The organism is Lentzea sp. NPDC102401 (genome assembly GCF_044765805.1).
Taxonomy (GTDB): domain Bacteria; phylum Actinomycetota; class Actinomycetes; order Mycobacteriales; family Pseudonocardiaceae; genus Lentzea; species Lentzea sokolovensis.
On sequence record NZ_JBIWKS010000023.1, the window covers coordinates 1 to 55,859 of the forward strand.

A 55,859-nucleotide genomic window follows, 5' to 3' on the forward strand; every position below is an offset into this window, starting at 1 on the left:
AGGTTCAAGGGCAGGCGGTCCGGCCTGTCGTGCCGGTTCACCACCGGCGCGTTCGGACTCGCCGACGACCGCCGGCACGTGAGGCTGCCCCGCATCGGGACGGTCCGCACCCACGAGTCGACCCGCAAACTCGCCCGGCACGTCGAGCGCGGCGCCGCCCGTATCCGCTCGGCGACCGTGTCCTTCCGGGCCGGGCGGTGGTTCGTGTCGTTCTCCGTGGAGATCACCCGGACCGATCCCTTGCCCACGCGGCCCGGCAGCGTGGTGGGGGTCGACCTGGGCGTGAAGTCGCTGGCCGTGCTGTCGACCGGCGAGACCATCCCGAACCCGCGGCACCTGGAGACCGCGCTGCGGCAACTGCGTCGCCTGCAACGGCGGGCCGCGCGCCGTGCCGGCCCGGATCGGCGCATCCGCCGGCAACCATCCGCCCGGTGGCGCAAGACCCAGGCGCGCGTCACCCGGCTGCACACCACGGTCGCGAACGCCCGCCGGGACGGGCTGCACAAGCTGTCCACCCGGCTGGTGCGCGCTCACGGCGCGGTGGTGATCGAGGACCTGCACGTGGCCGGGATGACCCGCAACCGTCGGTTGGCCCGGCACATCGCTGGTGTCGGCATGGCCGAGCTGCGCCGTCAGATCGAGTACAAGGCCCGGTGGGCGGGTGTGCGCGTGCACGTCGCCGACCGGTGGTATCCCAGTTCCAAGACGTGTTCGGCCTGTGGCGTGGTGAAAGCCAAGCTGCGCCTGTCCGAACGCGCCTTCCGCTGCGACGCGTGTGGTCTGGTCCTGGACCGGGACCTCAACGCCGCGCGTAACCTCGCCGCGCTCGTGCACCGCGAGACGTCCTCCCCGAGTTGCGGGGCGACGGTAAACGAGCCCGCTGGAAACCCACGTAAGACCCGCACCACGCGGGCAACGGGTACCGCCACGGGAAGACCCGCACCGATTGGTGCGGGCCAACGCCTCCGCCGCAAGGCGACGGCTGTCTGAACCACGATGGACTCACGTTCACCGGCACTTCAGATAACGGTGTATCAGCAGGCAGTAGCGCCGCTCACACCCGCGACGTACGCCTTGGCGATGTGCTTGCCCGACGCGATGCGGTACCAGACGTTCGACGTGCCCTGCGTGCCCGACACCGACTCGCCGGTGAGCTGGCAGGTCACCCTGACCTGGGCGTAGTTGCCGGCCAGACCCACCTGCGAGGACGAGGAGTTCGCGCCGCTTCGGACGTTCACCGTGCCGTTGGCCGCGGACGTGCGGACCGTCCCGACAGGACCGGAGCCCGTCCACAGGTACGTCACGGTCACCCACGAGTTCGTGGTCAGCTTCAGGCCGTCCCAGAACGTGCCGTCCGCCAGGTCGATGCCCGCCGGGTTCGCGACCTCGCGCCCGTACTGGTCCTTGCCGCCGTTGTAGTTGTTCTCGTACGCGGCCTGCGCTTCGGGCTTGCCCTGCGGCAGATCCTTCCACATCTCACGGGTCGCGGACGCGTTCCAGTAGTCGTCCTTGGTGTTCCACGGGCCGACGTCCCACACGGGCGCCCACTCGCAACGGCCGTTCGACGCGCACACCTGCACGCTGTAGTTGCCTGAGTTCTTACCCGCCAGGCCACGCCGCGACGGCAGCGCGACGAAGTGGTCGCGCGAAACGATCGTGTGGCCGTTCGCCGTGGTGCCACCGACGAGACCCTCGCGCGTCGCGTAGACCCGGTACGAACGTCCAGCGGCAGCAACGGAAACGTCGTCAGCGGCAACCGTCGCGGGCGCCTGCCCGGCGGTCAGCTTCACACGCGATGCCTTGCCGCTGCTCAAAACCACGCGGGTCTCGATGGTGGACGTGGTCACCGGCAACGTCGCCGGCGCCTCCAGCCACTCGGTCCACTGGCCGTCCGCACGCAGGCCGCGCACGTCGACGACACCATCGCCGGTCACCGCAGCCGTGACCGCGTTGGCGGGCTGAGCGAGTCTGTGCGAGCCGAGCTCGATCAGGCCCGTGCGCGGGGAACCGCCCCACGTGACGGTGCGGCCGCTGACGTCAGCGGTCCACTCGTTCGAGGCAGCCGCCGCCTGGGCGGGCGACGCCAGACCGACCACCAGCGTGGCGCCGGCGACCAGCGGTAACAGGTAGCGCATGAAGAAACCCCCATCGCTAACGCACGCGGCTAGGGTTCCGCGCGCTTCGCGGGGAGAGTTGTCCTCAGCGGTAAAGGTTCACCTAAAGGCGTCGGCGACGGCTGTCCGGTCGACCTTGCCAGGCCCGCGCAACGGCAGCTCGGACACGAACCGCACCAGCTTCGGCACCGCCGCCCGGCCCACGTCCCGCGTCACGGCCGCCTTCAGATCCTCGACCGAAGGCTCCTCGCCGCGCGCGACGACCACGGCGGCCACGGCCTGACCCCACTCGTCGTCAGGAATGCCGACGACACACGCCTCCAGCACGCCCTCGACGGTCGCCAGAGCGCGTTCGACCAGCACCGGAGGCACCTTCTCGCCGCCCGTGACGATCACGTCGTCCGCGCGGCCCAGCACCTCCAGCCGTCCCTCGCGCAGCCGCCCGAGATCGCCGGTGCGGAACCACTCGCCGAACGGTTCCGCGCTGCCGCGATATCCCAGCGCCAGCACCGGACCGCTGATCTCGATCACGTCGTCGGTGCGCACCGAGACGCCCCGCAACGGTTCGCCGTCGTACACGCACCCGCCGGCCGTCTCGCTCATGCCGTACGTCGTCACGACCTGCACGCCGAGCGCGCGCGCCTGCTCCAGCAGCTTCGGCGGGGTGGCGGCCCCGCCGATCAGCACCCCGTCGAACTGCCGCAGCGCCTCCAGCCCCGGCCCCTCACCCACGACGAGCCGCGAGAGCTGCGTGGGCACCAAAGCGGTGTAGTGGCGTCCCGGCTCGTCCAGCACCGGCCGCGCGGCGTGCGCGAAACCCATGGCGCGGAAGCCCTTCGACATGTCGAGCACACCGGGATCCGTGCCGGCGACGATCGACCGCACCAGCACCTGCACCCCGGCGATGTGGCCGGTGGGCAGCGCCAGCAGCCACGTGCCGGGCCCGCCGAGGCGTTCGTGCGTGGCCTGGGCGGACGTCGTCAGCGCGTCCGCGTCGAGCAGCACCGTCTTCGGCTCGCCCGTCGACCCGGAGGTCGGCACGCCGAGCACGGCCCGCTTCTCCCAGCCGTCGAGCGGTCCGTCCACCAGCGGGTCGCCGCCCTGCAGGGCCGCGCGCAGTTCGTCGAGCATGTTCTACCTGCTCAGAAGTAGTACGGATAGTTCGACCAGTCGGGGTCGCGCTTCTCCAGGAACGAGTCCCGCCCCTCGACGGCCTCGTCGGTCATGTACGCGAGCCGGGTCGTCTCGCCGGCGAAGATCTGCTGTCCCACCAGACCGTCGTCGATCAGGTTGAACGCGTACTTGAGCATCCGCTGCGCGGTCGGCGACTTGCCGTTGATCTCGCGCGCCCACTGCAGCGCCGTGGTCTCCAGTTCGGCGTGCGGCACGACCTCGTTGACCGCGCCCATCTTGTACATGTCCTCGGCGGAGTACGTGCGGCCGAGGAAGAAGATCTCGCGGGCGAACTTCTGCCCGACCTGCCGTGCGAGGTAGGCCGACCCGTAGCCGCCGTCGAACGAGCCGACGTCCGCGTCGGTCTGCTTGAACTTCGCGTGCTCGGCGCTCGCGATCGTGAGGTCGCACACGACGTGCAGGCTGTGCCCGCCGCCGGCCGCCCAGCCGGGAACGACCGCGATGACGACCTTCGGCATGAACCTGATCAACCGCTGGCACTCCAGGATGTGCAACCGCCCCGCGCGTGCCGGGTCGACGCTCTCCGCAGTCTCACCGGAGGCGTACTGGTAGCCGCTGCGACCACGAATCCGCTGGTCACCGCCACTGCAGAAGGCCCAGCCGCCGTCCTTGGCACTGGGGCCGTTGCCGGTCAGCAGCACACACCCGACGTCCGACGACATCCGCGCGTGGTCCAGTGCCCGGTACAGCTCGTCCACCGTGTGCGGCCGGAACGCGTTGCGCACCTCCGGCCGGTTGAACGCGATGCGGACCGTGCCCTGGTCGAGCGCGCGGTGGTAGGTGATGTCGGTGAAGTCGAAGCCTTCGATCGGCTTCCACAACGACGGGTCGAAGAGCTCCTGATCTGCCACGGACGAGACTCTAAGCGCCGCGGACCGAGACCAGCGGGCGACCTCTCAGGTGTCCCGGTGACAATTGGGGGATGAACCCGTCCACGACGCAGGCGAGGGTGATCGTCGACGAACTGGTGCGCAACGGCGTGCGTCACGTCGTGCTGTGCCCCGGTTCGCGCAACGCCCCGCTGTCGTTCGCGCTGCACCAGGCCGAGCACAAGGGCCTGCTCACGGTGCACGTGCGCATCGACGAGCGCAGCGGAGGGTTCCTCGCGCTGGGTCTCGCGAAGACCGGCGAACCGGCCGTGGTGACGTGCACCAGCGGCACCGCCGTCGCGAACCTGCACCCGGCCGTGATCGAGGCGCAGCTCACGAACGTGCCGCTGATCGCGCTGACGGCCGACCGCCCGGTCGACCTCTACCGCACCGGCTCCAGCCAGACGATCAACCAGTACGACGTCCTCGGCATCCCGACGCTGCACATGCCGGAGGGCGCCGACGAGCCCACGACCCGTTCGTTGATCTGCCGCGCGATCGCCGCGGACGGTCCGTCGCACGTCAACGTGCCTTTCCGGCCGCCGCTCACGCCGTCCGACGACCTCTGGCCCTCGTCGGACCGCGGCCCGTGGACGGAGACGGACCGCACGTTCACCGTTGAGACCCGGCCGTCCTCGCTGCCGGCCCGCACGCTGGTGCTGCTCGGCGACGACCGCCCCGAACGGCTGTTGAAGGCCTCTCAGCTGGGGTGGCCGGTGATCGCCGAGCCGACCGCGCCCGGTGGCCTGCGGCACGGGTCGTTGCTGCTCAACGCGGGTCTGCCGGAACATCTGAAGCCCGATGCTGTGCTCGTCGTGGGTCGCGTCACGCTGTCGAGGGGTCAGCAGGCGCTGCTGGGAAGCACTCCAACCGTGCACGCCGTCGGTGACCAGGCGCAGTGGCCGGACGTGCAGTTCACCGCCACGCGCGCCTCGACCTGGCTGCCGGAACCCGCCGCGCTCGACGGTGAGTGGCTGCAGTCGTGGCAGAGCGCCGTGAAGAACGTCAGCGTCGCCGTCGACGACCTGCTGGACGCCGAGCCGTGGCCGACCGGCCTGCACGTCGCGCGCGACCTGACGCAGGCGATGCCGCCGGGTTCGCTGCTGTTCGTGGGCTCGTCCAACCCGATCCGCGACGTCGACTTCGCGGGCGAACGGCGTTCGGACATCGCCGTGCACGCCAACCGGGGTGCGGCGGGCATCGATGGAAGCGTGTCCACGGCGATCGGGCTCGCCCTGAACCACGCAGGGCCCGCGTTCGCGCTGATGGGCGACCTGACGTTCCTGCACGACAGCAACGGCCTGCTGGCCGACCGGGTGCCGGACCTGACGATCGTCGTGCTCAACGACGACGGGGGCGGGATCTTTTCATTGCTGGAACAGGGCGCGCCGGAGTACGGCGGAAGTTTCGAAAGGATTTTCGGCACCCCGCACGGGACTGATCTGACCGCTTTGTGCGCGGGCTACCGAATTTCGCACTCCACAGTGGACGGCCAGGAGGAGTTCCGTAGCGCGATTGCGTCACCGAAGGGCCTCCAAGTGGTCGAAGTGCAGGCAAAACGTGACGAACTGCGCGCGTTGCACCAACGTCTCAAGTCGACTGTGTCAAACATTTTCAGCAGGTAGGAAACATACGTAAGTCGGTAGTTCGTCCATGATCGTGTGGATAGCGTCCGCCGCATGTCGATCAGATCAAAGACGACGGCCGCGGTGGCGTCCGCGGCCGCGATTACGTTCTTCGCGGGGACGGCGCTCGCGGCGTCTCCGGGTGCTCCCGGAGCCGGCGACCCGTACTTCCCGACGTACGGCAACGGCGGGTACGACGTCTCCCACTACGACATCAGGCTCAACTACAACCCGACGGGCGACCAGCTGTCGGGCACCACGACGATCCTGGCCAAGGCCACTGAGGACCTCACGCAGTTCAACCTCGACTTCCTGCTCAAGGTGAAGTCGGTCCGCGTGAACAACGTGCCGTCCTCGTTCGTCTCGGACAACGGCGAGCTCACGCTCACCCCGCGCGGCGGCGTCCGCAAGGGCCAGGACCTCACGATCGTCGTCACCTACGCCGACAGCCCGTCCACGGTGAAGGACCGCAACGGCTTCACGGCGTGGACGAAGACCGTCGACGGCGCCCTGGCCATCGGCGAGCCGGAGATCGCCTCCTGGTGGTTCCCGTCGAACGACCACCCCACCGACAAGGCCACCTTCGACGTCAACGTCGCCGTCCCGAACGGTGTCGAGGCGATTTCGAACGGCACGTTCGTCGGCCAGACCCGCCAGATCAACGGCTACACCCGCTGGAACTGGCGCAGCACCAAGCCGCAGGCGACGTACCTGACGTTCCTGACCATCGGCCAGTTCGAGCTCCGTCAGGGCACCACGCCCTCCGGCCAGCCGTACGTCAACGCCTACTCCGAGCGCCTCGGCGAGAACGCCGACGCGGCCAAGGCGAGCCTCGAGCGCACGCCCGAGGTCATCGAGTTCCTGTCGGAGAACTTCGGCCCGTACCCGTTCGAGGCGCAGGGCGGCGTCGCCACCCCGAACCTCGGCTACGCGCTGGAGAACCAGACCCGCCCGAACTACGACACGGGCTTCTTCCGCCGCGGCGCCAACACCTACGTCGTCGCGCACGAGCTGGGCCACCAGTGGTTCGGCGACTCGGTCTCGGTCCACCACTGGCGGGACATCTGGCTGAACGAGGGCTTCGCCTCCTACGCGGAGTTCCTCTGGTCCGAGCACGTCGGTGAGGGCACGGCGCAGGAGAACGCCGACTTCACCTACGACCTGTACCCGGCGGACAGCGAGTTCTGGAACGTCCTGCCCGGCGACCCCGGTGCCGGCGCGGTGTTCGACGGCGCCGTCTACGACCGCGGCGCACTGGCCATGCACGCCCTGCGCGTGGCCGTGGGCGACGAGAAGTTCTTCGAGATCCTGAAGACCTGGACCGCGGAGAAGAAGTACTCGGACGCCACGATCGAGGAGTTCATCGCGCTGTCGGAGCGGGTTTCCGGTCAGCAGCTCGACCAGCTGTTCCAGACGTGGCTGTTCACGAAGGGCAAGCCGGCCGAGGCCCCCGGACGCCCGGCGGACGTCGCGTCGAAGTCGCTCTCGGTGGCCAAGGCCGCGGAGCCGAAGTCGCGAGCCAAGATCCAGCTGACCCACGAACTGCTGGACGCGCACAAGTAGTTCGCGCACAAGCGATGCCGGACTGTCAGACCGGCTGAGTACGTTATGACGCAGGGGTTCCCAATTCGGGGGGACCCCTGCGTCAGCGTGTGGAGGGGTCTTGACCGCAGATCGTGACCGTCCTGGAACCGTGGCCTGGCCGCCCGTGCCGATCAAGACCGAGCGGCTCGTGCTCCGCCAGTCGGAGGCACGCGACCGAGCGGCGCTCGTCGACCTGTTCTCCTCACCGGAGGTCGGCACCTACATCGGCGGCGCCACACCGCGCGACGAGCTGGAACGCACCGTGCCCGAGGTGCCGGGACGGCGTTTCGGCTTCTTCGTGGTCGAACTCGACGGCACGATGATCGGCATGATCACGTTCGACCGCCGCGATCCCGGTCGCAAGGGCCGAGTCTGGCCGGACGCGGGGGAGGCCGAGCTCGGCTACATGTTCCTGCCGCACTCGTGGGGCCACGGCTACGCGGCCGAGGCGTGCGCGGCGGCACTCGACTGGTTCACCGGCACGCACCCAGGCGAACCGGTGGTGCTGTCGACCCAGCTCGCCAACAAAGCCTCGATTCGGCTCGCGACGAAGCTGGGGTTCACCGAAGAGGACCGGTTCGAGGAGTACGGCGCCGAGCAGTGGTTCGGCGCGCTGTCCGAGTCGAATGGATGAGGACGCCCCGGCCTGGGCTCACGAGCGGGCCGAACTCCACCCCCACGACCCGCGGTGGGCTGACCGCGCGGCAGCGGAACGCGACAGCCTCTACAAGCTGCTGACCCCCTGGCTGGTCGACGGCATCGAACACATCGGCTCCACAGCCGTCCAGGGCCTCTCCGCCAAGCCGATCATCGATCTGATGGCCTCGGTCACCGACCTGGACACCGTCGTCACCAACGCGTCCGATCTCCTGACCGCGGCGGGCTGGTCCTACGTGCCCAAGGAACTCGACAACCGCCCGTGGCGCCGCTTCTTCGTCAAACCGGACGCCACCCACCAGCGACGAGAAGCCCACCTGCACCTGATCCAGGCAGGCCACCCAAGGTGGACCGACCAGATCCGCTTCCGAGACGCACTGAGAAACGACAAAGAACGAGCACAAGCCTATGAAGACCTGAAACGGCAACTAGCTCAACAAAGCGGCCACGACCGTGAGGCCTACACGCACGGCAAAGCAGCGTTCGTGGCGGGCGTTACAGGCCTTCCAGGGCCTCACGCATAGGCCGCATCTTGGCGTGCGCCTCCTGCACCTCGATGTCTGGATCCGAGTCGGCCACCAGCCCACACCCGGCGAACAACCGAGCCGTGGACCCCGAGATCTGCGCACAACGAAGTGCGATCCCGAGCTCCCCGTCGCCGTTCCCGTCGATCCACCCCACGGGTCCGGCGTACCGGCCGCGATCCATCCCCTCCAGCTGCGAGATCAACTGAGTCGCGTCCAGCCGAGGCGTCCCACCCACGGCGGCAGTCGGATGCACGGCCTCGCCGAGGTGCAGCAACGACACGGACGACTCCAACGTCCCGATCACGTCCGAAGACAGGTGCGACACGTTGGGCAGCCGCAGAACCGAGGGGCCCTCGACGGACATGGTCGTGCAAAAGGGCCGCAACGTCTCCGCGAGAGAGGTGATCGCGTAGTCGTGTTCCTCGAGGTTCTTCTCCGACGACATCAACGCCGACGCGAGCTCTTCGTCCGACACCCCGTCGTGCGGCCAGGTGGTCCCGGCCAGCACCCGCGAGTCCACGACCGACCCGGTCCGCCGAAGCAGCAGCTCAGGTGTGGCGCCGACCAGGCCGTCCACGGCGTAGGCCCAGCACTCGGGGTAGCGGCGGGCCAGGCCCTGCAGCACGAACCGCTGGTCCAGGCGCCGGTCGGTGCGAGCGACCAGGTCGTGGGCCAGCACCACCTTGTCCAGTTCACCGGCGCGCATCCGGTGCACGGCCTCGCGGACGGCCTCGCGGTACTGCGTGACCGGCAGCTGTCCGTTCGAGTACCGCACGGTGGAAGGTCGCGACAACGGCGTGACCAGCGGCGCGGGGTCTGAAGCGCCGATCGTGGTGACCCATTGCTCGCCGTTGCGGCGGCCGACGACCACCTCGGGCACGATCAGCACCGAGTCGCCGGGCGAGTCGGCGAAGGCCATCGAGACGAACGCCACGGGGCCGCTGCCCGGCACGCCCAGTTCGTCGTCCACGTCGAGGTGCGACACGAACTCCTGCCACCACTTGTCGGCCTGCGCGAACCTGTCCGGGCCGCTGACCTCCAGCCGTGCCGCCTCGCCCCAGCCGACCAGACCGGACCCGTCGCGCACCCACGCGAGCGCGCGCTCCGGGTCGGGCAGCATTCCGAGCAGGTCACCGGCGGTGTCCCGCTTCGACCGGACGCGGATTCGCTGCCGTGCTCGCGATGTCGGTGCTGAGGTCACTCTTTGACTGTATGGACCTCAACCTGAAAGCGCGGCATCCGCCCGGCTCTAGACTTCTCAGTTGTGGTGGAGGACGCAGTGACCAAGTCGCCCCGCGGTGTACGCGTCCGCCGTGCGGTTTGCAGGGCTTTGTTCGTCGTCGGTGGCGTGATCACGCTCGTGTGCGTGCTGCTGCCGATCGCGTGCTGGCGTGATGACGTGGCCATCGAGCGGTCGATGGGGCAGGCGGTCGCGCAGGTCGACTCCGTGTCCTTCAACCGGACCATTGTGCGCTACGCCACACCGGACGGACGCGTGATCATCCCGTCTCAGGGCGTGCTGTACCCGGACGGGCTGAAGGTCGGGGACAACGTGCGGGTCGAGTACGACCAGACGAACCCCGAACTCACGCGCGTCGCCGGCAGGACCGCGACGCTCAGCCTGCTTCCCGTTGGAACCTTCCTCGTGTCCGTCTGGATCGTCATCGCCGCCGTTGTGACAGTTCTACGCAGATTCGGCGTCCGGGTGTAACATCGGTGCATGGCGGATGACCTGGAGCTGCGTTTCGAGCGCACCGTGCGGTCCGAATCGCGCATCGAACCGCGCGACTGGATGCCCGACGGCTACCGCAAGACCCTGATCAGGCAGATCGCCCAGCACGCGCACTCCGAGATCATCGGGATGCAGCCGGAGGGCAACTGGATCAGCCGCGCGCCCTCGCTGCGCCGCAAGACGATCCTGCTCGCGAAGGTGCAGGACGAGGCGGGTCACGGCCTGTACCTGTACTCGGCGACCGAGACGCTCGGCGCCGACCGCGAGGACCTGACGACCAAGCTCATCGATGGCCGCCAGAAGTACTCCTCGATCTTCAACTACCCGACGCTCACGTTCGCCGACGTCGGCGTGATCGGCTGGCTGGTCGACGGCGCCGCGATCTGCAACCAGGTGCCGTTGTGCCGCACGTCCTACGGGCCGTACGCGCGCGCCATGATCCGCATCTGCAAGGAAGAGTCGTTCCACCAGCGTCAGGGCTACGAGCTGCTGATGACGATGATGAGCGGCACCCAGCAGCAGCGCGACATGGTGCAGGACTCGGTGAACCGCTGGTGGTGGCCGGCGCTGATGATGTTCGGCCCGCCGGACGCCGAGTCGACGAACACCGAGCAGTCCATGGCGTGGCGGATCAAGCGCGACACCAACGACGAGCTGCGGCAGAAGTTCGTGAACATGAGCATGCCCCAGGCCGAGAAGCTCGGCGTGACCTTCCCGGACCCCGAGCTCAAGTGGAACGAAGAGCGCGGCGAGTACGACTTCGGTCAGCCGGACTGGGACGAGTTCTGGCAGGTCGTCAAGGGTGGCGGCGTCTGCAACGAGCAGCGCATCGCCCACCGCCGCAAGGCGCACGAGGACGGTGCGTGGGTCCGTGAAGCCGCGGCCGCGCACGCTCAGAAGCACGCACGTAAGGAAGGTGCCGCGTGAGCACGTCTTGGCCGCTGTGGGAAGTGTTCGTGCGCGGCAAGCGCGGGCTGAACCACGTGCATGTCGGTTCGCTGCACGCGCCGGACGCCGAGATGGCGCTGCGCAACGCCCGTGACGTCTACACGCGTCGCAACGAGGGCGTGTCGATCTGGGTGGTGCCCGCGACGGAGATCACCGCGTCCTCGCCGGACGAGAAGGACCCGTTCTTCGCGCCCGCGGGGGACAAGGTCTACCGGCACCCGACGTTCTACGCGATTCCCGAGGACGTGCCGCACCTATGAGCTTCGACAACGCGTACGAGTCCTTGCTCGGCGGCGAGGACGCGCACTGGGCGTTCGGAACGGGCTTCTCGGAGGCCCTCTCCGGCGTCGACCGCGAGTTCCCCGAGGGCGTCGACCGCGAAGCCCTCGCCGCCTACTGCCTGATGCTCGGCGACGACGCGTTGATCTTCTCCCAGCGCCTTTCGGAGTGGTGCTCGCGCGCTCCTGAGCTGGAAGAGGACATCGCGCTCGCCAACATCGCGCTGGACCTGCTCGGCCAGGCCCGCATGCTGCTGACGCGCGCCGGCGAGGTGCTCGGCCGGGACGAGGACGCCCTGGCCTACCTGCGCGACGAACGCGAGTTCCGCAACGTGCACCTGGCCGAGATCGACTGCGGCCCAGGCCCCGGCGGCGACTTCGCGACGACCATCGCGCGCCTGCTGGTGTTCTCGTCGTGGCGTCTCGCGCTCTTCTCCCGCCTGCGCGGCTCGGCCGACCCGGTCCTCGCCGCGATCGCCGAGAAGGGCCTCAAAGAGCTGGCCTACCACCGCGACCACGCCGCCCAGTGGACCGTTCGCCTCGGCGACGGCACCGACGAGTCGCATCGCCGCATGCAGGCGGGCCTGGAACGCGTGTGGCCGTTCGTCGACGAGCTGTTCGCGACGCACTCGGTCGAAGCCGCGCTTCAGGGCGTCGCCGTCGACCCGGCCTCACTGCGGTCCGAAGTGGACGGTGTGCTGGAAGCGGTGCTCGGCGCCGCAGGCCTCACGCGTCCCAAGGACACCCGCGCCGCCCGTGTCGCGGGCATGGCGGGCCGCGACGGCGTGCACACCGAGGCCATGGGCTACCTGCTCGCCGAGATGCAGCACCTGCACCGTTCGCTGCCGGGAGCGGTCTGGTGACGACGGCACTGGAGGTCGCGTCGGCCGTGCGGGACCCGGAACTCCCGGTCCTCACGCTGGCCGATCTCGGCGTGCTCCGCGAGGTCTCCGAACAGGACGGTCGCGTCGTCGTCACCATCACCCCGACCTACTCGGGCTGTCCCGCGATCGACGAGATGGGCGCTGACCTGCGCCGATCGCTCGTCGGAGCCGGGTATGCCGAGGTCGAGGTGCGCCTGTCGCTCTCCCCGGCCTGGACCACGGACTGGATCAGCGACGAGGGCAGGGAGAAGCTGGCTCAGGCCGGCATCGCGCCGCCGTCCCGGATCGGCCCCGCGGTCGCGGGCCCGATCCCGCTGAACCTCGTACCGCCGTCACGGCAGGTCGCGTGCCCGCAGTGCGGCTCGCTGAACACCTCGGAGATTTCACGGTTCGGCTCGACCGCGTGCAAGGCGCTGCGCCGCTGCCACGCCTGCGCCGAACCGTTCGAGCACGTCAAGGAGATCTGAGTTGTCGCGCCGCGCCACCTTCCACAAGCTCACGGTCGCCCAGGTCGATCGCCTCTGCGACGACGCCGTCGCCGTGACGTTCGACGTGCCAGGGGACCTGGCGGACGAGTTCGCCTTCACCGCGGGCCAGTACCTGACCCTCCGCCAGGGCGACGAACGCCGCTCGTACTCGATCTGCGCCCCGACCGGTGCCGCCCCACGCATCGGCGTGCGCCGCGTCGACGGCGGCCAGTTCTCGACGTGGCTCGTGGACCGGCTCGTCCCAGGTGACGTGATCGAAGTCCTGCCCCCGCTGGGCAAGTTCACCCCGACCGGCGTCGGCACGCATCACGGCCTGGTCGTCGCGGGATCCGGCATCACCCCGGCCCTGTCGATCGCCGCGACCGTGCTGGCCACCGGCGCCCGCGTGACCCTGATGTACGGCAACCGCAGCACGAACACCGTGATGTTCGCCGACGAGCTGGCCGACCTGAAGGACCGCTACCCGGCCACGTTCCAGCTGATCCACGTCCTGTCCCGCGAACCGCGCGACGTGGAACTCTTCACCGGCCGCCTGACCGCCACGAAGCTGACGGCCCTGTTCGGCAGCGTCGTCCCGTTCGACGCCATCGACGAGTGGTGGCTGTGCGGCCCCTACGAGATGGTGCAGGACGCCACGGCCGTGCTGCGCGATCGCGGCGTTGCTCCCGACCGCGTGCACCACGAACTCTTCTACGTGGACGAGCCACCACCCCCACCGCGCCGCACGGAAACCGTGGTGGACGCCGCGGCCTCGGTCACGGTCGTGCTGGACGGCAAGTCGACCACGCTTCCGCTGCCGGCAGACGAGGCGATCCTGGACGCGGCCCAACGCGTCCGCGCCGACCTGCCGTTCGCCTGCAAGGGCGGGGTGTGCGGCACGTGCCGGGCGCTGGTGACCGAGGGCAGCGTCGAGATGCGCCGCAACTACGCGCTCGACGCGTCCGAGGTGGCCGCCGGGTTCGTGCTGACCTGTCAGGCGTTGCCGACCAGTGAGTGCGTGACGGTCGACTTCGACGCCTGAACGGAGTAGCTCGTCGTCGCGGTTGTCGTTCGACCTCAGGAACTGGGCGCCGTCCGCTCTTCTTTGTGAGCGATGGGTCTGCGCGGCTGTGTGGACTGTTCGCGACTCGATGACGTCCGTGCTCGCTGCGGCCGACGCTCGATGTGGTGGTGCGGCTCGACCAGTGCCCAGAAAGCGCGAAACCCAGCAACCGACCGTCCGGACGGTGAACCGGGTCCACTTTCAGCTCCTACTGGAACTGACACGGCGAACTTAGCACTTCGAGAAACCCCCGCACGGCCTTCCCGGCCATGGCACGATCAACGTCATGGGGATCGTCGTCCGCTCAGCTCTCTGGGGTGCCGCTACCGGCACCGTGCTGATGGGCGCCCTCGTCACGGCCATCGAGGTGGGCGTCCCGAGCGACAGCCCGCCGTCCTCGGCGATCATCACGTTCCTCGCGCTCCTCGTGGTCACCTTCATGATCGGCACGATCCCCGGCCTGGTCGTCGGTACCGGCATCGGTTTCATCCGCCGTTCCGTCCAGCAGCCGCGGCAGCCGCGGCAGGTGCCCAGGCCGATGCACCCGCCGGTCCCGCAGCAGCCCTACGACATGTGGTCCGATCTGGTCGAACGCTGCGCCGCGTCCACGCGCAGGGTCGCCGCGGCGGTCCAGACCGTGCCGAAGTCGGCGGCCAAGGACTGGCTGGAGCGGATCAGCGAGCAGCTGACCAGGGAGCTCGACGACGTGCGCGGCATCGCGCAGCTCGGGCGGGCGCTCGGCGCCGTCGACCGGCAGCACCCGATCTACCAGCGGTTGCTCAGGGCGTCGCACGACTTCCACCAGTTCGAGAACGAGGTCGGGCGCGTGGCGTTGCAGATGTTCGACCACCCCGAACTGGACGAGGCGCGGACGCATCTCGAGATGCTCGAGAAGCAGCTTCCTCAGCTGTCGACCTGAAGCGCGGACTGCCACCAGCCCAGCACCTCGTCGGCCGCCTCGGGAGCGGCGACCAGTAGTCCGTCGACGGGCAGTTGGGCGCCCTCGCCGCGTCTGTCGAGCACGACCGCACCCGACTCCACGGCCAATGACACCGCACCGGCGACGTCCCACTCGTGGTAGCCGTGCAGCACGGCCGCTGCCACGTGTCCCAGCGCCACTTGTGCGACGGCCAGGCACTTCGAACCGAGGACACGCACGCCCGTGCCGGCTATCGCGGCCGTGGAGATGAACTCGCCCATGCCGGCCCACGGACCGGTGCGCGTCATCTCGGTGCACACGACAAGAGAGTCGCCTTGGCGTTCGGTCAGGCGGATCGGTGTGCCGTTCGCACGCATGCCACGGCCGCGGGCGGCGGCGTAGATCTGCGAGCGGTACGGGTCGGCGACGACGCCGACCACCGGGCCCCAGCGGTCCACCAACGCCAGGCTGTAGGCACACCAGGGCATGCCCGCCGTGTAGTTCGCGGTGCCGTCGACCGGGTCGACGACCCAGCGGAACTCCGAGTCGGTGGGTGCGTTCCCGTCGTCGGAGTTCTCGCAGAACACCGGGATCGAGGGGAACTCCTTGGTGAGCACGCGCCGGGTGTGGCGTTCCAGGGTGCGGTCGGTGTCGGTGACCCAGTCGAACGGTGACTCGCCGGAGTCGGGACGCACGCCGCGGCCGGCGGTGGCCATGATGACGTCCGAGGCGTCGTTCGCCAGGCGACCGGCCACTTCCAGCGCGATGGACACCAGGCCGGGGTCGGCCGGGTGGGCGGGACGGGACGACAAGACGGTCATGCTGGCCTAGTTTCACCGCGCCGGATGACCGGGAACCTAAGCGCAGATGACGAAATGACGATCACCTGGCCACGACGTGAGGTGTTCCGTCCACGTCAAATCTGAGGTCACGCGGACTTCATGCGGGCACCTCATGGTGTCCCTGTGCGAGTAGCGATCGTGACCGAGAGCTTCCTGCCTCAGGTGAACGGCGTCACCAACTCCGTGCTCCGCGTGCTGGAGCACCTGCGCCGCAACGGCCATCAGGCGCTCGTCGTGGCGCCCGGTGCCGGCGCGGAAGAGCACCACGGCACGCCTGTCGTCAGAGTGTCGGCGGTCGACGTGCCCATGGTGACCAGTCTGCCCATCGGCGTGCCCAGCCCGAGAGTGCTGCACGCGCTCGCCGACTTCCAGCCCGACGTCGTGCACCTCGCGTCGCCGTTCGTGCTGGGTGCGTACGGCCTCAGAGCCGCGCGCAAGCTCGACGTGCCGACCGTCGCGGTCTACCAGACCGACGTCGCGGGGTTCGCCGGCAACTACGGCCTCGGACTCACCAAGCGGGCGGCGTGGCGGTGGACGAAACGCCTGCACACGCTGGCGGACCGCACGCTGGCACCGTCGAGCTCGGCGGTCGAAGCGCTGGAACAGCACGGCGTGCCGCGCGTGCACCGGTGGGCCCGCGGCGTCGACATCGACCTCTTCCACCCGCGCCCGAGGCACAACGACGAGCTCACCATCGGTTACGTCGGCCGCCTGGCACCGGAGAAGCAGGTCCAGAGGCTCAGGGAACTGCACGACCTGCCGGGCGTGAAGCTGCGGATCGTCGGCGACGGCCCGGACCGCGAGCAACTCGAGAAGGACATGCCGGACGCGGAGTTCCTGGGCTTCCGCACCGGCCACGAACTGGCCGAGGCCTACGCGTCGTTGGACGTCTTCATCCACACGGGTCCGCACGAGACGTTCTGCCAGGCCGTGCAGGAAGCCCTGGCAACAGGCCTGCCGGTCCTCGCACCGAACGCGGGCGGCCCGCGCGACCTGGTCCGCCACGGCCGCACCGGATACCTCTTCGAAGAAGACATCGCACAGTACGTGGACCTGCTCCGCGACCCGATGCTGCGCAGGCGCTTCGGTCTCGCAGCCCGCAAGTCGGTGCTCAGGCGCACCTGGCCGGCGATCTGCGACGAGCTGATGGGTCACTACGCCGCGGTGATCGGACTGACTCACCAGGCGGCCGCTTGAGAATCGTGCAGCTCGCCAACTTCTACGGCCCCAGGTCGGGCGGCCTCCGCACGGCACTGCACCACCTGGGCACCGGCTACGCGCAGCTGGGCCACGAGGTCGTGCTCGTCGTGCCGGGCCCCCACCACGCCGACGAGGAACTCCCGGGCGGAGTCCGCCGCATCACCCTCCCGGCACTGAAGATCCCGTACACCGGCGGCTACCGCGTAGTGGACCCGTGGCGCGTCAAAACCCTCATGGAACACCTGCGTCCAGACCGCCTGGAGGTCTCCGACCGCCTGACCCTGCGCGGCATGGGCGCATGGGCGACCGAGCGCGACATCCCGAACGTGGTCATCTCCCACGAACGACTGGACCGCCTCCTCCAGTTCGTCCTGCCCGCGGCCCCGGCAGAACGAGGCGCGGACTGGGCGAACCGCCGCATGGCCGCCTCCTACGACACCGTCGTCTGCACGACGGGTTTCGCCCGCGAGGAGTTCGACCGAATCGGCGCCTCGAACGTCACCCAGGTCCCGCTGGGCGTGGACCTGGCCACGTTCACCCCAAGCCGCCATTCGACAGACCTCCGCCGAGACCTCCTGCAGGGCAAGGAGAACCTGCTGATCCACTGTGGACGCTTGTCGCCGGAGAAACACGTGGAACGTTCCGTCGACACCCTCGCCGAACTGCACGAACAGGGCCACTCCGCCCGTCTGGTGATCGCCGGCGACGGCCCTCGCCGCGCTTCCCTGGAAAAGCGAGCGGCGGGCCTGCCCGTGACGTTCCTCGGCTTCGTGAAGTCCCGCCTGGACGTGGCCTCCCTACTGGCTTCAGCGGACCTGTCCCTGGCGCCAGGCCCACATGAAACGTTCGGACTGGCCGCACTGGAGGCCCTGGCCAGCGGAACCCCAGTGGTGGTCAGCCAGAGCAGCGCTCTGAAAGAGATCGTCCAGCCGTCCTGCGGCGCCGCGGTCTCCGACGACGCCCCGGCCTTCGCCACCGCAGCCCAGCACCTGCTGACCTCAGGCTCCAGGGAGGCCGCGAGAGCCAGAGCCGAGGAGTACCCGTGGCACGCGGCGGTGGACGGCATGCTGACGGCCCTGAAGGTGCCCTGACGATGATCTCAGCGAGCCTGACTTAGTCTCTAGTCATGTCGCGAGCCGGCCTGGACAAGAACCCCCGCGAGGTAGCCGAGATGTTCGACGGCGTGGCCAAGGGCTACGACCGCACGAACTCGGTCATGACGCTGGGCTTCGACCGCCGCTGGCGGGACTGGAGCAGGCGAGTCCTCGACGCCCGCCCGAACGAGAAGGTCCTGGACCTCGCAGCGGGTACCGCGGTCTCGACCGTCGAGTACGCCGCGTCGGGCGCCTGGTGCGTGGCGGCGGACTTCTCCGTGGGCATGCTCGCCTCAGGAGCCCACCGCCCAGTCCCGAAGGTGGCCGCGGACGCCCTCCGCCTGCCCTTCAAGGACAACTCGTTCGACGCCGTCACGGTCTCCTTCGGCATCCGCAACTTCAACGACACGGTCGTAGCCCTCAAGGAAATGGCCAGGGTCACCAAGCCAGGCGGCCGCATGGTGATCTGCGAGGTCTCCACCCCGGTCTGGAAGCCGTTTCGCTTCGTCTACATGCGGTACCTGCTCAAACTCCTCCCGCTCATCGCGAAGTTCGTGTCGAGCAACCCGGTCGCCTACTCCTACCTGGCCGAATCCATGGCCACCTGGCCCGACCAGCGCACGCTCGGCGAGCTCATCTCGCAGGCGGGCTGGGAGGACGTGGCCTGGTTCAACCTGACCGGCGGCATGGTCGCCCTGCACCGCGCGACCAAGCCCAAGCCCGCACCCACGCCCTCCGAACCCACCACCTGACCAGCTGCTAGCAGGGAACGCGGGGGCCCTACGTTCCCTTGGGAGGAACGTAGGGCCCCCGCGTTCCCCTCAAACAGGGCGCCACAGAGTTGCTGTGACGTTGGGGCGTGGACGTGTGGCGGCCGAGCGGTAGGCGCCAAGCAACTCCTTCAAGACGCCGTTTGGATCGGCTCTAAGTCGTGACGGAATCGTGTGCACGGTCATCACGCCGTGCGCCAACAGGGCTGAGTGCTGTGCCATGGTGTGTGCGTAGTCAGCAGGGGACAGGTGGAATTCCTTCGAGTCGATCTGCCATGCCAACCCGACCTCATCCCACCAGCCGTCCACGATTGCGAGTTGTTGTCCGTGGACAGAGCGGATCAGCACGTTTCGCTGCGGCGAAGGCAGCGGTGAACGGCCAATCAGCGATCGCGCCCACGCTTCGGCTGCAGAGCGCACGCCGTCTGACACCTCGTCCAGCACTGCTCTGGGCAGCGCCGTGCCTCCCAGATGAAGGTTTCTGAGTTCCGCTGCGAGTGCCGTTGGCGAGCAGAGTTGTCGTTGGACGGCGTCAGCGATCATGGCCCGGACTACATCGAAGCGAACTTCCCGACGTGCGGCGTCGATGAGAGCGCGGGCGAGATCGACTGTGGGAAAGCCGTCGATCAAGCTGCTCGACCACGGCCGGTTGGACCGTTCGACAAGGAGAGCGCCTTGGCTTGCGAGACCACGGCCATGAGGTACGAGGACGTGAATGCGCTGGTCTTCAGGAAGACGTCGCACGCCGTGCCTGCGAGCCGCCTCCAATCCGGTCAGGTAGGTCAGCGGGCCGGCGCGCAACAAGGCACCTCGCACTAGCTGTCTTCGATCAGGAGTACCTCCTGTCAACAGATAGACACCGAGAAAGATGCGTGTCCAACCACCGCCAGGTCGGCACTTGAGTGCCATGGACTTGCCCGTCAGTCCCAGCGCCAGCAGTTCGCGGCGAGCGGCCACGCCATCCTCGAACAGATCTGTTAGACGCCCGTAGTCAGCTGCCGTCCGTTTCGTCATTCAGCCAATCATGGGCATCTGACAGTGGTTGGCAATCACCTCATGATCGACATGTGGACAACTCGCGATCTCACCGTCACGCGGGAGCCCTACGTTTCCTTACAGGGAACGCGGGGGCCCCGCGTTCCCCCTGCCGCAGCGGGTGGGTGTGAGCGGAGGTGGTCCAGGTGACGGGGTGGTCCTCAGCAATGTCCGGTTAGAGTCGCGAGCAGAAGCTGTGACCGGTACACGCAGGGAGTCTGGATGAGCAGGCGCGGGATCAACGAGGACGCCGACGTCATCGTGGTGGGGGCGGGACCGGCGGGCTCGACCGCGGCGACCTACCTCGCCAGGGCAGGCCTCGACGTCCTCCTCCTGGAGAAGAGCACCTTCCCGAGGGAGAAGGTCTGCGGCGACGGCCTGACCCCGCGAGGCGTCAAGCAACTCATCGACCTGGGCATCGACACCCGCGAGAGCAACGGCTGGCTCCACAACAAGGGGCTGAGGGTCGTCGGCGGCGGCGTGACGATGGAGCTGGACTGGCCGGATCTGGCCACGTTCCCGAACTACGGCGTCGTGCGCCCGCGGATGGACTTCGACGAGATGCTCGCGAACGCGGCGAAGGCAGCCGGCGCGCGCATGCACGAGCACACCACGGTCACCAAGGCCATCATCGAGAACGGCCGGGTCGTCGGCGTCGAAGCCAAGCAGGGACCGGAAAAGAACCCGGTCACCTACCGAGCCCCCATCGTCGTCGGTTGTGACGGTGTGTCAGCGCGCCTGGCCCTGAGCATCGGCCTGCAGAAGGACGACGCCAAGCCCATGGGCGTGGCGGTCCGCCGCTACTACAACAGCCCGCGCACCAAGGACGACTACCTCGAGTCGCACCTCGAACTCTGGGCGCCGGACGGCAAGCTGCTGCCCGGCTACGGCTGGATCTTCGGCATGGGCGACGGCACCGTGAACGTCGGCCTGGGCATTCTCAGCACGTCAAAGGCCTACGGCACCACCGACTACCGCCAGCTCCTGCGCAGCTGGCTCGACGGCACCCCGGAGGAGTGGGGCTTCCGCGAGGAGAACGCGACGAGCCGCATCGGCGGCGCCGCGCTCCCCATGGGCCTCAACCGCAAGCCGCACTACCGGGCGGGCCTGCTGCTCGTCGGCGACGCCGGCGGCATGGTCAACCCCTTCAACGGCGAGGGCATCGGCTACGCCATGGAGTCGGCCAGGATCGCGTCCGAGTCGATCGTTCAGGCACTCGCGCGCACCGGCGTCAACCGTGAACGGGCGCTGCACGGCTACCCGGTCCGGATCGAAGAGGCGCTCGGCAGTTACTACCGGCTCGGGAACGTCTTCTCGAAGCTCATCGGAAACCCGGCGATCATGCGGACCGCAACGAAGTACGGAATGCCGCGGAAACGCCTGATGAAACTGGTGCTCAAGCTCCTCGCGGGCCTCTACGACCCCAAGGACGGCGACTCAATGGACCGCCTCATCGTGGCCGCCACGAAGCTCGCTCCCAGCGCGTAAATTACTCCGAATAGGTGACGGCACCGGCTCAATACGAGCCGGTGCCGTTTCGCATGTGTCGACCACGTTAAAGCCCCAGGTCAGACCCTGTGATCTAGGTCATTTACAGGCGTTCTACACTGGCGGGCGAGCTTGTGAATCACTTCACAGCAGTCTGAACAAGCTTGTGAACTGTTTCACAAGCGTTTGTTAGGTTCGCCTAACAAACGTGCTGGAGAACAACACCCTTAGGGTGCGGGCGACCGCGAGGAAAGGACGACGGAGCGTGCTTGACCCTTACCTCCCCCTCGTATTGATGTTCGCGCTCGCCGGGGCGTTCGCACTGTTCTCGGTGACCGCGGCTCCCTACATCGGACCGCGCCGCTACAACAAGGCGAAGCTCGACGCGTACGAGTGCGGCATCGAGCCGAGCCCGCAGCCGGTCGTGGGTGGTGGGCGCATGCCCGTCGCCTACTACCTGACGGCGATGCTGTTCATCTTGTTCGACATCGAAATGGTCTTCCTCTACCCGTTCGCCGTAGCGGCCGACAAGCTCGGCCTGTTCGGGCTGGTGGAGATCGTCCTGTTCGTCGCCACGGTCGGCTTCGCGTACGTCTACGTGTGGCGTCGCGGCGGCCTCGACTGGAACTGAGGAAGTCATGGGTCTCGAGGAGAAGCTCCCGAACGGCATCCTGCTGGTCAGCGTCGAGAAGCTGGTCAACTGGACCCGCAAGTCCTCGCTGTGGCCTGCCACCTTCGGCCTGGCCTGCTGCGCCATCGAGATGATGACGACGGGTGGTCCGCGCTACGACCTGGCCCGCTTCGGCATGGAGGTCTTCCGGGCCTCACCGCGCCAGGCGGACCTGATGATCGTGGCCGGCCGCGTCACCAACAAGATGGCGCCGGTGCTGCGGCAGATCTACGACCAGATGCCCGAGCCGCGCTGGGTGCTGGCCATGGGCGTGTGCGCCAGCACTGGCGGCATGTTCAACAACTACGCGGTGGTGCAGGGCGTCGACCACGTCGTGCCCGTCGACATGTACCTGCCGGGCTGCCCGCCGCGGCCGGAGATGCTGATGGACGCGATCCTCAAGATCCACGCCAAGATCATGGACGAGCCGCTGGGCGCCGTGCGCGCCAAGGCGCTCGCCGACTCGGGCTACCGCACCGATCTCATCCCGTCCTCCGAGCGTTTTGCGAGGAAGAAGTGACCGAGCCAGGGGGAGAGCACTCCAGCGTCAACCGCGCGGGAGAGGATCTCGAGAAGACCAACCCGACAGAGGCGAAGGCGAAGGCGCCGATCCTCGCGGGCAAGGAGCGCCAGGGGCTCTTCGGCGTCACCGGCTCCGGTGACACGTCGGGCTTCGGTGGCCTGCGCCTGCCCGCTCACGTGGCTGCTCCAGCCGAGCGCCCGTTCGGCGGCTGGTTCGACGAGGTCGCGGACGAGCTCTTCGCCGCCATCGGCGAGAAGGGCCTGCCCGCCGACACGGTCCAGCAGGTGACGGTCGACCGCGGCGAGATCACCTTCTACCTCAGGCCGGAGACGCTGCTGGAGGTCGCGCGGATCTTCCGCGACACCCCGGCGCTGCGCTTCGAGCTCTGCAGCTCGGTGTCCGGTGTGGACTACGGCGCCGACGTGCCGCAGCGCCTGCACTCGGTCGTGCACCTCACGTCGATGACGTACCGCCGCCGCGTGCGGCTGGAGGTCGCGGTCGACGTCGAGCACCCGCACGTGCCGAGCCTCGTCGAGGTCTACCCGACGGCGGACTGGCAGGAGCGCGAGACCTGGGACATGTTCGGGATCATCTACGACGGTCACCCCGGACTGACCCGCATCCTCATGCCGGACGACTGGGACGGACACCCCCAGCGCAAGGACTACCCGCTGGGTGGCATCCCGGTGGAGTACAAGGGCGCGGAGATTCCTCCGCCGGACCAGAGGCGGTCCTACTCATGACCGAGCGGCTTTCCGACGTCACCACCGGCACCAACACCAGTGCGACCGGCAGCGACAGCACGGACGACGTCACCACCCGCGCCGAGACTCCCGAGGTCGCGGACTCCCGCAAGACCACCGAGGGCACCGTCTACACGGTGACCGGCGGCGACTGGGACGAGGTGCTCGCGGACGCGGTCCACGACGAGCGCATCGTCATGAACCTCGGCCCGCAGCACCCCTCGACCCACGGCGTGCTCCGCCTGGTCCTGGAGCTCGAGGGCGAGACGGTCACGCACGCGCGCAGCGTCATCGGCTACCTGCACACCGGCATCGAGAAGAACCTCGAGTACCGGAACTGGGTCCAGGGCGTCACCTTCATCACGCGCACCGACTACCTCGCGCCGCTGCACCACGAGGCCGCGTACTGCATGGCCGTCGAGAAGCTGCTCGGCGTCACGGTGCCGGACAAGGCGCAGGCGATCCGCGTGCTGCTGATGGAGATCAACCGCATCAGCTCGCACCTCGTCGCGCTCGCCACCGGCGGCATGGAGCTCGGTGCCCTCACCGGCATGACCTCCGGCTTCCGCGAGCGCGAGGAGGCCCTGCACCTGCTGGAGCACCTCACCGGCCTGCGGATGAACCACGCGTTCATCCGGCCCGGCGGTCTCGCGCAGGACCTGCCCGACGACGCGGTCGAGAAGATCACCGCGTTCGTCAAGATCATGGAAAAGCGGCTGCCGGACTACGACAAGCTGCTCACCGGCCAGCCGATCTGGCGCAACCGCATGGCGGGCGTGGGTTACCTGCCCGTCGACGCGTGCCTCGCGCTCGGCATCACCGGCCCGATCCTGCGCTCCGCCGGCCTCGCCTGGGACCTGCGCAAGATCGAGCCGTACAGCGGCTACGAGAACTACCAGTTCGACGTGCCGACCTCGAACGCGGCGGACTGCTTCGCGCGGTACCTGCTGCGGCTCGAGGAGATGCACCAGTCGCTGCGGATCATCAAGCAGGTCGTGAAGAGCCTGCCGACCGGTCCGGTCATGGTCGAGGACGCGAAGATCGCGTGGCCGGCGCAGCTCACGATCGGCAGCGACGGCATGGGCAACTCGCTCGAGCACGTCCGCAAGATCATGGGCCAGTCCATGGAGTCCCTGATCCACCACTTCAAGCTGGTGACCGAGGGCTTCAAGGTTCCGGCGGGCCAGGTCTACGTGCCGGTCGAGTCGCCGCGCGGCGAGCTCGGCTACCACGTCGTCTCCGACGGCGGCACCAGGCCGATGCGCGTGCACCTGCGCGAACCAAGCTTCGTGAACCTCCAGTCGATGCCCGCGATGTGCGAGGGCGGCATGGTCGCCGACGTGATCGCGTCCGTCGCCTCGATCGACCCGGTGATGGGTGGTTGCGACCGATGACTCAGGCCCCAGAGACCACGACGTTCGACCAGTCCACTGTGGACCGCGCGCAGGCGATCGTCGCCCGCTACCCGCAGGCCCGCAGTGCGCTGCTCCCGATGCTGCACCTCGTGCAGTCGGTCGAGGGCTACGTCTCCCAGGACGGCATCCGGTTCTGCGCCGGACAGCTCGACCTGAGCGAGGCCGAGGTCAGCGCGGTCGCGACGTTCTACACGATGTACAAGCGCAAGCCGTGCGGTGAACACCTGGTCAGCGTGTGCACTAACACGCTGTGCGCGGCGCTGGGCGGCGACGAGATCTACTCGACGCTCAAGAGCCACCTCGGTGTGGGCCACGAGGAGACCGCGGGCGAGCCCGGCACGCAGGGCTCGATCACGCTGGAGCACGCCGAGTGCCTCGCCGCGTGCGACCTCGGCCCGGTGCTCCAGGTCAACTACGAGTTCTACGACAACCAGACGCCCGAGAAGGCGCTGGGACTCGTGAAGGCGTTGCAGTCAGGGGACAAGCCCGCCCCGACGCGCGGCGCCCCGCTCACCGACTTCAAGCAGGCCGAGCTCCAGCTCGCCGGGTTCTTCGAGGGTCGCGACGCCGACCTCGACGGCCCGTCGGCGGCGCCGGAGACGCTGGCCGGTGCGCAGATCGCCAAGGACCGCGGCTGGGACGCGCCGAACACGCCGTCCAACGCCGAGTTCCCTGCCCTGCCGGAAAAGAAGTAGGGAAGACAATGGTTGACCCGCTGACTCCTGTTCTCACCAAGCGCTGGACCGAGCCCAAGTCCTGGACCATCGAGACCTACGAGCGCACCGGTGGCTACACCGCCCTGCCCAAGGCGCTGAAGGCTCACCCGGACCAGCTCATCCAGCAGTGCAAGGACTCCGGACTGCGCGGCCGCGGCGGCGCGGGATTCCCCACCGGCATGAAGTGGGGCTTCATCCCGCAGGGCGACGGCAAGCCGCACTACCTCGTCATCAACGCCGACGAGGGCGAGCCGGGCACCTGCAAGGACATCCCGCTGATGATGGCGGACCCGCACTCGCTGATCGAGGGCGTGATCATCACGTCGTTCGCCATCCGCGCGAACTTCGCGGCGATCTACGTCCGCGGCGAGGTCCTGCACTGCATCCGCCGCCTCAACGCGGCGGTGCGCGAGGCGTACGCCAAGGGCTACCTGGGCAAGAACATCCTCGGCAGCGGGTTCGACCTCGACGTGGTGATCCACGCCGGCGCCGGCGCGTACATCTGCGGCGAGGAGACCGCGCTGCTCGACTCGCTGGAGGGCCGTCGCGGCCAGCCGCGACTCAAGCCGCCGTTCCCCGCGACCTCGGGCCTCTACGCGTCGCCCACTGTCGTGAACAACGTCGAGACCATCGCGTCGGTTCCCTTCATCGTCAACGGTGGCGCCGACTGGTTCCGCGAGATGGGTCGCGACCGCTCACCCGGTCCGAAGATCTACTCGCTGTCCGGCCACGTCACGCGGCCCGGCCAGTACGAGGCGCCGATGGGCACCACGCTCCGGCAGCTGCTCGACATGGCCGGTGGCATGAAGGACGGCATCCCGATCAAGTTCTGGACGCCGGGTGGCTCGTCCACCCCGCTGTTCACCGCCGAGCACCTCGACGTGCCGCTGGACTTCGAGGGTGCCGCCGAGGCCGGTTCGATGCTGGGCACCACCGCCCTGCAGATCTTCAACGAGACCGTGTCCGTGCCGTGGGCCGTCATGAAGTGGACGGAGTTCTACAAGCACGAGTCGTGCGGCAAGTGCACGCCGTGCCGCGAGGGCACGTACTGGCTCGTGCAGATCCTGCAGCGGATGGTGGCGGGCAACGGCACGGCGAGCGACATCGACACGTTGCTCGACGTCTGCGACAACATCCTCGGCCGCTCGTTCTGCGCACTCGGTGACGGTGCCGTCAGCCCGATCACCAGTGGCATCAAGTACTTCAAGGACGAGTTCCTGGCCCTGTGCGACCAGAACTCTCCCAAGAACAGGGCTAGCACCGTCCTGGCTGGAGCGAACGCATGACCATCGCGCCTGACAAGCCCACCACGTCCGAGGTCGTCGTGCCCGAGGGTCACGTCAAGCTCGTCATCGACGGCGTCGAGGTCATCGCGCCCAAGGGTGAGCTGCTGATCCGCACGGCCGAGCGCCTCGGCACGGTCATCCCGCGCTTCTGCGACCACCCGCTGCTGGAGCCCGCGGGCGCCTGCCGCCAGTGCCTCGTCGAGGTCGAGATGGGCGGCCGGCCCATGCCGAAGCCGCAGGCCTCCTGCACGATGACGGTCGCGGACGGCATGGTCGTGAAGACCCAGCTGACCTCGCCGGTCGCGGACAAGGCTCAGCAGGGTGTGATGGAGCTGCTGCTCATCAACCACCCGCTGGACTGCCCGATCTGCGACAAGGGCGGTGAGTGCCCGCTGCAGAACCAGGCGATCGCCCACGGCCGCAGCGACTCCCGCTTCCACGAGCACAAGCGGACGTTCCCGAAGCCGATCAACATCTCCACGCAGGTGCTGCTCGACCGCGAACGCTGCGTGCTCTGCCAGCGCTGCACCCGGTTCTCCGCGCAGATCGCCGGCGACCCGTTCATCGAACTGCTCGAGCGCGGCTCGCAGCAGCAGATCGGTGTGGCGCAGGACAAGCCGTTCCAGAGCTACTTCTCCGGCAACACCATCCAGATCTGCCCGGTCGGCGCGCTCACGTCGGCGGCCTACCGCTTCCGCGCCCGGCCGTTCGACCTCGTGTCGACGCCGAGCGTCTGCGAGCACTGCTCGTCGGGGTGCGCCGAGCGCACCGACTGGCGGCGCGGCAAGGTGCAGCGCAAGCTCGCCGGCGACGACCCGCAGGTCAACGAGGAGTGGATCTGCGACAAGGGCCGGTTCGCCTTCCGCTATGCCACGACCGGTGACCGCATCAAGCGTCCGCTGGTCCGCGACGCCGAGTCCGGTGAGCTGCGCGAGTCGTCCTGGACCGAGGCGCTGCAGGTCGCGGCGGCCGGTCTGACGGCGGCCCGCGAAGCCAACGGCGTCGGTGTGCTGACCGGTGGCCGGCTGACCGTCGAGGACGCCTACGCGTACTCGAAGTTCGCCCGGATCGCGTTGCACACCAACGACATCGACTTCCGCGCCCGGCCGCACAGCGCCGAGGAGCTGGAGTTCCTGTCCGGCACCACGGTGTTCACCAACCCGGACAACGGAGTCACCTTCCAGGGCATCGAGTCCGCGCCGGCCGCGCTGCTGGTCGCGTTCGAGCCCGAGGAAGAGGCGCCGATCGTCTTCCTGCGTCTGCGCAAGGCCGCTCGCAAGGGCACCACGAAGGTCTTCCACCTCGGCCAGTACACGACCCCGGCCGTGGAGAAGACGTTCGGCACGCTGCTCGCCTGCGTGCCCGGCGCCGAGGCGAACGCCCTCAACGCGTTGCCGGAGCACGCTTCCGACGTCGTCGACCTGCTCGGCAAGCCCGGTGCGGTGATCCTGGTCGGCGAGCGCGCCGCCGAGATCCCCGGCGCGTTCTCCGCGGTCGCCAGGCTGGCCGAGCGCACGGGCGCCAAGGTCGCATGGATCCCGCGCCGTGCCGGTGAGCGCGGTGCGCTCGCGGTCGGTGCCACGCCGAACCTGCTGCCCGGTGGCCGTCACGTCGCGAACGCCGCGGCGCGCACCGAGGTCGAGCGCACCTGGGGCGTCGAGGAGGGCTCGCTTCCCGCGACGCCGGGCCGCGACACCACGGGCATCCTGGAGGCCGCCGCGAACGGCGAACTGTCCGGTCTGCTGGTCGGTGGCGTCGACCCGTTCGACCTGCCCGACCCGCGGCTCGCGGAGAAGGCCCTGTCGGGCGCCGGTTTCGTCGTGAGCCTGGAACTCCGGCCCAGCGCGGTCACCGCGTACGCCGACGTCGTGCTCCCGATCGCGCCCGCGGTCGAGAAGGCCGGCAGCTACCTCAACTGGGAGGGCCGCCGCCGCGAGTTCGGCACCACGCTCGAAGGCACCGGCTCGCTGCCGGACTGCCGCGTGCTCGACACCCTCGCGGTGGAGATGGACGCGGACCTGTTCACGCAGACGCCCGCCGCCTCGGCCGCCGACCTGGCCCGCCTGGGCGAGGGCACGCCGGGCGGTTCGTCGCTCAACGTCGCCGCGCCGCTGGTGTCCCCTGCCGGTGCGGGCAAGGCCGTGCTCGCCACGTGGCACCGCCTGATCGGCAACGGCTCGCTGCAGGTGGACGAGCCGCACCTGGCCGGCACCGCTCGCCCGGTCGTCGCGAAGATCGCGGAGACCACCGCGCGGCAGTTCGGCCTGGAGTCCGGCGGGTTCGTGACGGTCTCCACCGAGCGTGGCGCGATCACGCTCCCGGTCGAGACCGACGACCTGCCCGAGGGCGTCATCTGGCTGCCCACCAACTCGGGTGACGTGACCGTCCGGGCCACTCTCGGCGCGGGCCACGGCTCGATCGTCTCCGTCAGCGGAGGATCTTCCTTTGGGGTGACGTCATGACCCAGCACTTCTACGCGGCGGAGATCGGCGAGACCGCCAAGCTCCTCGCGGACGACCCGTTCTGGCTGATCCTGATCAAGGTCGTCGCGATCTTCGCGTTCCTCGTGGTCATGACCCTGTTCATGATCAACTGGGAGCGCAAGGTCGTCGCGCGGATGCAGCACCGCCCCGGCCCCAACCGGGTCGGCCCGAACGGCTGGCTCCAGTCGCTCGCGGACGGTCTGAAGCTCGCGTTCAAGGAGGACATCCGTCCCGTCCTCGCGGACAAGTGGGTGTTCTTCCTCGCGCCGGTGATCTCCTGCATCCCCGCGTTCCTCGCGTTCTCGGTGATTCCGCTCGCGGGCGAGGTCAACCTGTTCGGTCAGCAGACCGCGCTGCAGCTCGTCGACCTCCCGGTCGGCGTGCTCGTGGTGCTGGCCTGCTCCTCGATCGGCGTCTACGGCATCGTGCTGTCCGGCTGGGCCTCCGGCTCGCCGTACCCGCTGCTCGGCGCGCTGCGGTCGGCCGCGCAGGTGATCTCCTACGAGATCGCGATGGGCCTGTCGATCGTCGCGGTGATCATGTTCACCGGCTCGATGTCGACCGGTGACATCGTCGGCGCGCAGGCGACCACCGTGCTCGGGTTCGCGCCCGGCTGGTTCGGCCTCCTGCTCTTCCCCAGCTTCGCGATCTACGTCGTGTCGATGGTCGGCGAGACCAACCGCGCCCCGTTCGACCTCCCCGAGGCCGAGTCGGAGCTCGTCGGTGGTTTCCACACGGAGTACAGCTCGCTGAAGTTCGCGCTGTTCTTCCTCGCCGAGTACGTCAACATGGTCACCGTCTCGGCGCTCGCGACCACGCTCTTCCTCGGCGGCTACCACGCCCCGTGGAGCGGCGAGTTCATGAACACCGGCTGGTGGGGCCTGCTCTGGTTCATCATCAAGACGCTGGGCTTCCTGTTCATCTTCATCTGGCTGCGCGGCACGCTGCCCCGCATGCGCTACGACCAGTTCATGCGCCTGGGCTGGAAGGTGCTGGTCCCTACCAGCCTCGTCTGGATCATGGCCGTCGCGGTCATCCGCACCGGCGCGATCCAGCAGCTCTCCACGGCACAGCGGCTCATCGCGCTCGGCGTGATCGTCGGCCTGGTGCTGCTGGTCTCGTTCCTGCTGCCGGACAAGAAGGTCCAGGACACCAAGGGCGTTCCGCTCGCGGGTTCCGGCTTCCCCGTCCCGCCGCTCGACCTCGTTGTCCCCAAGGCCGCGCCGAAACGCAAGGTCAAGGTCGCCACTCTCCCCAAGGAGACGGCAGCCGTCACCACCGGTAAGGAGGCTGAGTAGGGATGTTCGAGTCCCTGAAAGGCTTCGGAGTCACCTTCGGCACCATGTTCAAGAAGGTGGTGACGGAGGAGTACCCCGAGGTCAAGAAGGTGACCGCGCCGCGGTTCCACGGCCGTCACCAGCTCAACCGGCACCCGGACGGGCTGGAGAAGTGCGTCGGCTGCGAGCTGTGCGCGTGGGCCTGCCCGGCGGACGCGATCTTCGTCGAGGGTGGTGACAACACCGAGGAGGCGCGGTTCTCCCCCGGTGAGCGCTTCGGCGCCGACTACCAGATCAACTACCTGCGCTGCATCGGCTGCGGCCTGTGCATCGAGGCGTGCCCGACCCGTTCGCTCACGATGACGAACGAGTACGAGCTCGCCGACGACAACCGCCAGGACCTGATCTTCACGAAGGAGGACCTGCTCGCCCCGCTGCTGCCCGGCATGGAGCAGCCGCCGCACCCGATGCGGCTCGGCGACAACGAGCAGGACTACTACGTGAACGGCCCGCGGCTGGCCAAGGAGGCCCAGCAGTGAGTCTTCTCGTCAGCTTCCTGGCCCAGCAGCCGGAACCCGTGCAGCGCGTGGTCGACACCGTGACCACGGGCGAGGCCATCGCGTTCTGGGTGCTCGGCCCGCTCGCGCTGGCCGGTGCGCTCGGCATGCTCTTCGCGCGCAACGCGGTGCACTCCGCGCTGTGGCTCGTCGTGACGATGCTCAGCCTCGGTGTGCTGTACATGATCCAGCAGGCGCCGTTCCTCGGCTTCGTGCAGATCATCGTCTACACCGGCGCGATCATGATGCTGTTCCTGTTCGTGCTGATGATGGTCGGCCGCGACAGTTCGGACTCGGTCGTCGAAGTGATCCGGGGCCAGCGACTCGCGGCCGCGTTGCTCGGCATCGGGTTCGCCGTGATCCTGGTCGGTTCGGTCGGCCGCGCGCTGACCGGTGTCGACGCCCGCGGTCTCGCCGAGGCGAACACCACGAACGGCGGCAACGTCGGCAACATCGGCCAGAAGCTCTTCACGGACTACCTGTTCGCGTTCGAGCTCACGTCGGCGCTGCTGATCACCGCCGCCCTCGGCGCGATGATCCTGGCCTTCGTCGGCCGCGACGGGAAGCCCTCCAAGAAGACGCAGAAGGAACTCGTCGAGGAGCGCTTCCAGGACGGCAAGCGGGTCGGCTCGCTGCCGGGCCCCGGCGTCTTCGCCACCGCCAACTCGGTGGCCACCCCCGCCCTGCTGCCCGACGGCAGCGTGGCGGAGGAGTCGCTGTTCGAGGTCATCGAGGCGACCGACAAGTCCACGCTGTCGGACGACGTCGCCGACGTGGCCGGCACCGGGCACGAGGCCGACGCGCACGCGCTCAAGGGAAGTGAGTCGTGACTCCCACGTACTACCTGCTGCTGTCGGCACTGCTGTTCAGCATCGGCGCCGTCGGCGTCCTGGTGCGCCGCAACGCCATCGTGGTCTTCATGTGCGTCGAGCTCATGCTCAACGCGGTCAACCTGAGCCTGGTGACGTTCGCGCGGATCAACGGCTCGCTCGACGGTCAGGTGATGGCGTTCTTCGTGATGGTCGTCGCCGCGGCGGAGGTCGTCGTCGGCCTCGCGATCATCATGTCCATCTTCCGGACGCGTCGCTCGGCCTCGGTCGACGACTCGAACCTGCTGAAGTACTGAGGGGTCACCGGTGACGGAACCTGTTGTCGCCAGCGGGGTCGCGAGCTTCGCCTGGTTGTTGCTCGCGCTGCCCGCGTTCGGTGCGGCGGTGCTGTTGGTCAGTGGCAAGCGCGCTGACAAGTGGGGTCATCTGCTCGGCAGCGGCACGCTGCTGGCGTCGTTCGCCTACGCGCTCGCGTTGTTCTTCTCGACGATCGGCACCTCGAACGCCGAGGAGCGCGTCCAGAACCTGCACCTGTGGGACTGGATCGACGTCAACGCGCTGACCGTCGAGTTCGGACTGCGGATCGACCCGCTGTCGCTGACGTTCGTGCTGCTGATCACCGGTGTGGGCTCGCTGATCCACATCTACTCGATCGGCTACATGGCGCACGAGGAAGGCAGGCGGAAGTTCTTCGCCTACCTCAACCTCTTCGTCTCGGCGATGCTCCTGCTGGTGCTGGGCAACGGCTTCGTGACCCTGTACTTCGGCTGGGAGGGCGTCGGTCTCGCCTCGTACCTGCTGATCGGCTGGTACCAGTACAAGCCGGAAGCGGCATCGGCGGCCAAGAAGGCCTTCCTGATGAACCGCGTCGGTGACCTGGGCCTCGCCATCGCGATCTTCCTGATGTTCACCAAGCTCGGGACGACGCAGTACACCGAGGTCTTCAGCCGCGTCGGCGAGTTCTCCTCCGCCGAGGTCCTCGCGATCACGCTGCTGCTGCTCCTGGGCGCCTGCGGCAAGTCCGGCCAGTTCCCGCTCCAGGCCTGGTTGCCGGACGCGATGGCCGGCCCGACCCCGGTGTCCGCCCTGATCCACGCGGCGACGATGGTCACCGCGGGCGTGTACCTGATCGCCCGCTCCAACCCGCTCTACAACCTGAGCGAGGACGGCCGCCTGGTCGTCATGATCATCGGTGGCGTCACGCTGCTGATCGGTTGCATCATCGGTTGCGCCTACGACGACTTCAAGAAGGTCCTGGCGTACTCGACGGTCTCGCAGATCGGTTACATGATCCTCGCGGTGGGCCTCGGCCCGATCGGCTACGCGCTGGGCATCATGCACCTGCTGACGCACGGTTTCTTCAAGGCCGGGCTCTTCCTCGGTGCCGGTTCGGTCATGCACGGCATGAACGACGAGGGCAACATCCGCAGGATGGGCGGGCTCTACAAGTTCCTGCCGATCACCTTCGTCACCTGGACGCTCGGCTACCTCGCCCTGATCGGCATCCCGCCGTTCGCGGGCTACTTCTCGAAGGACGCCATCATCGCGGCGGCGTTCACCGGGGAGGGCTGGCGCCCGTACGTCTTCGGTGGTGTCGCACTGCTCGGCGCCGCGCTGACCGCGTTCTACATGACTCGCCTGCTGATCCTCGTCTTCCTGGGCAAGCCCCGCTGGAAGGAACTGAAGTCCGAGGACGGCAAGGAATACCACCCGCACGAGTCCCCGCTGACGATGACCGTCCCGATGATCATCCTCGCGGTCGGCTCGATCGGTGGTGGCTGGTTCCTCTCCTCCGGCGGACGTCTGGCCGGCTGGCTGGAGCCCTCGCTGGGCGAGCTGAAGGAAGAGCACGGCGTGATCTCGCACGGCATGGTCGGGATCCTGACCGTCGTGCTCGCCCTGGTGGGCGCCGGTCTCGCGTTCCTGCTCTTCGGCCGCCGCAAGCAGCCGGTCGAGCGGCCGGTGCGGGTCTCCTGGCCGGTGCGTGCGGCCCGTGCGGACCTCTACGGCAACGCACTGAACGAGGCGCTGTTCGCGCGGCCGGGCACCTGGCTCACCCGCGCGCTGGTGTTCCTCGACCTGAAGGGCGTCGACGGGCTGGTCAACGGCACCGCGGCGCTGCTCGGCGGTAGCTCCGGCCGGTTGCGCAGGCTGCAGACCGGGTTCGTCCGCTCCTACGCACTGTCCATGCTGCTGGGCTCGATCTTCGTGCTCGGAGCGCTCCTGGTGGTGAGGTTCTCGTGACCTGGGTTCTGATCGCACTGCTGGTGGTGCCGCTGGTCGGCGCGCTGGTGGTGGCGTTCCTGCGCAAGGACGACAAGAATGCCAAGCTCGTCGCGCTGGCGTTCTCGCTCGTCGAGCTCGTGCTCGCCGCTCTGCTGTGGTTCGCCTACGACCCGGACGGCGACCGCATCCAGCTCGCCTCGGGCGTGGACTGGATCCCGGCGTTCGGTGTGCGGCTGCAGTTCGGCATCGACGGCATCGCGCTGGTGATGATCGCGGTCATCGCGCTGCTGATCCCGCTGGTGATCGGTGCCGGCTGGACGGAGAAGCTGCCCGCCGGCCGTTCGCAGGGCGGATACCTCTCGCTGATCCTGATCCAGGAGGCCGTGACGGTCGCGGTGTTCGCCGCCACCGACGTCTTCCTGTTCTACGTGCTCTTCGAAGTCATGCTGATCCCGATGTACTTCCTGATCGGCGGCTACGGCGGCGCGCGCAGGCAGTACGCGGCGGTCAAGTTCTTCCTGTACTCGTTCCTCGGCGGCCTGATCATGCTGGCCTCCGCGATCGGCGCCTACGCGATGGCGTCGGACGAGCTGGGCAAGGGCACGTTCGACTGGGCGACGCTGGTGAAGGTGGTCAGCGACGCCGACTCGACGACGCAGACCTGGCTGTTCCTCGGCTTCTTCCTGGCGTTCGCGATCAAGGCGCCGCTCGTGCCGTTCCACACCTGGCTGCCCGACGCGGCCGCCGAGGCGCCCATCGGCGTCACGGTGATCGTCGTCGGCATCCTGGACAAGGTCGGCACGTTCGGCATGCTGCGCTACCTGCTGCCGATGTTCCCGGAGGCGTCGAAGAACCTGGCGCCGCTCGTGCTCGTGCTCGCGGTGGCCGGTGTCCTTTATGGATCGCTGCTCGCCACGGGCCAGCGGGACATGAAGCGGTTCCTCGCCTACGTCTCGATCGCCCACTTCGGTTTCATCGCGCTCGGCATCTTCTCGTTCACGTCGCAGGCAGGCGTGGGTTCGGTGTCGTACATGCTCAACCACTCGGTCTCGACCGGCATGCTGATCCTCGTGGTCGGCATGGTGATCGCGCGCGGTGGTTCGTCGCTGATCTCCGACTACGGCGGCATGTCGAAGGTGGCGCCGCTGCTCGCGGGCATGCTGCTGCTGTCGGGTCTGACCACGCTGTCGCTGCCGGGCACGAACTCGTTCGTCTCGGAGTTCCTCGTGCTGATCGGCTCGTTCCCGACGCAGCCGGTGTTCACGATCATCGCCACCGTCGGCATGGTGCTCGCGGCGCTCTACGTGCTGTGGCTCTACCAGCGGATCATGACCGGCCCGCTGCGCGGCGACGCGCTCGTGGCCGCGGCCGCAGGTCCGGGAGCCGTCGGCGACCCGGAGCGCAAGACCACCATCGGCGACCTCAGCAAGCGTGAGATCGCAGTGCTGGCACCGCTCGTTGTCATCGTGCTGGCGCTCGGGTTCTACCCGCAGCCGGTGCTCGACGTCATCACCCCGACCGTTGGGGCGACGCTGACCGAGGTCGGCGTGACCGACCCGGTCACCGTGCAGGAAGGCAAGTGACGTGAACCTTCTCGTCGCTCAGGCGCAGACGATCGAGGCGCCGGAGATCGATTACGGCGCCATCGCGCCGCTGCTGATCGTGCTCGGCGCGGCATGCGTCAGCGTGTTGCTGGAAGCGTTGCTGCCCAAGCATCAGCGGTGGGCCGTGCAGCTCGTGCTCACGCTCGTGACGCTGGTCGGTGCCGTTGGCGCACTGATCGTCTACGCCACGTCGGAGCGTCCCGAACAGGGCGTGGCGACGTTGGCGGGCGCGATCGCGGTCGACTCGCCGTCGCTCTTCCTGTGGGCCACGTTGCTGGTGCTGGGATTCGGCTCGGTGCTGCTGATCGCCGACCGTTCGGTGGAGCCCGGCGGCGCGTTCGTGGCCCAGGCCGCGATCCGTCCTGGCACCGTGCAGGACCGCGCGCAGGCGACGAAGACCGGCATGCAGACCGAGGTCTTCCCGCTCACGCTGTTCGCGCTCGGCGGCATGATGACGTTCGTCGCCTCGAACGACCTGCTGACGATGTTCATCGCGCTGGAAGTCCTGTCGCTGCCGCTGTACCTGCTGTGCGGCCTGGCTCGCCGCCGTCGCCTGCTCTCGCAGGAAGCGGCCGTGAAGTACTTCCTGCTCGGCGCTTTCGCCTCCGCGTTCTTCCTGTACGGCGTCGCTCTGCTGTACGGCTACGCGGGTTCGGTGAAGCTCTCGGCCATCGCGACCGCCGCGGGTGGCACGGACCGTTCCGACACGCTGCTGTTCGCGGGCTTCGGCCTGCTGGTGGTGGGCCTGCTGTTCAAGGCCGCTGTCGGCCCGTTCCACGCCTGGACCCCGGACGTGTACCAGGGCGCCCCGACGCCGGTGACGGCGTTCATGGCCGCGTGCACCAAGGTCGCCGCGTTCGGCGGCATCCTGCGCGTGCTCACGGTGGCGTTCGAGAACACGCAGTGGGAATGGCGTGGCGTGCTCTACGGCGTCGCGATCGTGTCGATGGTGATCGGCGCGATCCTGGGCCTCACCCAGACCGACGTGAAGCGCATGATCGCGTACTCCTCGGTGGCGCACGCGGGCTTCCTGCTCATCGGCTCCATCGCGCTGACGCCGGAGGGCGACGCACCCGGTGTGAGCGCGACCATGTTCTACCTGCTGGCGTACGGCTTCACCACGATCGCCGCGTTCGGCATCGTGTCGCTGGTCCGCAACTCGGACGGCGAGGCGACGCACCTGTCGCAGTGGGCGGGTCTCGCGAAGCGGTCGCCGATCGTGGCGGCCACCTTCACGTTCCTGCTGCTGGCCCTCGCCGGAATTCCGCTGACGTCCGGCTTCATCGGCAAGTTCGTCGTGTTCAGCGCGGCGATCGAGGCCGGCCTGACGCCGCTCGTGGTGATCGCACTGGTGGCCTCGGCCGTCGCGGCGTTCTTCTACCTGCGGGTGATCGTGCTGATGTACTTCAGCGACCCGGCTCCGGACGGCCCGACCGTGACGGTGCCCGGCGCGTTCACCACGATCGCGATCACGTTGGGTGCCGTGGTGACCTTGGTGCTGGGTTTGTGGCCCACGTTCGTGCTCGATTGGGCGGGTACCGGCTCCTTCCTCAGCTAGGTGTACGTAGGCTGCTGGTGTGACCAGTAGCGAGCATGAGGGACCGGGGTTCGCGTTGGTGGACCCCGTGCTCACTCAGGTAGTCCAGGACGGCCTGGCCGAGGTGGAGCAGATCCTGCACGACGTCGTGCAGAGCGAGTTCCACCCGGTCACGGAAACGTCCCTGCACCTCGTGGAGGCGGGCGGCAAGCGGATCCGCCCGCTCTTCACACTCCTCGCATCGCAGTTCGGCGCCGACTGGGACCGGGAAAAGGTCATCAAGGCGGCCGCTGTGGTCGAGCTCACCCACCTCGCGACGCTCTACCACGACGACGTCATGGACGAGGCGACCATGCGGCGCGGAGCGGTCTCCGCGAACGTCAAGTGGGACAACAGCATCGCGATCCTGACGGGCGACTTCCTGTTCGCCCACGCGTCCCGGCTCACCGCCGATCTCGGCACGGACGCGGCGCGGATCATCGCGGAGACCTTCTCGGTCCTGGTGACCGGTCAGATGCGCGAGACCGTCGGGCCGAAGCCGGACGAGGACCCGATCTCCCACTACCTCACGGTGATCGAGGAGAAGACGGGCGTCCTGATCGCCACCGCGGCCAGGTTCGGCGGCATGTTCTCCGACGCGACCGAGGAGCAGACGGACGCTCTGCGCCGGTACGCCGAGGTGATCGGGGCGGCGTTCCAGATCTCCGACGACGTGATCGACATCGCTTCGCCGTCCGTGACGTCCGGCAAGACGCCGGGCACGGATCTGCGCGAGGGTGTGAAGACGCTGCCGATGCTCTACGCGTTGGCGGATCCGTCCGAGACGCGGCTCGCCGAGCTGCTGGCGGAGCCGGTCACCGAGGACGAACTGGTGGACGAGGCCCTTGCCCTGCTGCGGAAGTCCGCGGGCATGGACAAGTCGCGCGAGATGCTCGACGACTACGTGGACCGGGCCCGCACGGAGCTGAGCAAGCTGCCGGAGTGCGCCGCGCGGGCCGCCCTCGAAGACCTCGCGGTCTACGTCGTGGAGCGTTCTCGCTAGTGATCAGCTGACCGGCGCGAGCGCCTGCTTGCGCCGGTTCTTCATCGCGTCGAGGGTGAAGATCGCGAGCGCCAGCCAGACGAGGGCGAACCCGATCCACCTGCTGGCCGGCATCGGTTCGTGCACCACGAACACGCCCCAGGCGAACTGCAGCACCGGAGCGAGGTACTGCAGCATGCCCATCGTGATCAGCGGAATCCGTTGCGCGCCCGCGCCGAACAACACCAGCGGGACCGCCGTGACGATGCCGGTGCTCAGGAGCAGCAGGGTGTGGCCGGTGCCTTCGGTGGTGAAGGTGTTCGCGCTGCCGAGGACGAGCAGGTAGACGAGCGCGATCGGAGCGATCACGGCGCTCTCCGCGGTGAGGCTGGTGATGGAGTCCAGCGGCACCTTCTTCTTGAGCAGGCCGTAGACGCCGAACGAGAAGCCGAGGATCAGCGAGATGATCGGCAGTCTGCCGTAGTCGACGGTGAGCACGATCACAGCGACGATGACCACAGCGATCGCTACGGTCTGCGGCAGCCGCACGCGTTCCTTCAGGAAGATCATGCCCAGCGCGACGCTCACCAGTGGCGTGATGAAGTAGCCGAGCGCGGCCTCCACGACGTGGTGGGCGTTGACCGCGTAGATGTAGGTGCCCCAGTTCACCGTGATCAACACGGCCGCTGCGGTAACGATCAGCCAGCCTTTTCCGGATAGTTCGAGGAAAGGTCGCCACCGTCGGAGGATCATGACGACGATGGCGAGCGTGACGAACGACCAGACGATCCGGTGCGCGAGCACCTCGACCGGCTGGGCGGGTACGAGGAGTGGCCAGTACGCCGGGAACAGGCCCCAGAGGACGTACGCGAGTGCGCCGTAGGTGAGCCCTCGCCCCTGGGTGTGAACTTCTGGCGAAGTAGTGGCCGAGGTTGTCAGAGGGGGCACAAAATCCCACTCTACGCTGGGCTTTCCACCCGTTATTTGCGCTGAACGGCGTAGTGACGGAGCATCATCAAAGGCACTGTAGTTTGGCCCTGCTCACCCTTCCGAGTGAGTGAGGTCGGAGTGTGGTCTTAGAAGGGGCTTACCCGTGAACATCTTCGGGCAGGTCTGGCTGTGGAGCCTGCTGTCCTTCGTTGCGGGAGTACTGCTCACCTGGTTGGTGATGGTGCGCCCCGCACGCAAGCAGATCGCCGACCTCGATGATCAACTTCTCGATGCCCGCAGGTCGGCGACGCCGGCCGCGGCGACCGTTGCCGCGGAGGACTTCGAGGTCGAGTGGGACGCGCCGCCGCGCTCGTTGAGCGACGACGTGCTGACGCCGCCCACGGCCGTTCCGGCGCTTCCGCCCGCGCCCGCGCCGTACGCGGAGCCGCCCGCCTACTTCGGTGAGCCCGTGCCGGCTCCCGCCCCGGCGCCGCTCCCGGTTCCGCCGCCGCCCCCGGTCGTGGAGGAACCAGAGCCCGCGCCGTACGAGAGCGCGCCGTACGAGACCACGACGTTCGAGGCCCAGCCCGAGGTCGAGGAGGAGCCGGCCGCGCCGGTCCGCCAGTACCTGGAGCCGGAGGAGGCCCAGCGCCGCTTCGAGGAGCAGCTGGCCGAGCAGAAGGCACTCGCCGACGCCGACGACGACCGTCCGAGGTCGCTGTTCGAGCGCCTCGGGCCGGAGGACGTCCCCGCCGAGACGCCGGCCGAGCAGACGACGGTCCTGCAGCTCTCCGGCCTGGAGGCCGCGGACTTCGACGACGAGCCGGAGCTCCCGTCCGAGCAGACGTCGCACGTGCCGACGGTCAGGCCGGTCGCCGAGCCCGGTGCCCCTGCCGCGCAGCCGACCGCGGGGCCGGAGGTCGACGAGCAGGCCGACGACTTCATCTACCAGCCGCGCGAGGTGTGGGCCCAGGAGGAGCAGGAGTCGTTCCTCGACGAGGCCGCCGAGCAGGAGGACGAGCCCACCGGCACCCGCTCCGAGCAGACGACGTTCATCGCCGTCGAGGAGAGCAACTGGCCGGACAACGACCTCACCGGTGAGTACCCCGGCCTGCGCGACGAGATCTCCGGTCAGCTGGACGGCTTCACCGAACCCGTGCAGGAGGTCGAGCCCGAGTCGCCGGCCGAGCAGACCGGCCTGATCGAGCCGATCGTCGAACCGGTCGACCTGGACGCGCCGAGCGTCCGCAACGGCGTCTTCGAGTCGACTCTGGCCGAGGAACAGGCGTTCACGGAGCCCGAGGCCGAGCCGGAACCCGAGCCGGAGCCGGAGCCCGCGCAGGAATCCGCGCACTCGCTGCGCGAGGAGCCTGAGCCGGTCTTCGAGGAGTTCGTCGAGCCCGAGCCCGCTTACGAGCCTGAGCCCACCTACTCCCAGTCCCTGTTCTCTCAGCCGTTCAGCACTCCAGGTGCCCCGGCGCCCGCGCCGTTCTCGGCGTTCGAGCCGCGCGTCGAGCTCGACGAGGTCCCGGAACGCACCCCGCGTGCTGTCGGTGCCGCGTTCTCCCACGGGACCGAGGCCCCCGCCGCACCGGTGGCGCCGGCCCCGGTCGCCGAAGCCCCGCGTTCGCTGTTCGAACCGCTGCTGGACGCCGACGAGCCGTTGCCGGCTCTCGGGCAGACCCGCGCGCTCCCGGACACGAGCAACGACCAGCCGTTCGTGCCGAAGTTCGTGCCGAGCGGAGAGCCGCTGCTCGCCGCTCCGCCGGAGCCGGACCCCGAACCGGTCATCGAGGACCTGCCGCAGCGGCACACCGATGCGGGCCTGCCGATCCGCGAGGCCCGTCGCACCACACCGCAGCGTCAGCAGAGCTTCCCGGCGTTCTCGGCGTTCGAGTCACCGAAGCAGGAACCTCAGCCCACCCCCGCGGCGGCGCTCCCGTCCCGGCCCCGTCCGGTCGGCTTCTCGCCGTCCACCGGGGGTCGTCCGAACGGCACTCCCGCCGGCGGCCCGTCGTCGGGGGCGCGGTTCCAGCAGCCGGAGGGCTTCAACCCGCGCTCGCCGTTCGGTCCCGGCTCGGTGCTGCCGAAGTCGGACGGCCACGCGCCGGCCGCGGACTTCTCGGTGAAGGCCACGCTGACCGGTCGCCGTTACTACGCCGAGGGCTCCGCGAACTTCGTGGAGACGCGGGCCGACGTGTGGTTCCGCACCGAGGCGGACGCGGAGAAGGCCGGCTTCCGACCCGCTCCCTGATCGATCACCGCCAAATGGAACGCTGTTCTGGCTGCGGATGACGTGCGTCGATAGCTTCGACGCATGTCATCCGAGCTGGCGAAGTCCCAGATCTCCTCGACCATCGTGGACTCGATTGAGGACCTGAAGGGCACCCACCACGGCTTCCGCCGCGCCCACGCCCGAGGCTTCGTCTACGAAGCCGTGTTCACGCCCAACGGTGCCGCGGCGCCGTTCACGACTGCCCCGCACCTGCAGGGCGCGCCGGTCCGCGCGACCGTTCGCTTCTCGCACACCGACGCCGACCCGCACGCGTTCGACAGCGACCGGTCGGTGCGGGGGTTCGCGACGAAGTTCCACCTCGCCGACGGCACCAACACCGACCTGGTGATGGTGAACGTGCAGCGGTTCGTCGCGGCGACGCCCGAGGAGTTCGTGGAGTTCATCAAGGCCGCCAAGGCGGACACCGATGCCCGCGACCCGTCCGTGCCGCACATCAAGTCGTTCGTCGGCGCGCACCCGACCGTCGGTCCCGCGCTGGTGGCGGCCAGGACCATCGCGATCCCGGACAGCTACGGCACCACGCAGTACTGGGCCATTCACGCGTTCCTCTGGCGTGACGCTTCCGGTGTGGTGCGCCCGATCCGCTACTCGTGGGTGCCGGAGGCGGGCATCGTCGACGCCGCCGACTCCTCGTCGTGGACCCCGCACCACCTCACCGAGGAACTGCGCGACCGGCTGCCGATCTCGTTCGTGCTGCGCGTGACGTTCGGCGAACCGGGCGACCCGACGCACGACTCGACGGTGGCGTGGCCGGACGACCGCCGGTCCGTCGACGTCGGCCGGATCGAGATCATCGGGGAGGCGCCGGACCAGGAGTACTGGCAGTCGCAGGTGTTCGACCCGACCTCGCTGGTGTCCGGCATCGAACTGTCGGACGACCCGGTGCTGGCCGCCCGCAGCACGATCTACGCGGTCTCCTACGACCGTCGCTCGCACCAGAGGTGACAAAAAGGCCCCCACCGCGTTCGGTGGGGGCCTTCAAGTGGTTCCGGGGTCAGCCGACCACGGTCCAGGTGTCCTTGCCGTGCAACAGCTTGCTCAGGTCCGCGGCCTTGGCGTTCTTGGCCTCGTCGACCTGCGCGCGCACTCCGTCGTCGTACGTCGGCCGGTCTGCCCGCCGGAAAATGCCCGTGACGGTGTGCGTGAGGTCCTGCGTCGACAGCCGCGAGAGCGCGAACGACAGGTTCAGGTCCGACGCGTCGTGCACGACGATGTCGCTCGCGTCCACGTCCGCGGACTTCGCGACCGCGAGCCCGAAGCCCTCGCGCACCACGCAGTACTCGCCCTCACGACCGAACCGGATCGGCTCGCCGTCGACGACGTTGATGATCCGCCGCTGTGCCTCGTCCGCGTCCTTCAGCACGTCGAACGCGCCGTCGTTGAAGATGGGGCAGTTCTGGTAGATCTCCACGAGCGCCGAGCCGCGGTGTTCCGCCGCCTGGCGCAGCACCGAGGTGAGACCGGCCTTGTCCGAGTCGAGCGCCCGGCCCACGAAGGAGGCCTCCGCGCCCAGTGCCAGCGACACCGGGTTGAACGGGTGGTCGACCGAGCCGATCGGCGTCGACTTGGTGACCTTGCCCGGCTCCGAGGTCGGCGAGTACTGGCCCTTGGTGAGGCCGTAGATCCTGTTGTTGAACAGCAGGATCTTGAGGTTCACGTTGCGCCGCAACGTGTGGATCAGGTGGTTGCCGCCGATGGACAGCGCGTCACCGTCACCGGTCACCACCCACACGCTCAGGTCCGGCCGCGCCACGGCGAGACCCGTGGCGATGGCCGGCGCACGGCCGTGGATGGAGTGCATGCCGTAGGTGTTCATGTAGTACGGGAACCGGGACGAGCACCCGATGCCCGAAACGAACACGATGTTCTCGCGCTTGAGACCCAGCGACGGCAGGAACGACTGCATGGTGTTGAGCACGATGTAGTCGCCACAGCCGGGGCACCAGCGAACTTCCTGGTCGGACTTGTAGTCCCTGGCCGTCTGCTTCTCGTCGGTGGTCGGAACCCCGGTCAGGCCGGGGAGTCCGATGTCAATCGCAGTCACGCCGACACCCCCTTGATCACGTCAGCGAGCACGTCCTGCAGCTCTTCCGCCTTGAAGGGCAGCCCCTGCACCTTGGTGTACGACACGGCGTCCACCAGATACTTCGCCCTCAGCAGCAACGCCAGCTGGCCGAGGTTCATTTCCGGCACGATGACCTTCTCGTACGACTTCAGCACGTCACCCAGGTTCTTGGGGAACGGGTTGAGGTGCCGCAGGTGCGCGTGCGCGACCGGAAGGCCGAGCTTGCGGACCCGGCGTGCCGCCGCGCCGATCGGGCCGTAGGACGAACCCCAGCCGACGACCAGGACCTTCGCGTTGCCGTCCGGGTCCTCGACCACGACGTCCGGCACCTCGATGCCGTCGATCTTCGCCTGGCGCAGGCGGACCATCTTGTCGTGGTTGTCGGGGTCGTACGAGATGTTGCCGGTGATGTCCTGCTTCTCCAGACCGCCGATGCGGTGCTGGAGACCAGGGGTGCCGGGCACCGCCAACGGACGGGCCAGCGTCTCCGGATCACGGGAGTACGGCTGGAAGTTCTCCGGATCCGTCGCGAACTCGACCGTCAGGTCCGGCAGCGTCTCGACGTCGGGGATCATCCACGGCTCGGAGCCGTTCGCGATCGCGCCGTCGGACAGGAACAGCACCGGCGTGCGGTACTTCAGCGCGATCCTGGTCGCGTCGACCACGGCCTCGAAGCAGTCCGAGGGGGACTGCGGCGCCACGATCGGCACCGGCGACTCACCGTTGCGGCCGAACATCGCCTGCAGCAGGTCGGCCTGCTCGGTCTTCGTCGGCAGACCGGTGGACGGGCCACCGCGCTGCACGTCGATCACGAGCAGCGGCAGCTCGGTCATCACGCCGAGGCCGATGGTCTCGGACTTCAGCGCGATGCCGGGACCGGACGTCGACGTCACGCCGATCGCACCGCCGTAGGACGCGCCGAGGGCGATGCCGATGCCCGCGATCTCGTCCTCGGCCTGCACCGTGGTGATGTCGAAGTTCTTGTGCTTGCTCAGTTCGTGCAGGATGTCCGACGCCGGCGTGATCGGGTACGTGCCGAGCACGACCGGCAGGCCCGACAGCTGCGCCGCCGCGACGATGCCGTACGCCGTCGCCGTGTTGCCGGTGATCTGGCGGTACGTGCCGACGTTGAGCTTCGCGGGCGCCACCTCGTAGGTGACCGCGAAGGCCTCCGTGGTCTCGCCGTAGTAGAAGCCCGCGCGGAACGCCAGGACGTTGGCCTCGGCGATGTCCGGCTTCTTCGCGAACTTCTCGCGCAGGAACCGTTCCGTGCCCTCGGTCGGCCGGTGGTACATCCACGACAGCAGGCCGAGCGCGAACATGTTCTTCGCGCGTTCGGCGTCCTTCTTGCCGAGGCCGGTCTCTTCGAGAGCGCCGATGGTCAGCGTCGCCATGGCGACCTTGTGGACCTGGAACCGTTCGAGCGAGTCGTCCTCGAGCGGATTCGAGTCGTACCCGACCTTCGTCAGGTTCCGCTTCGAGAACTCGTCGGTGTTGACGATGAGGATGCCGCCGTCCGGCAGGTCGACGACGTTCGCCTTGAGCGCGGCGGGGTTCATCGCGACGAGAACGTCGGGACGGTCGCCGGGCGTCAGGATGTCGTAGTCGGCGAAGTGCAGCTGGAACGACGACACACCGGGCAGCGTGCCCTGTGGTGCGCGGATCTCGGCGGGGAAGTTGGGCTGCGTGGCGAGGTCGTTGCCGAACGCCGCCGCTTCCGACGTGAACCGGTCTCCAGTGAGCTGCATACCGTCACCGGAGTCGCCGGCGAAGCGGATCACAACGCGATCCAGCTTGCGAGTCTCAGTGCTCATTCCTACGCCGATACCTCTCTCCAAGGGTGGCCGTGCCCCACCACGAGGGTAGTCGCCAGGACCGCCTGCGAGACGGGCCGTGTACCACCAGGCGAGACGAACTGTCCCATCTGCCGCACCGGGTCCTTAACTAGACGGTAAGCACAGCGCTACCAGCGGATACCCGAATGCGGCAGACGTCACCCTCGATATATGTTACCCAAGGTAACACCTACCGCCCGCTGATCCGAGCCTTCATCGCGGCAAGCCTCGCAGCGAACTCTGGAGTGTCGATCGAAGTCACCTGTGGTGTCAGCTCGGTCTCCACCGCTTCCGCGTGGTCGTCGAGAACATCGGTCACGCGCATCGTGGCCTTGATGGTCCGGACGAGTTCCGCTGGAGCCTCGGCAGATACCCTGGCCAGCTCTTTTGCTACTGCCAGTGGGTCTTCGGCCCTGGCGTAGGCCAGCCCGTGCGCGACGGCCTGGTCGGCGTCCAGGATCTGTCCGAAGAGCGTCATGGCCGTCGCGGTCTGCCGGTTGGTGATCCGCTGCAACATCCACGTCATACCGCCGCCGGGGTGGATGCCGAGCTGCAGGAACCGGGCGTCGAACCTCGCCTTCGGCCCGGCGATCCGCACGTCCGCCGCCAGCGCGAGGTTGAGCCCGGCGCCGACCGCCGCGCCGTTGACCGCGGCGATCGTCGGGATCTTGGCGTCGGCCACCGCGAGGAAGCCCTTGTAGATCTTCTTGAGGCCCTCGTCCTTGGAGTTGCCGAGCTGGGTGAGGTCCGCGCCGGCGCAGAACGCGGGCGGCGCACCCGTGATGATCAGCGCGTTGGCCGCTCGCTCCGCTTCCTCGACCTTGTCCGCCAGCTCCTGCGAGAGGTCGATGGTCAGTGCGTTGCGCCGCTCCGGATCGTTGATCGTGATCACGGCGACGGATTCGTCGTACTCCAGCAGAACCTCAGCCATGCCCCGAACCCTAGGGTGCCAGCGGCCGGTCCAGGAGCCGGGACAGCACGACCGTCGACACGGTCCTGTCGATGATCTCGACGGCCCGCAGCCGCTCCAGTGCAGTCTCCAGGTGATGGATGTCCGCAGCCCGCAGGTGCACGATCGCGTCCGCCGCCCCTGACACCGTGTAGGCGGCGCTGACCTCGGCCATCGGCTCCAGCCGGTGCTGGATGTCGTGCGGCGCGACGTTCCCCTTGCAGTGCACCTCGACGAACGCCTCGGTACCCCACCCGAGAGCCTCCGGGTCCACCACGGCCGTGAACCCCCGCAGCACGCCCGTGTCCAGCAGTTTGTCGACCCGCCGCTTCACCGCCGGAGCGCTCAGACCCACCTCCTTGCCGATCTCCGCGTAACTGGAACGGGCGTTGGCCATGAGGCACGAAATGATTCGCTGGTCGATGCTGTCCACACGCAACATTCTGCCCTAGTTAACGCAATGTCGCGGCGTTGATCGATGGTCTAACCGCCCTTTACATTTCGATCCATGACCGTATCCATCTCCGGGCCGGGCGAGCCGATCACGCTCGACATCGCCGCGCCCCTCGCGTCGGCGCAGGATTTCCTTCCTGGGCGCGTGCCCACGACCCGTCGGTACCTCATGTGCCCGCCGACGTACTTCACGGTGGAGTACGCCATCAACCCGTGGATGGATCCCACCCAGCCGACCAGCACGCAGCTGGCCGTGGAGCAGTGGACCGCGCTGAAGGAGACCTACGAGCGCCTGGGCCACGACGTACAGGTCATCGAGCCCATCCCAGGCCTGCCGGACATGGTGTTCTCCGCGAACAGCGGCACCGTGATCGACGGCCGAGTCCTGGGCTCCCGCTTCCGCGCCGAACAGCGCTCAGCCGAGGCTGACCACTTCCGCCGCTGGTTCCTGTCGTCGGGCTACAACTCCGTCGTCATGCCCACCGCCGTGAACGAAGCCGAGGGCGACTTCACCTGGACCGGCTCGTTGTTGTTGGCCGGCACGGGCTTCCGCACCGACCCCGGCGCGCACTCCGAAGCCCAGGAGGTCCTCGGCGTCCCGGTCGTGTCCCTGCAACTGGTGGACCCGCGCTTCTACCACCTCGACGTGGCCCTGTTCATGCTCGACGACCAGTCCCCAACCCCTCTGGTCGCCTACTACCCGGAAGCCTTCTCGCCGGGCTCCCAGCAGGTGCTGAAGCGCCTCTTCCCGGACGCCGTCATCGCCAACGACGACGACGCCGTCTGCCTGGGCCTGAACGCGGTCTCCGACGGCAAGCACGTCGTCATGCCGATCGAGGCCACCCACCTCGCCGAGCAGGTGGCGCGGCGCGGGTTCGAGCCCGTGTTCGTGGACATCTCGGAACTGCGCAAGTCGGGCGGCGGCCCGAAGTGCTGCACGATGGAACTGCGCGGCTGACCTCGCCCACGCAGTGCCGTTCCGCTGTTCCTGCGTGAAGGGCCTACATGCCGGTTGACCTGCTCGGATGCTGCCAACGACGTCAGCGCCGCAGGTCACCGTCTGCCGCTAACTGCGTCGGTCTGCCACGGCTCACGGAACATGCACGGAACAAGAAACGCCCCGAGCAAGATCATTGCTCGGGGCGTTCTCATATGAGCCTACCTGCCAAAACGGTCCTCACTCGGTGTCGCCGACGACCTCACGATCGGTGCCGTCCGTATCGATTTCGCCGATCATCTTCAGCATGGAGTCCTGCGCTCTCGGGGTTGACGCGATAATTGGGCGACGTGAGGGGGTCGTTCAGTGGCTGGGCAAGAGCAACATGAGTACACGGCATCGCTGAGGGTGTTCAGCGAGTCGCTGGCGTTCGCGGACCTTGTTGCGGTGCTTGGCGAACCCACCAAGGGCTATGACATCGGCGACCTGGTGAGTCCACGTCGCTCTGACGGCCCTCGCCGGACAAGTGCTCAGTGGTGTCTCAGGAGCGCTGCGCCGCGCACGGAACCACTCGACGAACACATTGCAGAACTCATCACGTTCGTCGAGGTGCACCGTCGCGAGTTCGACGAACTCGGGGACAAGGTCCAGATCGATGTCTTCTGCGGCATCTTCACAGGTGACGACTCGCAGGGTGGCTTCACCCTCGGGTCCGACCTGATTCGCAGGCTGGGTGATCTCAACCTCGACGTTGGCTTTGACCTGTACTAACCCTCCTGGTCCGCATCGATTTCGCCGAGCAGTTCCGTGATCTTCTGGTTGGACGTGTCCCGCTGACCATCCATCACCTTCGCGTAGACCTTCAGCAGAACGTCCACGGTGTGGCCCGCACGCTCGGCCACCTCGGTCGGCGGCACGCCGGCCGCGAGCCACGTCGACACAGCGGCATGACGGAGGTCATACGGGTCTCCCGCAAGCGGCGAGGCGTACTGCTGGGGTGACAGCCCGATCTTGCGCGTCTTCTTCCACGCGTCCGTGTAGACCGTCGCGTTGATCGGCGCTCCGCTGACCTTCCCGCGGAACAGACGGCCGTCCGGCGTGGTGCGGAACGTCGCGAGGTGCCACCTCAGGATGGCCACGAGCTGGGGAGGGATCGGGACGACCCGCACGGCACCCTCAGCCCGTCGCTTCAGCGTCCGCTCTTCCCACATCTCGCCCGAGTCGGTGTAGCGGCTGTTCGCCCTCGAAGCGGACTTCTCCAAGATCAGCTCGCCCCAGCCGGTCTCAGGGAGCTTGCAGTCCACGTCACGGAGCCGGTTCACCTCACACGGCCGTAGAGCCGCGTAGTACATCGTCGCGAAGAACCCGTACAGGTAGTCGTACTGGCCGGTGATCGTCCCCGCGTACGTGACGGCCGCAAGGATCTGCCGACCCTGTTTCGGGTTGAGCACCGACCGGGGATCAACCTCGACGTTGCCCCGCTGAATCGCGGCCTTCTGGCCGGTGACCGGGTTGGCCACGAGTTCCTCCTTGTCCACCGCGAACTTGAGCAGGTGGTGAAGCACGCCGCGCCGAGTTCGCGTGGTCCACGTGGACGACTTCTTGCCGCCCAGGTTTCGGCCGAGTGACCGCAGCAGATTCGATATCTCGATCTTGTCCGCCAGCTGCCGGACGGGCCGTGAGTGGGCTGTGATCCAGTCAGCCGCCGCCGACTCCTCATCGGTCAGTGCCCGCTCTCGCCGGTTCGTAGGCAGAAGGCACGTAGTCAGAACACGCCGCAACAGGCGTTCGTCCGGCGCGTTCTTGTCTTCGGTGACGAACGCGGCGATTGGCACGGCCAGCGTGTCCACGAGCCGCTTTCGCGTGTTCGCCGCCGCGTCTTCCCACTCGTGATCGATGAACTCTTGGGCCATCTTCAGGAGCGATCTCGCGACCTTGGCCTTGGCCTCTGACTCAGGAAGTCCCGAGTCAATGTCGAAGGCCTCACCGTTGTTCATGGCCTTGATGAGCTGGTTTCGCCGGTTGTTGGCGAGGGTCTTGGTCCGGTACCACTCGGACTGCTCTTTGCCCGCCGTGATCCAGCGGACGCCGTAGGGCTTGGGACGCCTCTTGCCGTTCTTGTCCGGCTTGAGGACCTTCAGCTCCCAGACGTTGACCTTGTAAGTGAGGTTCACGCGACCTCACTCCTCAGGTCGAGGAGCCACGCGGCGAAGTCGGCGCCGGAGATGCGCAACGACCCGTTTCGCAGCTTGTGCACGACAGGAGCAGCGCCGGGAATCTGCCGCCACTTGTAGAACGTGTCCTTCGAGATGCGCATCCGCGCGCAGAACTCGTCTGCCGTCATGAAGTCGTCCGGGTCAGGCAGCTTGGCGGCCATGAGATCCCCCTTCCTGTTCGTACTTGCGTAGGCGTTGCGCGCGGACTCGTTCGGCGATGCCGGCCGCGAGCTCGCGTTCTGCGTCGTTGTCGTAGCCGGACCCGGCGTACTGCCAGTCGTTGACGATGACCACGGCCGCGGGATCGAGTTCGAGGCGCTCGAACATTTCGAGTGTGCGGAACGTCCGGCGCTCTTCGCGGATGGCGCGGAACGTCGTGGAGTAGTGCTTGGACTTGGTGAGGAAGTGGCCGCGGAACCCGAGCATGTGCGCCCACTTCCGCAGGTTCAGTTCCTCGAAGTTGGCCAGGCCGCCGAGGTCCCAGGCGGTCTGCACCATCCGCCGGTGGTGCTCGGAGATCCGGAGGATGTCGATGTCCAGCTGGGAGCGGATCGGCCGGTCCGCTGTGTCCTTTGCGCCGGTGCCCTTGGTGGCGTACTTGGCGACATAGCCCGCCAACCGGGCCTCGCTGATCTCCCCGGACTCGTCTTCTACCTGCGAGCCGCGGATTCCTTTGACGTCGACCTGTTCGCCCCACAGCAGACGAAGCGCCGAGCCGTCCGGCCGCGTGGTGTCGATCCGCACAGCCCGAGTGGCAGCCTTGATGCAGTCGCCGAGAAGTTCGGCCGTCGCCCACTCCGGAGTGGGGTCGTGCGGCCCGTCAGGACCATCAACACGAACGACGGCATGGAAGTGGACCAGGCCCCGCCGCTGGTATTCGGCGACTTTGGCGTACGAAAGCCGAGCGTGGTCTTTGAACTCGGAGACCTTCAGGCCGGCCGCGCTAGCGAGCTTGCGGCGCAGGGCGATGGTGAACCGGTGCCATAGCTTGCCCGCATGTGCCTGCCAGAGGACCGCGCCGGTGTAGTCATAGGTGCCGGGGTCGACGGCACCGCCGATGCGGGGATCGTCGCCGTGGTGCCAGTCACCGCAGCCCGTGCAGGGCCGGATCTTGCCTGCCGTGGCAATCGGTCGGTTGTGGACCGGGCCGAACGACGGAGCGGTGAGCGTTGCGAACACGCGGGGCTTCTCAGACACCGTCTCGGGAACGCCCTTGGAGCCACCGGCCAGACCGGCGTGCATCAAGTGGTAGGCGTCGGCCGCGTACCGGTCGGAGCAAGCCGGGCAGACCGACTCTCGGCGGTTGCCGCACGGGACCATGACGTCACCGCCGATGTGCTCGATCAGCTCGCCGTGGAGGTCCTGGAGCTGGAAGGCGCCGGACAACCGGATGGGTGCGGCGCATCCGCCGATTGCGGTCACCCGGTCTCGCCATGCCCGGAAGTCGACCGCCTTGACTCGCGCGGTGATGCGGTCTTCCAGAGTGAGCACGGTTGCCCTCCTTTCGTTGCGGGAAAACGAAAATGCGGGGCACGACCGGTGTTCTGGTCATGCCCCGCGTGTTTGAGATGGATCAGGCTGCGAGTTGCGCAGCGAGCCGCGCGGCGTACTCCTCAGGCACGTTGAGCGCGTCTTGGATGTCTTGCGCGGTAAGCGCTCGACCCTCCGCCTGTACCTCGTTCGCCTTGGCGTCCAGCGCACCTTGCAGGTGTCCGGGAAGCCGCAGAGCGGTTCGAGCGGGTGCAGCTTGGGTGACTGCGCTCGGAGGGGTGGACCTCGGCGCAGGAACGATCTCAGCGACCTTGTCACGGGCGGCGTTGCAGCGTGCCTGGATCACCGGCATGACTTCGGCGAGCAGGAAGACCACGAGCGGAATCACGAGGTGCAGGAACACCATTCCGGCGTTGATCTGCCCGTCCGGTGGCCGTAGCGACGACCACACGTTGGTGACGAGCGTTGCGCCGAGCAGCACCCGCTTGAGCCACGTGACCGGCCGGTCATCGACGGCCAGGCCGTGAGCGAGCATCTGCGCTTCCCACCGCAGGAGCGTGATCAGGATTCCGGCGAAGGCCGGTTCCACGAGCCACGCTCCCCACCACATCGGATCAGACGGCCCGAGGTGTCCGGCGAGGAACGCTTGCACGCCGGTTGCGGTGAAGCCGAGTCCGCAGGTCAGGAAGCACCACATGGAGCGCGTCACCGAGACCCGGAACCGGTCCGCCTGCACGGCCGCCAGGAACGGGTTCGCGGTGAGCTTGTGGATGTCCTGCGCCTCATCGAGTTGCGCCCGCAGCCGTCGAACGGTGCGAGTCTCGCGCGGTTCCTCAGGCCCAATTTCGTTGCTGTGATTGGACTTCTCGGACACCAGGCCACCTACTCCCCGTGCGCTGCCTTGAGGAGCAGGCACCCCAGCCACAGCAGTTCGACGGCGAGCACCAGGAGCCCGACGAGGCCGAACAGCAGGTACATGCAGATCAGGGAGGTCACCACGGCGGTCGCCATGTGCGCGATACGGACGAAGCCTCGGAGATTGATCGGGACAGCGAGCACGAGCTTCATCAGGCCACGTCCTTTGCGTTCCTGGCGGGGTAGTGGATGCGGCGCCGATCAGCACCGGTGAGGCCGCCGACGACGCCGGAGGCGTTGGCACGGAACCTGGGACTGGTGGCTTCCCAGTTCAGTTGGTCCTGGCGGCACTCGGCGAGGACTGGGCAGGACGCGCACACCTTCTTCGCGGTGGCGATTCGGCCGGCGGTGTCGAACAGGCTCGGATCGGAGTCCGCACAGGCAGCACGTTCACGCCAGGCGGGCGGTCCGTCAGTCGGTCCGAACAGGACCCGCATCAACACCCGGTAGCCGAAGGCTTCAGCATCGTTGTTCGTCATGCCGCCACCGCCAGCCGGGGAGCGGACTTTCGCGCGGCCTGGACGACCTGGGCGACTTCATCGAAGGTGACCTGTTCCGGCGCGCATACGGCCAGCCGGAAGGCCTTGGCGAGTACCGCCCCCGAGCCGGACTTGACCTTGCCGCCCAGTTCGACCACCGAGGCCGAGGCAGCAAGGCCGAGCGTCACTCCGGAGGCAGTTCGTCCGGTCGCCGCGACCGAGAGGGTTCCGGCTGCTTGCAGGGTCCAGGTCAGTTCGACCCCGTGGAGCGAGGCTGCCCAGACCAGCAGGCAGGCGAGCCGATCGGGTGCGGTGCCGGAGGTGAATTCGGCGTGCACCGAGCCGGACGGCGTGGAGATGACCAAGCGGTCCGGCCGGGGCAGGCCGAGCGTACGGATGTGGCCGCGGACCGAGCGGAGCAGTCCGTCCAGGCGGCGAGAAGAGTTGTTTTCGGGCATGGCGAGGCCTCCACGATTAGTGGCGAAAAGTGTTGGGGTGAAAGAAAGTCAGGCGATCGAGCGAAGAGAGCCGGTCTGGCCGTCGCGGACGAACTCCACGAGTTCGCGGATGTTGTCGTCGGTCGTGTACGCCGCGCGGACCCGACGAGGAGTGCGTGAGCGTTCGTCGGTGCGGTAGCCGATGCCGGCCGTTTCAGGAATCGCGGGAATCTGGTCGGCGATCGCGCCCCGTTCGCGTGCGCCCTCACCCAGCACCATGTCCGGGTGCGTCGGTGACGTGGTGCGCAGGCAGATGCGGTTGGGGAACAAGTCCCGGATCGACAGCGTGTCCTTGTCCGGTTCCTGGATGTAGGCGTCCGCGACGTGCAGCGTTGCGCGGCCCATCGAGGTGCCCCGAGCCAGCAGGCCCGTGATCTGCCGGGCGTACTCGGGCCGGTAGGCGACCAACGAGCCTATCTCGTCCACGATCAGCAGGTTGAGCGGGTATTCACGCGACGGCTGGACCGACCGGAGCCCCGCCCGCTGCATGCGTTTCTGGGTGCGCTCCATGTCGTCCACCCAGGCCTCGATCAGCTCCAGGCACTCGCCCGCGTCGTCGGCGTAGCGGTTCTCCGTGATCGGCTTGATTGCCTGAAACTCCAGGTACTTCGGGTCGCAGACCCACAACCGGACGATGCCGTCCCTGATCAGCGGGGCCATTGACCGCAGCTTGGCGAACGCGAGCGAGTTCTTGCCCGAGCCGGTACCGCCCGCCGTGAGGGTGTGCGTGCCCTGGACGGGTTCGGTCCAGTCGCCGCCGTACTCGTCCTCACCCAGCAGCACGGCCCGCAGGTCCACGTCTTCGGAGTGCTCGGGCATGTCCGGCGCCGGGATGATCTCCGTGAACGGCTCGTTCCGCTGGACGACGAGTGCCACGTAGCCGGGCTTCACCAGCTCGATTGCGACTCGTTCAGCTTCCATCGCGTGCGCCAGCTCTTCGGCCTGGCGGGCGAAGTGCATTGGTGACTGGCCCTTGGCGAGCTTCACCAGCACGGTGTCGATCGACGGCGAGTACGACCGGACACGCACCACGCGTGGGTAGTTCGTGATCTTCTTCCGGCGGTGCTCGGTTGTCAGCTTGTGCACGTCCATCAGGTCCCGCCAGCGCCCACCGACGTACGCCCCGAACCACCGCCGTTGCCACGCCCGCAGAGTTGGGGCGGCCAAGGTGTCGAACGAGTCCGGGTGACCCCGGTACCAAAGCCCGGTTGCCCCGGTCATCCCGCCGAGCGCGTACCCCGTGACGGTCGGCCCGAGCGTGCAGGCACCAGCCGCGACAGCGGACGGGGCGAGCATCCATTCCGGGTTCCTGGCCAGCCATCGTGCCGCGCGGAACTCGGCGGCCACGACGCGCTTGCTTGCGTTCCACTTCCAACCCATTGCAGTACTCCTCAGGGAAAGCGCGACGGCCGACCCTCGAACGTGTCGAAGATCGGCCGCTGCGTTGATCAGTGCGGATTCAGTTGTTGGGGAGTTGCCCACGGGCGTAGGACGCCTCCGTGGTCAGCACGCTGACCGAGCGGACGAACCGGCGCCGCAGGTCCGTGAAGCCCTCACGGCGGACCGGGATGCCGTCCATTGCCGTGCGGAGTTGCTTCATCGCCTGGTCCAGGTTGGACACGGCGTTGTCGAGCTGGTGAGACATCGATCAGGCTCCCCACTCTTTGGCCTTCAAATTGATTTCATGTCGCTTGGCTTGCTCCCGGAGCGCACTGAGGTCGTTCCGCGCGGTCCGCAGGTAGCCCTTGAGTTCGTCAGGTGTCGCGACCCGCCAGCCACCGGCCTTGCCGGGCTTCTCGCTCATCCGGTTGATGAGTTTTTCCAGCGGCGTCAACAACTCCTCGACGAAGTCCATTGCGCCAACGAACGAGCCGTACCGCTGCTGTGCCCGCTCGTTCAACATCTCTTGGATCAACTGGCCAACCTCTCAGTCCTCATGTCGCCCACGTAGATGAAGCGGTACAACGCTTGCTGCAACTCCAGGTGGTCCCGCCAGCTCTGGCCGACGCCCGGAAAGCCATGCTTCGCAAGGATTTCGCCAACCTCGTGCACGAGGCCGAACGTGAAGCGCGGGTCATCGCCATCCGGATCAGCAAGTTCGATCGGGTACGAGCGCTCATCCATGTCGAAACTCCTTTCGGGAGGCACGGCAAACCCAGGAACGAAGGTCGCACCTGGGTTCACCGAATCTCCCGGAGCACGTGAAATGCTCCGGATTTAGGCATGGTTCGACTCACTGTGTAATTCTCAAAGAACAAATTGAGTGCCCTGGCCCGACTCGAAGCGGGCGACCGGCCTACCGGGCAGGGCTTGCGGGACTAAGCCGCAGGAGCGGACACGATGCGCGCCGCAGGGGTGAGGCCGTCCGCCTTGAACCACAGGCCGGAGGCGGTGATCTTGCCGTCCTCCCCGCGCATCTCGTACGTGTTGATCACGGGGTTGATCAGCTCGACGTAGTCGCCTTCCTCGAACCCCGCGCCGGGGTCGCCGGGGAGGTTGACTCGGATCTCCTCGCCCTTCGTCTTGCGGCGACCCTCAGAGGGGCGAGCCTTGGCGAACAGCACCACGACGAACTGCTCTTCGTTCGTGTTGCGGTCGACCACGGGCACCAACTGGCC

Annotated in this window: 58 protein-coding genes (1 of these 58 running past the window's edge); 35 read left to right on the forward strand and 23 right to left on the reverse strand. The window is 68.0% G+C overall.

Features of this window, described 5'->3' with window-relative positions; all coding sequences use genetic code 11:
• The coding region (tnpB, locus tag ACIRG5_RS45860) for an IS607 family element RNA-guided endonuclease TnpB (protein WP_402917326.1) at positions 1-990 on the forward strand (990 nt) is incomplete at its 5' end.
• Positions 991-1,034: 44 nt separating this feature from the next.
• Here the strand turns inward: tnpB and ACIRG5_RS45865 are convergent.
• The 3 genes from ACIRG5_RS45865 to ACIRG5_RS45875 form a co-directional block, all read right to left on the reverse strand.
• Positions 1,035-2,135, reverse strand: coding sequence for a hypothetical protein (locus ACIRG5_RS45865; RefSeq protein WP_402917328.1), 1,101 nt, complete (start codon positions 2,133-2,135; stop codon positions 1,035-1,037).
• A 78-nt stretch (positions 2,136-2,213) separates the two neighbouring features.
• On the reverse strand, positions 2,214-3,245 hold the full coding sequence (menE, locus tag ACIRG5_RS45870; protein WP_402917330.1) for an o-succinylbenzoate--CoA ligase: 1,032 nt from the start codon (positions 3,243-3,245) through the stop codon (positions 2,214-2,216).
• 11 nt (positions 3,246-3,256) lie between these two features.
• Positions 3,257-4,159 carry a 1,4-dihydroxy-2-naphthoyl-CoA synthase gene (locus tag ACIRG5_RS45875; protein ID WP_093605881.1) on the reverse strand — a complete coding sequence of 301 codons (903 nt, stop codon included), beginning with the start codon at positions 4,157-4,159 and terminating at the stop codon, positions 3,257-3,259.
• 71 nt (positions 4,160-4,230) lie between these two features.
• Between ACIRG5_RS45875 and menD the strand changes: the two genes are divergently transcribed.
• The 4 genes from menD (at position 4,231) to ACIRG5_RS45895 (ending at position 8,567) form a co-directional block, all read left to right on the forward strand.
• On the forward strand, positions 4,231-5,802 hold the full coding sequence (menD, locus tag ACIRG5_RS45880) for a 2-succinyl-5-enolpyruvyl-6-hydroxy-3-cyclohexene-1-carboxylic-acid synthase (RefSeq protein ID WP_402917332.1): 1,572 nt from the start codon (positions 4,231-4,233) through the stop codon (positions 5,800-5,802).
• Positions 5,803-5,856: 54 nt separating this feature from the next.
• Positions 5,857-7,365: a M1 family metallopeptidase gene (locus ACIRG5_RS45885; RefSeq protein ID WP_402917334.1), complete on the forward strand. Its 1,509-nt coding sequence runs from the start codon at positions 5,857-5,859 to the stop codon at positions 7,363-7,365.
• A gap of 100 nt (positions 7,366-7,465) precedes the next feature.
• A complete protein-coding gene (locus ACIRG5_RS45890; protein WP_402917336.1) occupies positions 7,466-8,020 on the forward strand; it encodes a GNAT family N-acetyltransferase in 555 nt (184 codons plus the stop codon).
• On the forward strand, positions 8,013-8,567 hold the full coding sequence (locus ACIRG5_RS45895) for a GrpB family protein (RefSeq protein WP_402917338.1): 555 nt from the start codon (positions 8,013-8,015) through the stop codon (positions 8,565-8,567). The genes ACIRG5_RS45890 and ACIRG5_RS45895 overlap by 8 nt, the downstream gene beginning before the upstream one ends.
• Here ACIRG5_RS45895 and ACIRG5_RS45900 read toward each other — a convergent pair.
• On the reverse strand, positions 8,539-9,771 hold the full coding sequence (locus ACIRG5_RS45900; protein ID WP_402917340.1) for an isochorismate synthase MenF: 1,233 nt from the start codon (positions 9,769-9,771) through the stop codon (positions 8,539-8,541). The genes ACIRG5_RS45895 and ACIRG5_RS45900 overlap by 29 nt on opposite strands.
• Positions 9,772-9,849: 78 nt before the next feature.
• On the opposite strand from ACIRG5_RS45900, the gene ACIRG5_RS45905 reads away from it, so the two are divergent.
• From ACIRG5_RS45905 to ACIRG5_RS45935, 7 genes are all read left to right on the forward strand, one after another.
• Positions 9,850-10,281, forward strand: a complete 432-nt coding sequence (locus ACIRG5_RS45905; RefSeq protein ID WP_402917342.1) for a DUF3592 domain-containing protein — start codon at positions 9,850-9,852, stop codon at positions 10,279-10,281.
• Between the two features lie 9 nt (positions 10,282-10,290).
• Positions 10,291-11,229, forward strand: a complete 939-nt coding sequence (gene paaA / locus ACIRG5_RS45910) for a 1,2-phenylacetyl-CoA epoxidase subunit PaaA (protein WP_402917344.1) — start codon at positions 10,291-10,293, stop codon at positions 11,227-11,229.
• On the forward strand, positions 11,226-11,510 hold the full coding sequence (gene paaB / locus ACIRG5_RS45915) for a 1,2-phenylacetyl-CoA epoxidase subunit PaaB (RefSeq protein ID WP_090065945.1): 285 nt from the start codon (positions 11,226-11,228) through the stop codon (positions 11,508-11,510). Before paaA ends, paaB begins: the two co-directional genes overlap by 4 nt.
• Entirely contained in the window at positions 11,507-12,391 is an 885-nt protein-coding gene (gene paaC / locus ACIRG5_RS45920) for a 1,2-phenylacetyl-CoA epoxidase subunit PaaC (RefSeq protein ID WP_402917348.1), read from the forward strand. The genes paaB and paaC overlap by 4 nt, the downstream gene beginning before the upstream one ends.
• Positions 12,388-12,879 carry a 1,2-phenylacetyl-CoA epoxidase subunit PaaD gene (paaD, locus tag ACIRG5_RS45925; RefSeq protein WP_402917351.1) on the forward strand — a complete coding sequence of 164 codons (492 nt, stop codon included), beginning with the start codon at positions 12,388-12,390 and terminating at the stop codon, positions 12,877-12,879. The genes paaC and paaD overlap by 4 nt, the downstream gene beginning before the upstream one ends.
• A 1-nt stretch (position 12,880) precedes the next feature.
• Positions 12,881-13,921 carry a 1,2-phenylacetyl-CoA epoxidase subunit PaaE gene (gene paaE / locus ACIRG5_RS45930; protein ID WP_402917354.1) on the forward strand — a complete coding sequence of 347 codons (1,041 nt, stop codon included), beginning with the start codon at positions 12,881-12,883 and terminating at the stop codon, positions 13,919-13,921.
• A 307-nt stretch (positions 13,922-14,228) separates the two neighbouring features.
• Positions 14,229-14,861, forward strand: coding sequence for a hypothetical protein (locus ACIRG5_RS45935; protein ID WP_402917357.1), 633 nt, complete (start codon positions 14,229-14,231; stop codon positions 14,859-14,861).
• On the opposite strand, the gene ACIRG5_RS45940 is transcribed toward ACIRG5_RS45935, so the two are convergent.
• Positions 14,846-15,682 carry an inositol monophosphatase family protein gene (locus ACIRG5_RS45940; protein ID WP_402917360.1) on the reverse strand — a complete coding sequence of 279 codons (837 nt, stop codon included), beginning with the start codon at positions 15,680-15,682 and terminating at the stop codon, positions 14,846-14,848. The genes ACIRG5_RS45935 and ACIRG5_RS45940 overlap by 16 nt on opposite strands.
• Positions 15,683-15,826: 144 nt before the next feature.
• On the opposite strand from ACIRG5_RS45940, the gene ACIRG5_RS45945 reads away from it, so the two are divergent.
• Genes ACIRG5_RS45945 through ACIRG5_RS45955 form a run of 3 tightly spaced genes read left to right on the forward strand, consistent with a single transcriptional unit; the run spans position 15,827 to position 18,749 of the window.
• The gene (locus ACIRG5_RS45945) at positions 15,827-16,900 is read left to right on the forward strand and encodes a glycosyltransferase family 4 protein (protein WP_402917363.1); all 1,074 of its coding nucleotides are present in this window, start codon (positions 15,827-15,829) and stop codon (positions 16,898-16,900) included.
• The gene (locus tag ACIRG5_RS45950) at positions 16,897-17,994 is read left to right on the forward strand and encodes a glycosyltransferase (protein WP_402917366.1); all 1,098 of its coding nucleotides are present in this window, start codon (positions 16,897-16,899) and stop codon (positions 17,992-17,994) included. The genes ACIRG5_RS45945 and ACIRG5_RS45950 overlap by 4 nt, the downstream gene beginning before the upstream one ends.
• 35 nt (positions 17,995-18,029) lie before the next feature.
• The gene (locus tag ACIRG5_RS45955) at positions 18,030-18,749 is read left to right on the forward strand and encodes a demethylmenaquinone methyltransferase (RefSeq protein WP_402917369.1); all 720 of its coding nucleotides are present in this window, start codon (positions 18,030-18,032) and stop codon (positions 18,747-18,749) included.
• A gap of 69 nt (positions 18,750-18,818) precedes the next feature.
• On the opposite strand, the gene ACIRG5_RS45960 is transcribed toward ACIRG5_RS45955, so the two are convergent.
• Positions 18,819-19,781 (reverse strand): hypothetical protein, encoded by a 963-nt coding sequence (locus tag ACIRG5_RS45960; RefSeq protein ID WP_402917372.1) that lies wholly within the window; start codon positions 19,779-19,781, stop codon positions 18,819-18,821.
• Between the two features lie 243 nt (positions 19,782-20,024).
• Here ACIRG5_RS45960 and ACIRG5_RS45965 point away from each other — a divergent pair, with 243 nt between their 5' ends.
• From ACIRG5_RS45965 to ACIRG5_RS46040, 16 genes are all read left to right on the forward strand, one after another.
• Positions 20,025-21,290, forward strand: a complete 1,266-nt coding sequence (locus tag ACIRG5_RS45965) for a geranylgeranyl reductase family protein (protein WP_330272249.1) — start codon at positions 20,025-20,027, stop codon at positions 21,288-21,290.
• 265 nt (positions 21,291-21,555) lie between these two features.
• Positions 21,556-21,921, forward strand: a complete 366-nt coding sequence (locus tag ACIRG5_RS45970; RefSeq protein ID WP_030478224.1) for an NADH-quinone oxidoreductase subunit A — start codon at positions 21,556-21,558, stop codon at positions 21,919-21,921.
• A gap of 7 nt (positions 21,922-21,928) precedes the next feature.
• On the forward strand, positions 21,929-22,480 hold the full coding sequence (locus tag ACIRG5_RS45975) for an NADH-quinone oxidoreductase subunit B family protein (protein ID WP_090013186.1): 552 nt from the start codon (positions 21,929-21,931) through the stop codon (positions 22,478-22,480).
• Positions 22,477-23,226 (forward strand): NADH-quinone oxidoreductase subunit C, encoded by a 750-nt coding sequence (locus tag ACIRG5_RS45980; protein WP_402917377.1) that lies wholly within the window; start codon positions 22,477-22,479, stop codon positions 23,224-23,226. Before ACIRG5_RS45975 ends, ACIRG5_RS45980 begins: the two co-directional genes overlap by 4 nt.
• The gene (locus tag ACIRG5_RS45985; protein ID WP_402917380.1) at positions 23,223-24,620 is read left to right on the forward strand and encodes an NADH-quinone oxidoreductase subunit D; all 1,398 of its coding nucleotides are present in this window, start codon (positions 23,223-23,225) and stop codon (positions 24,618-24,620) included. The genes ACIRG5_RS45980 and ACIRG5_RS45985 overlap by 4 nt, the downstream gene beginning before the upstream one ends.
• The gene (gene nuoE, locus ACIRG5_RS45990) at positions 24,617-25,336 is read left to right on the forward strand and encodes an NADH-quinone oxidoreductase subunit NuoE (RefSeq protein ID WP_402917383.1); all 720 of its coding nucleotides are present in this window, start codon (positions 24,617-24,619) and stop codon (positions 25,334-25,336) included. The genes ACIRG5_RS45985 and nuoE overlap by 4 nt, the downstream gene beginning before the upstream one ends.
• Before the next feature lie 8 nt (positions 25,337-25,344).
• The gene (nuoF, locus tag ACIRG5_RS45995) at positions 25,345-26,643 is read left to right on the forward strand and encodes an NADH-quinone oxidoreductase subunit NuoF (RefSeq protein ID WP_402917386.1); all 1,299 of its coding nucleotides are present in this window, start codon (positions 25,345-25,347) and stop codon (positions 26,641-26,643) included.
• Positions 26,640-29,105, forward strand: a complete 2,466-nt coding sequence (locus tag ACIRG5_RS46000) for an NADH-quinone oxidoreductase subunit G (protein WP_402917389.1) — start codon at positions 26,640-26,642, stop codon at positions 29,103-29,105. Before nuoF ends, ACIRG5_RS46000 begins: the two co-directional genes overlap by 4 nt.
• A gap of 23 nt (positions 29,106-29,128) precedes the next feature.
• Complete coding sequence (nuoH, locus tag ACIRG5_RS46005; protein ID WP_402917624.1) at positions 29,129-30,424, forward strand: NADH-quinone oxidoreductase subunit NuoH; 1,296 nt, start codon at positions 29,129-29,131, stop codon at positions 30,422-30,424.
• A 2-nt stretch (positions 30,425-30,426) separates the two neighbouring features.
• Positions 30,427-30,942 (forward strand): NADH-quinone oxidoreductase subunit NuoI, encoded by a 516-nt coding sequence (nuoI, locus tag ACIRG5_RS46010; protein ID WP_093605905.1) that lies wholly within the window; start codon positions 30,427-30,429, stop codon positions 30,940-30,942.
• A complete protein-coding gene (locus ACIRG5_RS46015; protein WP_402917392.1) occupies positions 30,939-31,790 on the forward strand; it encodes an NADH-quinone oxidoreductase subunit J in 852 nt (283 codons plus the stop codon). Before nuoI ends, ACIRG5_RS46015 begins: the two co-directional genes overlap by 4 nt.
• A complete protein-coding gene (nuoK, locus tag ACIRG5_RS46020; RefSeq protein ID WP_030473209.1) occupies positions 31,787-32,086 on the forward strand; it encodes an NADH-quinone oxidoreductase subunit NuoK in 300 nt (99 codons plus the stop codon). The genes ACIRG5_RS46015 and nuoK overlap by 4 nt, the downstream gene beginning before the upstream one ends.
• 10 nt (positions 32,087-32,096) lie before the next feature.
• Positions 32,097-34,034 carry an NADH-quinone oxidoreductase subunit L gene (gene nuoL, locus ACIRG5_RS46025; RefSeq protein ID WP_402917396.1) on the forward strand — a complete coding sequence of 646 codons (1,938 nt, stop codon included), beginning with the start codon at positions 32,097-32,099 and terminating at the stop codon, positions 34,032-34,034.
• Positions 34,031-35,599: an NADH-quinone oxidoreductase subunit M gene (locus ACIRG5_RS46030; RefSeq protein ID WP_402917399.1), complete on the forward strand. Its 1,569-nt coding sequence runs from the start codon at positions 34,031-34,033 to the stop codon at positions 35,597-35,599. Before nuoL ends, ACIRG5_RS46030 begins: the two co-directional genes overlap by 4 nt.
• 1 nt (position 35,600) lies before the next feature.
• Entirely contained in the window at positions 35,601-37,178 is a 1,578-nt protein-coding gene (nuoN, locus tag ACIRG5_RS46035) for an NADH-quinone oxidoreductase subunit NuoN (protein ID WP_402917402.1), read from the forward strand.
• Between the two features lie 19 nt (positions 37,179-37,197).
• Positions 37,198-38,199: a polyprenyl synthetase family protein gene (locus tag ACIRG5_RS46040; protein ID WP_402917405.1), complete on the forward strand. Its 1,002-nt coding sequence runs from the start codon at positions 37,198-37,200 to the stop codon at positions 38,197-38,199.
• A gap of 3 nt (positions 38,200-38,202) precedes the next feature.
• Here ACIRG5_RS46040 and rarD read toward each other — a convergent pair whose 3' ends face one another.
• Positions 38,203-39,126 carry an EamA family transporter RarD gene (gene rarD, locus ACIRG5_RS46045; protein ID WP_402917408.1) on the reverse strand — a complete coding sequence of 308 codons (924 nt, stop codon included), beginning with the start codon at positions 39,124-39,126 and terminating at the stop codon, positions 38,203-38,205.
• 145 nt (positions 39,127-39,271) lie between these two features.
• Between rarD and ACIRG5_RS46050 the strand changes: the two genes are divergently transcribed.
• The gene (locus ACIRG5_RS46050) at positions 39,272-41,362 is read left to right on the forward strand and encodes a hypothetical protein (protein WP_402917411.1); all 2,091 of its coding nucleotides are present in this window, start codon (positions 39,272-39,274) and stop codon (positions 41,360-41,362) included.
• A 63-nt stretch (positions 41,363-41,425) separates the two neighbouring features.
• Complete coding sequence (locus tag ACIRG5_RS46055; protein ID WP_402917413.1) at positions 41,426-42,349, forward strand: catalase family peroxidase; 924 nt, start codon at positions 41,426-41,428, stop codon at positions 42,347-42,349.
• A gap of 49 nt (positions 42,350-42,398) precedes the next feature.
• On the opposite strand, the gene ACIRG5_RS46060 is transcribed toward ACIRG5_RS46055, so the two are convergent.
• The 4 genes from ACIRG5_RS46060 to ACIRG5_RS46075 form a co-directional block, all read right to left on the reverse strand.
• Positions 42,399-43,448, reverse strand: coding sequence for a 2-oxoacid:ferredoxin oxidoreductase subunit beta (locus ACIRG5_RS46060; RefSeq protein ID WP_402917416.1), 1,050 nt, complete (start codon positions 43,446-43,448; stop codon positions 42,399-42,401).
• A complete protein-coding gene (locus ACIRG5_RS46065) occupies positions 43,445-45,283 on the reverse strand; it encodes a 2-oxoacid:acceptor oxidoreductase subunit alpha (protein WP_402917419.1) in 1,839 nt (612 codons plus the stop codon). The genes ACIRG5_RS46060 and ACIRG5_RS46065 overlap by 4 nt, the downstream gene beginning before the upstream one ends.
• Positions 45,284-45,494: 211 nt before the next feature.
• Positions 45,495-46,235: an enoyl-CoA hydratase gene (locus ACIRG5_RS46070; protein WP_402917422.1), complete on the reverse strand. Its 741-nt coding sequence runs from the start codon at positions 46,233-46,235 to the stop codon at positions 45,495-45,497.
• 10 nt (positions 46,236-46,245) lie between these two features.
• Positions 46,246-46,686: an Lrp/AsnC family transcriptional regulator gene (locus tag ACIRG5_RS46075; protein WP_035913697.1), complete on the reverse strand. Its 441-nt coding sequence runs from the start codon at positions 46,684-46,686 to the stop codon at positions 46,246-46,248.
• A 75-nt stretch (positions 46,687-46,761) separates the two neighbouring features.
• On the opposite strand from ACIRG5_RS46075, the gene ddaH reads away from it, so the two are divergent.
• Positions 46,762-47,664 (forward strand): dimethylargininase, encoded by a 903-nt coding sequence (gene ddaH, locus ACIRG5_RS46080; protein ID WP_402917424.1) that lies wholly within the window; start codon positions 46,762-46,764, stop codon positions 47,662-47,664.
• 345 nt (positions 47,665-48,009) lie between these two features.
• Entirely contained in the window at positions 48,010-48,414 is a 405-nt protein-coding gene (locus ACIRG5_RS46085) for a DUF4279 domain-containing protein (RefSeq protein WP_402917427.1), read from the forward strand.
• Here ACIRG5_RS46085 and ACIRG5_RS46090 read toward each other — a convergent pair.
• The 12 genes from ACIRG5_RS46090 to ACIRG5_RS46145 all read right to left on the reverse strand — a co-directional run.
• Positions 48,411-49,817 carry a tyrosine-type recombinase/integrase gene (locus ACIRG5_RS46090; RefSeq protein WP_402917430.1) on the reverse strand — a complete coding sequence of 469 codons (1,407 nt, stop codon included), beginning with the start codon at positions 49,815-49,817 and terminating at the stop codon, positions 48,411-48,413. The genes ACIRG5_RS46085 and ACIRG5_RS46090 overlap by 4 nt on opposite strands.
• Positions 49,814-50,020 carry an AlpA family transcriptional regulator gene (locus tag ACIRG5_RS46095; protein WP_204764630.1) on the reverse strand — a complete coding sequence of 69 codons (207 nt, stop codon included), beginning with the start codon at positions 50,018-50,020 and terminating at the stop codon, positions 49,814-49,816. The genes ACIRG5_RS46090 and ACIRG5_RS46095 overlap by 4 nt, the downstream gene beginning before the upstream one ends.
• Positions 50,001-51,350, reverse strand: coding sequence for a replication initiator (locus tag ACIRG5_RS46100; RefSeq protein WP_402917434.1), 1,350 nt, complete (start codon positions 51,348-51,350; stop codon positions 50,001-50,003). The genes ACIRG5_RS46095 and ACIRG5_RS46100 overlap by 20 nt, the downstream gene beginning before the upstream one ends.
• Before the next feature lie 82 nt (positions 51,351-51,432).
• Positions 51,433-52,224, reverse strand: coding sequence for a hypothetical protein (locus ACIRG5_RS46105; protein ID WP_402917436.1), 792 nt, complete (start codon positions 52,222-52,224; stop codon positions 51,433-51,435).
• Positions 52,225-52,232: 8 nt separating this feature from the next.
• Positions 52,233-52,418 (reverse strand): hypothetical protein, encoded by a 186-nt coding sequence (locus ACIRG5_RS46110; protein WP_402917439.1) that lies wholly within the window; start codon positions 52,416-52,418, stop codon positions 52,233-52,235.
• Positions 52,418-52,744, reverse strand: coding sequence for a WhiB family transcriptional regulator (locus ACIRG5_RS46115; protein ID WP_402917442.1), 327 nt, complete (start codon positions 52,742-52,744; stop codon positions 52,418-52,420). Before ACIRG5_RS46115 ends, ACIRG5_RS46110 begins: the two co-directional genes overlap by 1 nt.
• The gene (locus ACIRG5_RS46120) at positions 52,741-53,202 is read right to left on the reverse strand and encodes a hypothetical protein (RefSeq protein WP_402917445.1); all 462 of its coding nucleotides are present in this window, start codon (positions 53,200-53,202) and stop codon (positions 52,741-52,743) included. Before ACIRG5_RS46120 ends, ACIRG5_RS46115 begins: the two co-directional genes overlap by 4 nt.
• A 48-nt stretch (positions 53,203-53,250) precedes the next feature.
• The gene (locus ACIRG5_RS46125; protein ID WP_402917448.1) at positions 53,251-54,621 is read right to left on the reverse strand and encodes an FtsK/SpoIIIE domain-containing protein; all 1,371 of its coding nucleotides are present in this window, start codon (positions 54,619-54,621) and stop codon (positions 53,251-53,253) included.
• A gap of 79 nt (positions 54,622-54,700) precedes the next feature.
• Positions 54,701-54,886 (reverse strand): hypothetical protein, encoded by a 186-nt coding sequence (locus tag ACIRG5_RS46130; protein ID WP_253322590.1) that lies wholly within the window; start codon positions 54,884-54,886, stop codon positions 54,701-54,703.
• A 3-nt stretch (positions 54,887-54,889) separates the two neighbouring features.
• Positions 54,890-55,156, reverse strand: coding sequence for a hypothetical protein (locus ACIRG5_RS46135; protein ID WP_402917452.1), 267 nt, complete (start codon positions 55,154-55,156; stop codon positions 54,890-54,892).
• Positions 55,153-55,365 carry a hypothetical protein gene (locus ACIRG5_RS46140; protein ID WP_402917455.1) on the reverse strand — a complete coding sequence of 71 codons (213 nt, stop codon included), beginning with the start codon at positions 55,363-55,365 and terminating at the stop codon, positions 55,153-55,155. Before ACIRG5_RS46140 ends, ACIRG5_RS46135 begins: the two co-directional genes overlap by 4 nt.
• Before the next feature lie 194 nt (positions 55,366-55,559).
• Positions 55,560-55,859: the 3' portion of a hypothetical protein gene (locus tag ACIRG5_RS46145; protein ID WP_402917458.1), read on the reverse strand. It continues 90 nt past the right edge of the window; only the last 300 of its 390 coding nucleotides appear in the window; the start codon falls outside the window, past its right edge; its stop codon occupies positions 55,560-55,562.

Excerpts from the sequence above, each read along its gene's own strand:
- paaA (WP_402917344.1), top strand. The coding sequence starts at position 10,291 with ATGGCGGATGACCTGGAGCTGCGTTTCGAGCGCACCGTGCGGTCCGAA.
- ACIRG5_RS46000 (WP_402917389.1), top strand. The coding sequence starts at position 26,640 with ATGACCATCGCGCCTGACAAGCCCACCACGTCCGAGGTCGTCGTGCCC.
- ACIRG5_RS45975 (WP_090013186.1), top strand. The coding sequence starts at position 21,929 with ATGGGTCTCGAGGAGAAGCTCCCGAACGGCATCCTGCTGGTCAGCGTC.
- ACIRG5_RS46130 (WP_253322590.1), bottom strand. The coding sequence starts at position 54,886 with ATGTCTCACCAGCTCGACAACGCCGTGTCCAACCTGGACCAGGCGATG.
- ACIRG5_RS45960 (WP_402917372.1), bottom strand. The coding sequence starts at position 19,781 with ATGACGAAACGGACGGCAGCTGACTACGGGCGTCTAACAGATCTGTTC.
- ACIRG5_RS45940 (WP_402917360.1), bottom strand. The coding sequence starts at position 15,682 with ATGACCGTCTTGTCGTCCCGTCCCGCCCACCCGGCCGACCCCGGCCTG.
- ACIRG5_RS45885 (WP_402917334.1), top strand. The coding sequence starts at position 5,857 with ATGTCGATCAGATCAAAGACGACGGCCGCGGTGGCGTCCGCGGCCGCG.
- ACIRG5_RS46140 (WP_402917455.1), bottom strand. The coding sequence starts at position 55,365 with ATGGATGAGCGCTCGTACCCGATCGAACTTGCTGATCCGGATGGCGAT.
- ACIRG5_RS46065 (WP_402917419.1), bottom strand. The coding sequence starts at position 45,283 with ATGAGCACTGAGACTCGCAAGCTGGATCGCGTTGTGATCCGCTTCGCC.
- ACIRG5_RS45865 (WP_402917328.1), bottom strand. The coding sequence starts at position 2,135 with ATGCGCTACCTGTTACCGCTGGTCGCCGGCGCCACGCTGGTGGTCGGT.
- ACIRG5_RS45895 (WP_402917338.1), top strand. The coding sequence starts at position 8,013 with ATGGATGAGGACGCCCCGGCCTGGGCTCACGAGCGGGCCGAACTCCAC.
- ACIRG5_RS46055 (WP_402917413.1), top strand. The coding sequence starts at position 41,426 with ATGTCATCCGAGCTGGCGAAGTCCCAGATCTCCTCGACCATCGTGGAC.
- menD (WP_402917332.1), top strand. The coding sequence starts at position 4,231 with ATGAACCCGTCCACGACGCAGGCGAGGGTGATCGTCGACGAACTGGTG.
- ACIRG5_RS46115 (WP_402917442.1), bottom strand. The coding sequence starts at position 52,744 with ATGACGAACAACGATGCTGAAGCCTTCGGCTACCGGGTGTTGATGCGG.
- nuoE (WP_402917383.1), top strand. The coding sequence starts at position 24,617 with ATGACTCAGGCCCCAGAGACCACGACGTTCGACCAGTCCACTGTGGAC.
- paaC (WP_402917348.1), top strand. The coding sequence starts at position 11,507 with ATGAGCTTCGACAACGCGTACGAGTCCTTGCTCGGCGGCGAGGACGCG.
- ACIRG5_RS46070 (WP_402917422.1), bottom strand. The coding sequence starts at position 46,235 with ATGGCTGAGGTTCTGCTGGAGTACGACGAATCCGTCGCCGTGATCACG.
- ACIRG5_RS45935 (WP_402917357.1), top strand. The coding sequence starts at position 14,229 with ATGGGGATCGTCGTCCGCTCAGCTCTCTGGGGTGCCGCTACCGGCACC.
- ACIRG5_RS45985 (WP_402917380.1), top strand. The coding sequence starts at position 23,223 with ATGACCGAGCGGCTTTCCGACGTCACCACCGGCACCAACACCAGTGCG.
- nuoI (WP_093605905.1), top strand. The coding sequence starts at position 30,427 with ATGTTCGAGTCCCTGAAAGGCTTCGGAGTCACCTTCGGCACCATGTTC.
- nuoF (WP_402917386.1), top strand. The coding sequence starts at position 25,345 with ATGGTTGACCCGCTGACTCCTGTTCTCACCAAGCGCTGGACCGAGCCC.
- ACIRG5_RS45965 (WP_330272249.1), top strand. The coding sequence starts at position 20,025 with ATGAGCAGGCGCGGGATCAACGAGGACGCCGACGTCATCGTGGTGGGG.
- ACIRG5_RS46095 (WP_204764630.1), bottom strand. The coding sequence starts at position 50,020 with ATGGCCGCCAAGCTGCCTGACCCGGACGACTTCATGACGGCAGACGAG.
- ddaH (WP_402917424.1), top strand. The coding sequence starts at position 46,762 with ATGACCGTATCCATCTCCGGGCCGGGCGAGCCGATCACGCTCGACATC.
- ACIRG5_RS46125 (WP_402917448.1), bottom strand. The coding sequence starts at position 54,621 with ATGGGTTGGAAGTGGAACGCAAGCAAGCGCGTCGTGGCCGCCGAGTTC.
- ACIRG5_RS46110 (WP_402917439.1), bottom strand. The coding sequence starts at position 52,418 with ATGAAGCTCGTGCTCGCTGTCCCGATCAATCTCCGAGGCTTCGTCCGT.
- ACIRG5_RS46120 (WP_402917445.1), bottom strand. The coding sequence starts at position 53,202 with ATGCCCGAAAACAACTCTTCTCGCCGCCTGGACGGACTGCTCCGCTCG.
- menE (WP_402917330.1), bottom strand. The coding sequence starts at position 3,245 with ATGCTCGACGAACTGCGCGCGGCCCTGCAGGGCGGCGACCCGCTGGTG.
- ACIRG5_RS45955 (WP_402917369.1), top strand. The coding sequence starts at position 18,030 with ATGTCGCGAGCCGGCCTGGACAAGAACCCCCGCGAGGTAGCCGAGATG.